Origin of the sequence: Pseudomonas sp. Sample_20, assembly GCF_004307585.1 — a bacterium.
GTDB classification, from domain to species: Bacteria; Pseudomonadota; Gammaproteobacteria; order Pseudomonadales; family Pseudomonadaceae; genus Aquipseudomonas; species Aquipseudomonas atacamensis.
Map to the genome: position 1 here is coordinate 1 of NZ_RCOA01000020.1, position 56,473 is coordinate 56,473.

The 56,473-nt window shown below is 61.0% G+C and carries 53 protein-coding genes (1 of these 53 cut by a window edge); 28 read left to right on the forward strand and 25 right to left on the reverse strand.

Going from position 1 to position 56,473, the window contains the following annotated elements; all coding sequences use genetic code 11:
- The first annotated feature begins 110 nt into the window (after positions 1–110).
- From D8U70_RS03655 to D8U70_RS03665, 3 genes are all read left to right on the forward strand, one after another.
- Positions 111–1,169 carry a PA0069 family radical SAM protein gene (locus tag D8U70_RS03655; protein WP_130928307.1) on the forward strand — a complete coding sequence of 353 codons (1,059 nt, stop codon included), beginning with the start codon at positions 111–113 and terminating at the stop codon, positions 1,167–1,169.
- A gap of 237 nt (positions 1,170–1,406) precedes the next feature.
- On the forward strand, positions 1,407–2,135 hold the full coding sequence (locus D8U70_RS03660) for a carbonic anhydrase (protein WP_016772323.1): 729 nt from the start codon (positions 1,407–1,409) through the stop codon (positions 2,133–2,135).
- Between the two features lie 90 nt (positions 2,136–2,225).
- Positions 2,226–3,752 (forward strand): SulP family inorganic anion transporter, encoded by a 1,527-nt coding sequence (locus D8U70_RS03665; protein ID WP_110644690.1) that lies wholly within the window; start codon positions 2,226–2,228, stop codon positions 3,750–3,752.
- A gap of 136 nt (positions 3,753–3,888) precedes the next feature.
- Here the strand turns inward: D8U70_RS03665 and D8U70_RS03670 are convergent, their stop codons facing one another.
- Complete coding sequence (locus tag D8U70_RS03670) at positions 3,889–4,539, reverse strand: hypothetical protein (protein WP_016772325.1); 651 nt, start codon at positions 4,537–4,539, stop codon at positions 3,889–3,891.
- A gap of 370 nt (positions 4,540–4,909) precedes the next feature.
- Between D8U70_RS03670 and coxB the strand changes: the two genes are divergently transcribed.
- The 4 genes from coxB to D8U70_RS03690 all read left to right on the forward strand — a co-directional run bounded on the left by coxB (position 4,910) and on the right by D8U70_RS03690 (position 9,432).
- Entirely contained in the window at positions 4,910–6,037 is a 1,128-nt protein-coding gene (coxB, locus tag D8U70_RS03675; protein WP_016772326.1) for a cytochrome c oxidase subunit II, read from the forward strand.
- An 82-nt stretch (positions 6,038–6,119) separates the two neighbouring features.
- Positions 6,120–7,706: a cytochrome c oxidase subunit I gene (gene ctaD / locus D8U70_RS03680; RefSeq protein ID WP_042609004.1), complete on the forward strand. Its 1,587-nt coding sequence runs from the start codon at positions 6,120–6,122 to the stop codon at positions 7,704–7,706.
- Between the two features lie 261 nt (positions 7,707–7,967).
- Positions 7,968–8,519, forward strand: coding sequence for a cytochrome c oxidase assembly protein (locus tag D8U70_RS03685; protein WP_016772328.1), 552 nt, complete (start codon positions 7,968–7,970; stop codon positions 8,517–8,519).
- Between the two features lie 25 nt (positions 8,520–8,544).
- On the forward strand, positions 8,545–9,432 hold the full coding sequence (locus D8U70_RS03690; RefSeq protein ID WP_095182286.1) for a cytochrome c oxidase subunit 3: 888 nt from the start codon (positions 8,545–8,547) through the stop codon (positions 9,430–9,432).
- 9 nt (positions 9,433–9,441) lie between these two features.
- Here the strand turns inward: D8U70_RS03690 and D8U70_RS03695 are convergent, their stop codons facing one another.
- Positions 9,442–9,645 (reverse strand): twin transmembrane helix small protein, encoded by a 204-nt coding sequence (locus D8U70_RS03695; protein ID WP_016772330.1) that lies wholly within the window; start codon positions 9,643–9,645, stop codon positions 9,442–9,444.
- 70 nt (positions 9,646–9,715) lie between these two features.
- Here D8U70_RS03695 and D8U70_RS03700 point away from each other — a divergent pair, with 70 nt between their 5' ends.
- Genes D8U70_RS03700 through D8U70_RS03720 form a run of 5 tightly spaced genes read left to right on the forward strand, consistent with a single transcriptional unit; the run spans position 9,716 to position 13,624 of the window.
- Entirely contained in the window at positions 9,716–10,456 is a 741-nt protein-coding gene (locus D8U70_RS03700) for an SURF1 family protein (RefSeq protein WP_130928308.1), read from the forward strand.
- The gene (locus D8U70_RS03705; protein WP_056791251.1) at positions 10,422–11,015 is read left to right on the forward strand and encodes a hypothetical protein; all 594 of its coding nucleotides are present in this window, start codon (positions 10,422–10,424) and stop codon (positions 11,013–11,015) included. Before D8U70_RS03700 ends, D8U70_RS03705 begins: the two co-directional genes overlap by 35 nt.
- Before the next feature lie 10 nt (positions 11,016–11,025).
- Positions 11,026–12,105, forward strand: a complete 1,080-nt coding sequence (locus D8U70_RS03710; protein WP_130928309.1) for a COX15/CtaA family protein — start codon at positions 11,026–11,028, stop codon at positions 12,103–12,105.
- A complete protein-coding gene (gene cyoE, locus D8U70_RS03715; RefSeq protein ID WP_071173963.1) occupies positions 12,093–12,992 on the forward strand; it encodes a heme o synthase in 900 nt (299 codons plus the stop codon). Before D8U70_RS03710 ends, cyoE begins: the two co-directional genes overlap by 13 nt.
- Positions 12,989–13,624 carry an SCO family protein gene (locus D8U70_RS03720; protein WP_130928310.1) on the forward strand — a complete coding sequence of 212 codons (636 nt, stop codon included), beginning with the start codon at positions 12,989–12,991 and terminating at the stop codon, positions 13,622–13,624. The genes cyoE and D8U70_RS03720 overlap by 4 nt, the downstream gene beginning before the upstream one ends.
- Before the next feature lie 253 nt (positions 13,625–13,877).
- Here the strand turns inward: D8U70_RS03720 and D8U70_RS03725 are convergent, their stop codons facing one another.
- The 3 genes from D8U70_RS03725 to D8U70_RS03735 form a co-directional block, all read right to left on the reverse strand.
- Positions 13,878–14,648 carry a MetQ/NlpA family ABC transporter substrate-binding protein gene (locus tag D8U70_RS03725; protein ID WP_122705392.1) on the reverse strand — a complete coding sequence of 257 codons (771 nt, stop codon included), beginning with the start codon at positions 14,646–14,648 and terminating at the stop codon, positions 13,878–13,880.
- A 64-nt stretch (positions 14,649–14,712) separates the two neighbouring features.
- Positions 14,713–15,387, reverse strand: a complete 675-nt coding sequence (locus D8U70_RS03730; RefSeq protein WP_016772337.1) for a methionine ABC transporter permease — start codon at positions 15,385–15,387, stop codon at positions 14,713–14,715.
- Entirely contained in the window at positions 15,387–16,394 is a 1,008-nt protein-coding gene (locus D8U70_RS03735; RefSeq protein ID WP_016772338.1) for a methionine ABC transporter ATP-binding protein, read from the reverse strand. The genes D8U70_RS03730 and D8U70_RS03735 overlap by 1 nt, the downstream gene beginning before the upstream one ends.
- 263 nt (positions 16,395–16,657) lie before the next feature.
- On the opposite strand from D8U70_RS03735, the gene katE reads away from it, so the two are divergent.
- On the forward strand, positions 16,658–18,799 hold the full coding sequence (gene katE / locus D8U70_RS03740; protein WP_130928311.1) for a catalase HPII: 2,142 nt from the start codon (positions 16,658–16,660) through the stop codon (positions 18,797–18,799).
- 80 nt (positions 18,800–18,879) lie between these two features.
- On the opposite strand, the gene D8U70_RS03745 is transcribed toward katE, so the two are convergent.
- The 4 genes from D8U70_RS03745 to D8U70_RS03760 are packed head-to-tail and all read right to left on the reverse strand — an operon-like array spanning position 18,880 to position 21,679.
- Positions 18,880–19,593 (reverse strand): PA5502 family lipoprotein, encoded by a 714-nt coding sequence (locus D8U70_RS03745; RefSeq protein ID WP_016772339.1) that lies wholly within the window; start codon positions 19,591–19,593, stop codon positions 18,880–18,882.
- A 37-nt stretch (positions 19,594–19,630) separates the two neighbouring features.
- Positions 19,631–20,419 (reverse strand): zinc ABC transporter permease subunit ZnuB, encoded by a 789-nt coding sequence (znuB, locus tag D8U70_RS03750; protein WP_016772340.1) that lies wholly within the window; start codon positions 20,417–20,419, stop codon positions 19,631–19,633.
- A complete protein-coding gene (gene znuC, locus D8U70_RS03755) occupies positions 20,412–21,197 on the reverse strand; it encodes a zinc ABC transporter ATP-binding protein ZnuC (RefSeq protein ID WP_130928312.1) in 786 nt (261 codons plus the stop codon). Before znuC ends, znuB begins: the two co-directional genes overlap by 8 nt.
- Complete coding sequence (locus D8U70_RS03760; RefSeq protein ID WP_024014990.1) at positions 21,197–21,679, reverse strand: Fur family transcriptional regulator; 483 nt, start codon at positions 21,677–21,679, stop codon at positions 21,197–21,199. Before D8U70_RS03760 ends, znuC begins: the two co-directional genes overlap by 1 nt.
- Positions 21,680–21,745: 66 nt before the next feature.
- Between D8U70_RS03760 and D8U70_RS03765 the strand changes: the two genes are divergently transcribed.
- Positions 21,746–22,666, forward strand: coding sequence for a zinc ABC transporter substrate-binding protein ZnuA (locus D8U70_RS03765; RefSeq protein ID WP_081489867.1), 921 nt, complete (start codon positions 21,746–21,748; stop codon positions 22,664–22,666).
- A gap of 128 nt (positions 22,667–22,794) precedes the next feature.
- Here D8U70_RS03765 and D8U70_RS03775 read toward each other — a convergent pair whose 3' ends face one another.
- Both D8U70_RS03775 and D8U70_RS03780 read right to left on the reverse strand, forming a co-directional pair.
- Positions 22,795–23,748, reverse strand: a complete 954-nt coding sequence (locus D8U70_RS03775; RefSeq protein WP_110644676.1) for a homoserine kinase — start codon at positions 23,746–23,748, stop codon at positions 22,795–22,797.
- 53 nt (positions 23,749–23,801) lie between these two features.
- Positions 23,802–24,092: a DUF2782 domain-containing protein gene (locus tag D8U70_RS03780; RefSeq protein ID WP_041476480.1), complete on the reverse strand. Its 291-nt coding sequence runs from the start codon at positions 24,090–24,092 to the stop codon at positions 23,802–23,804.
- 74 nt (positions 24,093–24,166) lie between these two features.
- Between D8U70_RS03780 and polA the strand changes: the two genes are divergently transcribed.
- Positions 24,167–26,971 (forward strand): DNA polymerase I, encoded by a 2,805-nt coding sequence (gene polA, locus D8U70_RS03785; RefSeq protein ID WP_130928314.1) that lies wholly within the window; start codon positions 24,167–24,169, stop codon positions 26,969–26,971.
- Between the two features lie 403 nt (positions 26,972–27,374).
- Here polA and yihA read toward each other — a convergent pair whose 3' ends face one another.
- Positions 27,375–28,019: a ribosome biogenesis GTP-binding protein YihA/YsxC gene (gene yihA / locus D8U70_RS03790; protein ID WP_122506339.1), complete on the reverse strand. Its 645-nt coding sequence runs from the start codon at positions 28,017–28,019 to the stop codon at positions 27,375–27,377.
- Between the two features lie 191 nt (positions 28,020–28,210).
- On the opposite strand from yihA, the gene D8U70_RS03795 reads away from it, so the two are divergent.
- From D8U70_RS03795 to D8U70_RS03830, 7 genes are all read left to right on the forward strand, one after another.
- A complete protein-coding gene (locus tag D8U70_RS03795; protein WP_016772347.1) occupies positions 28,211–28,516 on the forward strand; it encodes a c-type cytochrome in 306 nt (101 codons plus the stop codon).
- Positions 28,517–28,546: 30 nt separating this feature from the next.
- Positions 28,547–29,158, forward strand: coding sequence for a c-type cytochrome (locus D8U70_RS03800; protein ID WP_016772348.1), 612 nt, complete (start codon positions 28,547–28,549; stop codon positions 29,156–29,158).
- Between the two features lie 199 nt (positions 29,159–29,357).
- The gene (locus D8U70_RS03810; RefSeq protein WP_130928315.1) at positions 29,358–29,999 is read left to right on the forward strand and encodes a thiol:disulfide interchange protein DsbA/DsbL; all 642 of its coding nucleotides are present in this window, start codon (positions 29,358–29,360) and stop codon (positions 29,997–29,999) included.
- Between the two features lie 14 nt (positions 30,000–30,013).
- Positions 30,014–30,892, forward strand: a complete 879-nt coding sequence (locus tag D8U70_RS03815) for an endonuclease/exonuclease/phosphatase family protein (protein WP_024014985.1) — start codon at positions 30,014–30,016, stop codon at positions 30,890–30,892.
- Positions 30,889–32,904 carry a GGDEF domain-containing protein gene (locus D8U70_RS03820; protein WP_130928316.1) on the forward strand — a complete coding sequence of 672 codons (2,016 nt, stop codon included), beginning with the start codon at positions 30,889–30,891 and terminating at the stop codon, positions 32,902–32,904. The genes D8U70_RS03815 and D8U70_RS03820 overlap by 4 nt, the downstream gene beginning before the upstream one ends.
- Positions 32,905–33,005: 101 nt before the next feature.
- Positions 33,006–33,788 (forward strand): N-acetylmuramoyl-L-alanine amidase, encoded by a 783-nt coding sequence (locus D8U70_RS03825; protein ID WP_130928317.1) that lies wholly within the window; start codon positions 33,006–33,008, stop codon positions 33,786–33,788.
- 75 nt (positions 33,789–33,863) lie between these two features.
- Entirely contained in the window at positions 33,864–35,477 is a 1,614-nt protein-coding gene (locus D8U70_RS03830) for an EAL domain-containing protein (protein ID WP_071173950.1), read from the forward strand.
- Here the strand turns inward: D8U70_RS03830 and D8U70_RS03835 are convergent.
- Together D8U70_RS03835 and algB are read right to left on the reverse strand one after the other, a co-directional pair.
- On the reverse strand, positions 35,474–37,264 hold the full coding sequence (locus tag D8U70_RS03835) for an ATP-binding protein (RefSeq protein ID WP_024014981.1): 1,791 nt from the start codon (positions 37,262–37,264) through the stop codon (positions 35,474–35,476). The two genes, D8U70_RS03830 and D8U70_RS03835, sit on opposite strands and share 4 nt — an antisense overlap.
- Before the next feature lie 10 nt (positions 37,265–37,274).
- Positions 37,275–38,621 carry a sigma-54-dependent response regulator transcription factor AlgB gene (gene algB, locus D8U70_RS03840; protein ID WP_024014980.1) on the reverse strand — a complete coding sequence of 449 codons (1,347 nt, stop codon included), beginning with the start codon at positions 38,619–38,621 and terminating at the stop codon, positions 37,275–37,277.
- A gap of 428 nt (positions 38,622–39,049) precedes the next feature.
- Between algB and D8U70_RS03845 the strand changes: the two genes are divergently transcribed.
- The 5 genes from D8U70_RS03845 to D8U70_RS03865 all read left to right on the forward strand — a co-directional run bounded on the left by D8U70_RS03845 (position 39,050) and on the right by D8U70_RS03865 (position 43,535).
- Positions 39,050–39,334: a hypothetical protein gene (locus D8U70_RS03845; RefSeq protein WP_122751328.1), complete on the forward strand. Its 285-nt coding sequence runs from the start codon at positions 39,050–39,052 to the stop codon at positions 39,332–39,334.
- Positions 39,335–39,408: 74 nt separating this feature from the next.
- The gene (locus D8U70_RS03850) at positions 39,409–39,573 is read left to right on the forward strand and encodes a DUF1328 domain-containing protein (protein WP_003177151.1); all 165 of its coding nucleotides are present in this window, start codon (positions 39,409–39,411) and stop codon (positions 39,571–39,573) included.
- Between the two features lie 2 nt (positions 39,574–39,575).
- Positions 39,576–40,040, forward strand: coding sequence for an inhibitor of vertebrate lysozyme family protein (locus D8U70_RS03855; RefSeq protein ID WP_016772356.1), 465 nt, complete (start codon positions 39,576–39,578; stop codon positions 40,038–40,040).
- A 716-nt stretch (positions 40,041–40,756) separates the two neighbouring features.
- Positions 40,757–42,088, forward strand: a complete 1,332-nt coding sequence (gene gltP / locus D8U70_RS03860) for a glutamate/aspartate:proton symporter GltP (RefSeq protein ID WP_039757150.1) — start codon at positions 40,757–40,759, stop codon at positions 42,086–42,088.
- Between the two features lie 217 nt (positions 42,089–42,305).
- Complete coding sequence (locus tag D8U70_RS03865) at positions 42,306–43,535, forward strand: spore maturation protein (protein ID WP_130928318.1); 1,230 nt, start codon at positions 42,306–42,308, stop codon at positions 43,533–43,535.
- A gap of 115 nt (positions 43,536–43,650) precedes the next feature.
- On the opposite strand, the gene D8U70_RS03870 is transcribed toward D8U70_RS03865, so the two are convergent.
- The 10 genes from D8U70_RS03870 to D8U70_RS03920 form a co-directional block, all read right to left on the reverse strand.
- Positions 43,651–44,277: an ABC-type transport auxiliary lipoprotein family protein gene (locus tag D8U70_RS03870; RefSeq protein WP_130928319.1), complete on the reverse strand. Its 627-nt coding sequence runs from the start codon at positions 44,275–44,277 to the stop codon at positions 43,651–43,653.
- Positions 44,274–45,212: an MlaD family protein gene (locus D8U70_RS03875; RefSeq protein WP_130928320.1), complete on the reverse strand. Its 939-nt coding sequence runs from the start codon at positions 45,210–45,212 to the stop codon at positions 44,274–44,276. The genes D8U70_RS03870 and D8U70_RS03875 overlap by 4 nt, the downstream gene beginning before the upstream one ends.
- A gap of 1 nt (position 45,213) precedes the next feature.
- On the reverse strand, positions 45,214–46,017 hold the full coding sequence (locus D8U70_RS03880; RefSeq protein ID WP_071173945.1) for an ATP-binding cassette domain-containing protein: 804 nt from the start codon (positions 46,015–46,017) through the stop codon (positions 45,214–45,216).
- Positions 46,014–47,162: an ABC transporter permease gene (locus tag D8U70_RS03885; RefSeq protein ID WP_130928321.1), complete on the reverse strand. Its 1,149-nt coding sequence runs from the start codon at positions 47,160–47,162 to the stop codon at positions 46,014–46,016. The genes D8U70_RS03880 and D8U70_RS03885 overlap by 4 nt, the downstream gene beginning before the upstream one ends.
- A 54-nt stretch (positions 47,163–47,216) precedes the next feature.
- Entirely contained in the window at positions 47,217–48,245 is a 1,029-nt protein-coding gene (locus D8U70_RS03890; RefSeq protein WP_122705410.1) for a DUF5924 family protein, read from the reverse strand.
- 211 nt (positions 48,246–48,456) lie between these two features.
- Complete coding sequence (locus D8U70_RS03895; RefSeq protein ID WP_130928322.1) at positions 48,457–49,851, reverse strand: insulinase family protein; 1,395 nt, start codon at positions 49,849–49,851, stop codon at positions 48,457–48,459.
- Positions 49,852–50,027: 176 nt separating this feature from the next.
- Positions 50,028–51,686: a Na/Pi cotransporter family protein gene (locus tag D8U70_RS03900; protein ID WP_130928323.1), complete on the reverse strand. Its 1,659-nt coding sequence runs from the start codon at positions 51,684–51,686 to the stop codon at positions 50,028–50,030.
- A 327-nt stretch (positions 51,687–52,013) separates the two neighbouring features.
- A complete protein-coding gene (locus D8U70_RS03910; RefSeq protein WP_056791183.1) occupies positions 52,014–52,781 on the reverse strand; it encodes a TerC family protein in 768 nt (255 codons plus the stop codon).
- Positions 52,782–52,865: 84 nt separating this feature from the next.
- The gene (locus D8U70_RS03915) at positions 52,866–54,173 is read right to left on the reverse strand and encodes a CitMHS family transporter (RefSeq protein ID WP_122698792.1); all 1,308 of its coding nucleotides are present in this window, start codon (positions 54,171–54,173) and stop codon (positions 52,866–52,868) included.
- Positions 54,174–54,576: 403 nt separating this feature from the next.
- Positions 54,577–54,903 carry a DOPA 4,5-dioxygenase family protein gene (locus tag D8U70_RS03920; RefSeq protein WP_056791177.1) on the reverse strand — a complete coding sequence of 109 codons (327 nt, stop codon included), beginning with the start codon at positions 54,901–54,903 and terminating at the stop codon, positions 54,577–54,579.
- Positions 54,904–54,984: 81 nt separating this feature from the next.
- On the opposite strand from D8U70_RS03920, the gene D8U70_RS03925 reads away from it, so the two are divergent.
- Entirely contained in the window at positions 54,985–55,650 is a 666-nt protein-coding gene (locus D8U70_RS03925; protein WP_130928324.1) for an NAD(P)H-binding protein, read from the forward strand.
- 23 nt (positions 55,651–55,673) lie between these two features.
- On the opposite strand, the gene D8U70_RS03930 is transcribed toward D8U70_RS03925, so the two are convergent.
- On the reverse strand, positions 55,674–56,473 hold the 3' portion of the coding sequence (locus D8U70_RS03930) for a LysR family transcriptional regulator (protein WP_122603554.1). 151 nt of this gene lie beyond the right edge of the window; the window shows 800 of its 951 coding nt (coding positions 152–951); the start codon falls outside the window, past its right edge — the gene reads right to left on this strand; its stop codon occupies positions 55,674–55,676.

Sequence of the window (56,473 nt, forward strand, 5' to 3'; positions counted from 1 at the left end):
TCCCCGAACGTAGCGGACATGAACAACCACAACTGACCACTCGCCCGACGGCACTAGCCAGATGAGGATCGCCCCGATACTGTGCGCATATACAGTATCGGGGCGTTTTCATGTCTACTCCATTGCCACCTCGCGGTCGCGGCACCGCAACCAACCCGCACAACCGCTTTGCGCCCAGTCGTTCGGTGGCCGAGGACGATGGCTGGTATCAGGAAGTGCCAGAGACGCAAAACACCGAAGTGATCATCGAGAAGGCCAAATCGATCATCAGCCGCAACACCTCGCCGGATCTGCCCTTCGACCGCTCGCTCAATCCCTATCGCGGCTGCGAACACGGCTGCATCTATTGCTATGCACGGCCCAGCCACGCCTATTGGGACATGTCGCCGGGCCTGGATTTCGAAACCCGGCTGATTGCCAAGACCAATGCCGCCCAGGTCCTCGAAGAACAGCTGAGCAAACCCGGCTATCAATGTGCGCCGATCAATCTCGGCTCCAACACCGACCCGTATCAGCCCATCGAGCGCGAATACAAAATCACCCGGCAGACCCTGGAAGTGCTGCTGCGCTATCGCCACCCGGTGACCATCGTCACCAAAGGTTCGCTGATTCTGCGCGATCTCGATTTGCTCACGGAGCTGGCGCAGCAACGGCTGGTGGCGGTGATGATCAGCCTGACCACGCTGGATGATGAACTCAAACGCATCCTCGAACCCCGCGCCGCTGCGCCCAAGGCACGCCTGCGTGCGATCCGGGTGATGCGTGAAGCAGGCATTCCGGTCGGCGTGCTGTGTTCGCCGATGATTCCGATGATCAATGACAGCGAAATCGAAAGCCTGCTCACCGAGGCCCACACCGCCGGTGCGCAAAGCGCCGCCTACATGATGCTGCGCCTGCCGCTGGAAGTGGCGCCGCTGTTCGAGGAGTGGTTGCAGGCGCACTATCCGCAACGTGCCGCCCATGTGCTGAGCCTGATCCGCCAGAGTCGCGGCGGAGAACTCTACGACAGTCGTTTCGGTGCGCGCATGCGCGGTGAAGGACCGTTTGCAGACCTGCTCGCACAAAGATTTGCCAAGGCCATCAAAAAGCTTGGCCTGAACAAACGCGAGGGCTATAACCTCGACTGCTCGGCCTTCTGTCCGCCGGGTCGCCAGATGTCGTTGATTTAGCGACAATTGGCTTTGGGTTGACGGGTTGGAATCCTTCCGCCGAAACACGCCAGTCACGTTTTTTGTGACCTGGAACACACGTTCTAGAGCGTTTGATTCAGTTTCAGTTAAGTTTCGGCGGCTACCTTGTTCATCGAGTGACTGACGGGTCGGGATGACCCGGATGGTTTAAACAGCCACTGGCTTCATACCGGAATACCGGGGAAGACTCCCTGAATCCGCACAAGAGGATGAATCATGAGTGACAAGGATAAACAGTCGTTGGCTGCCTCGGCGCAAAGCCCTGAAGCACAATCCGCCGATGCAGCACTGCGACAGATCGTTGATGGCTTTTTACGCTTTCACCATGACGTTTTTCCGCAGCAGGAAGAATTGTTCAAGAAGCTCGCCACCGCTCAGGCGCCCAAGGCGATGTTCATCACCTGCGCCGACTCGCGCATCGTTCCCGAGCTGATCACCCAGAGCTCGCCGGGCGATCTGTTCGTTACCCGTAACGTCGGCAACGTGGTGCCGCCCTACGGTCAGATGAACGGCGGCGTCTCCACCGCGATCGAATACGCGGTACTGGCGCTGGGCGTGCAACACATCATCATTTGCGGACACTCCGATTGCGGCGCCATGCGCGCGGTACTCAACCCCGACAGCCTGGAAAAAATGCCGACGGTCAAAGCCTGGCTGCGCCACGCTGAAGTCGCGAAAACCATGGTGCACGACAACTGCAACTGCACCGACGAAAAAGACAGCATGCCGATCCTCACCGAGGAAAACGTCATCGCCCAACTGCAGCACTTGCGTACCCATCCTTCGGTAGCCTCGCGCATGGCGAACGGTCATCTGTTCATCCATGGCTGGGTCTACAACATCGAAACCAGCGAAATCAAAGCTTACGACGCGGACCAGGGTCGTTTCCTGCCTCTCGACGGCAGCCATCCGATTCCTGTGGCGACGCCCAAAGCGCGCTTCTAAATCTTCCCAACAATCTGTGTGGTATGACGCCGGCCGCTGATTCAGCGGCCCGGCCTCGCCACGCCTGAAGAAAACTTCGGGAGAATCGCCATGCGTGCGGCTCAATTGAAAGCTGTGTTGCCACGGGAGCTGCTCGCCTCCGTGGTTGTGTTTCTGGTCGCCCTGCCGCTGTGCATGGGCATCGCGATTGCCTCAGGGCTGCCGCCGGCAAAAGGTCTGATCACCGGCATCATCGGCGGTCTGGTGGTCGGTTGGCTGGCGGGGTCGCCGTTGCAGGTCAGCGGTCCGGCGGCGGGTCTGGCAGTGCTGGTTTTCGAGCTGGTGCGCCAGCATGGCGTCGAGATGCTCGGACCGATCCTGCTGCTCGCCGGTTTTCTGCAACTGGTCGCCGGGCGGCTGAAGCTCGGCTGCTGGTTTCGCGTCACGGCGCCAGCGGTGGTCTACGGCATGCTCGCGGGCATTGGCGTATTGATTGTGCTCTCGCAAATCCATGTGATGCTCGATGCCAAGCCGCAGCCTTCCGGGCTCGACAACCTCACGGCGTTCCCAGCGGCCGTAGCGCAAGCCTTGCCATCGTTCGGCTGGCAGGCGGGTCTGCTCGGTCTGTCGACGATTGCGGTGATGTGGCTGTGGGAAAAATTCCGCCCGCATTCGCTGCGCTTCATTCCCGGCGCATTGCTCGGTGTGGGTCTGGCGACGGTGGCGAGCCTGATGCTGGCGTTGCAGGTCAAACGCGTTGAAGTGCCGGCGAATCTGGCCGAAGCGATCGATTGGCTCAAGCCGGCCGACCTGATGAATCTGGCCGACCCGACGCTGCTGATCGCCGCGTTCGCCGTGGCGTTTATCGCCAGTGCCGAAACCCTGTTGTCCGCTGCGGCGGTGGATCGCATGCACAGCGGCGTGCGTTCGGACTTCGACCGTGAACTGTCGGCGCAAGGCGTCGGCAACATGCTCTGCGGTCTGGTCGGCGCCCTGCCGATGACCGGAGTGATCGTGCGCAGTTCGGCCAACGTCCAGGCCGGTGCGACCACACGCTACTCGACGATTTTCCATGGCCTGTGGCTGCTGGCATTCGTGCTGTTGCTGTCGAGCGTGCTGCAAAGCATTCCGGTGGCGAGTCTGGCGGGGGTGCTGGTGTATACCGGCTTCAAACTGGTCGACCTGAAAGCTTTCCGTGGTCTGGGTCGGTACGGGCGGATGCCGATGTTCACCTACGCCGCGACGGCGCTGGCGATCATTTTTACTGACCTGCTCACCGGTGTGCTGATCGGCTTCGGCCTGACCATGTTGAAGCTGGCATTCAAGGCTTCGCGCCTGAAGATCAGCCTGATCGACTTGCCGCAGGACGGCGAGATGGAACTGCGTCTGGTTGGTGCAGCGACGTTCCTCAAAGTGCCGGCGCTGACGCAGGTGCTGGGCAGCATTCCTCACGGTACGAAGGTGCATGTGCCGCTGAACAACCTGAGCTACATCGACCATTCGTGTCTGGAGTTGCTTGAGGAATGGGGCCGGGCGAATGCGGCGAAGGGATCGAAGCTGTTGATCGAGTCGCGTGGGTTGAAGCGCAGGCTGGAAGGCCGGGTGCGGACCAATACCGGGATTGGTGCGGCGGGTTAGAAGTCGACCTCAAAACGCAAACCCTGTGGGAGCGAGCCTGCTCGCGAAAGCGGTGTATCAGCCAACAGAGATGTTGAATGATCGACCGCATTCGCGAGCAGGCTCGCTCCCACACTGGATTTATGACACAAGAAAATCAGGCAGCAGGCTGATCCAGCTCAAGCCCCACACCCAACCGGCGGCCCATGCACGGCCAGCGTTTCCACGCCGCGCCAGTGTCCGGACTGCTGAGTTTTTCGCGGTAGGCTTCGACCGACTCCAAAGCAAAACTCTCTTCGTTGAGCATCTCGTCGATCGCGTGATGCACCGCTTCGTCCAGTTGGTTGGCGAATTCCTCACCGATCAATTGGTGAGCAATCAGGTTGGCGACCGTCATGTCCAAGGGGATCAATGGCTGGCCGAAGTGCTTGATGTACAGGTCGTTGACCTCTTCGACAAAACGGTGTGCCAGATAGGCCTCGTCGAGCAGGCTGTCCAGGCCGACATGTCCGGCCATGATCGCCGGCGGCTGGAGGAAATACTGCTCGGCGATTTTCAGCACCGGTTTGATCTGCGATTCGATTCCCGCTTCCCTGGCGACTTCATTGGCTGCATCCAGCAGGTCCGGTACTTCATCGATGTAGGCGGCGACAAAACGTGTCAGCACGCCTTGGGCGTCGGCTTCCGGCAACTGGATCGCCGGGTGCAGGTGAGGCAGCTTGCTTTCCAGCTGACGGGTCAGCAGGCCGGTGTCTTTTTCGTGCTGTTGGGCTTTTTGGATCTGCTCGCGCAATGCGGCGGTGTTCATGAAAACTCCAGGAAACAAGGCAATGAAATAGGGAAGACATAACTTAGCTGGCTTACGAAAAACGCTAAGACGCATTTGTCATAATTATTTCATCCTTGATGCAGCTGCGTTATATCCATTCGCCACCACTCGTCTGCATCCTTCTCCATTCGGGCACTTGAACGCAAGCGCCGGGTGTTTCAGCTCATTTACGTGCCCGGGTTGCAATTCCCGGGCGCTGTCTATACTCGCCAATGAATGGAGTTAGCTGATGACGCCCGACTGCACCCGCAGCAAGGCCCGGCGATTCAAGTTCGTAGTCTGATGCAGCCGCTCCCTTGCCGCAGGCGATACGCCGGCGGGATAACAAGAACGATAAGGGGAACCCGCAATGATGCGACATCCACATGTCTGGATGGGCCTCCTGTTGTGGTCGATTTTCAGCCCGGCCAACGCGGCATGGACTGTGAATATGGCGCCTGGAGCGACTGAAATCAGTCACGCAGTATTCGACCTGCACATGACCATTTTCTGGATCTGTGTGGTGATCGGGATCATCGTCTTCGGCGCCATGTTCTGGTCGATGATGGTGCACCGCCGCTCTACCGGCCAGGTCGCGGCCAAATTCCACGAAAGCACCGGCGTCGAGATCATGTGGACCATCGTGCCGCTGCTGATCCTGGTGGCCATGGCCGTCCCCGCCACTGCGACGCTGATCAAGATGTACGACACCAGCGAGCCGGACATCGATATCCAGATCACCGGTTATCAGTGGAAGTGGCACTACAAATACCTGGGCCAGGACGTTGAGTTCTTCAGCAACCTGGCCACCCCCGCCGAACAGATTCACAACAAGGAAGCCAAGGGCGAGCATTACTTGCTCGAAGTCGACAAGCCGCTGGTGCTGCCGATCGGCGCCAAGGTGCGCTTTCTGGTGACCTCGGCTGACGTCATTCACTCCTGGTGGGTGCCGGCGTTTGCGGTCAAGCGCGATGCGATTCCCGGGTTCGTCAATGAGGCCTGGACGCGCATCGACAAGCCTGGCCTCTACCGTGGCCAGTGCGCCGAATTGTGCGGCAAGGACCATGGCTTCATGCCGATCGTGGTCGAGGTCAAGGAGCAGGCCGACTACGAAAAATGGCTCGCCGAGCGCAAGGCCGAGGCCGCGCAACTCAAAGAACTGACCAGCAAGGAATGGACCCTCGACGAGCTCAAGGAGCGCGGCGACAAGGTTTACCACACCACTTGCGTGGCCTGTCACCAGGCCGAAGGTCAGGGCCTGCCGCCGATGTTCCCGGCACTCAAGGGCTCGAAAATCGCCACCGGGCCGATCAAGGATCACCTGAGCATCGTCTACCACGGCAAACCCGGCACCGCCATGGCGGCGTTCGGCAAACAGCTGTCGGAAGTCGATATCGCAGCGGTCGTGACTTACGAACGTAACGCCTGGGGCAACAACAAGGGCGACATGGTCACGCCAAAAGAAGTGCTGGAGCTGAAACAGGCGGAAAGCAAATGAGCCGGTCAATTGCGTATTCAGTGAACCGGTCGGGGCAGCGCGCCCTGGCCTGCCCCGTCCACTTTCGTGAAGGAGACCGGCCATGAGCGCTGTCATCGATGACCACGGTCACGCCGACCACGCCCACGGCCCCGCCAAAGGCCTGATGCGCTGGGTGCTGACCACCAACCACAAGGACATCGGCACGCTGTACCTGTGGTTCGCCTTCTGCATGTTCCTGCTCGGCGGCTCGTTCGCCATGGTCATTCGCGCCGAGCTGTTCCAGCCCGGCCTGCAGATCGTCCAGCCGGAATTCTTCAACCAGATGACCACCATGCATGGTCTGGTCATGGTGTTCGGCGCGGTGATGCCGGCATTCGTCGGCCTCGCCAACTGGATGATTCCGCTGATGGTCGGTGCGCCGGACATGGCGCTGCCACGGATGAACAACTTCAGTTTCTGGCTGTTGCCGGCGGCGTTTCTGCTGCTGGTGTCGACGCTGTTCACCCCGGGCGGCGGACCGAATTTCGGCTGGACCTTTTATGCGCCCCTGTCGACGACCTACGCGCCGGAAAGCGTGACGTTCTTCATCTTCGCCATCCACTTGATGGGCATCAGTTCGATCATGGGCGCGATCAACGTAGTCGCGACCATCCTCAACCTGCGCGCTCCCGGCATGACCCTGATGAAAATGCCACTGTTCGTCTGGACCTGGCTGATCACCGCGTTTCTGCTGATCGCAGTGATGCCGGTGCTGGCCGGCTGCGTGACGATGATGCTCATGGATATTCACTTCGGCACCAGTTTCTTCAGTGCTGCCGGCGGGGGTGACCCGGTGCTGTTCCAGCATGTGTTCTGGTTCTTCGGCCACCCCGAGGTGTACATCATGATCCTGCCGGCGTTCGGCGCGGTCAGCCAGATCATCCCGACCTTCGCGCGCAAGCCGCTGTTCGGCTACACCTCGATGGTCTACGCCACGGCGAGCATCGCGTTCCTGTCGTTCATTGTCTGGGCGCACCACATGTTCGTGGTCGGCATTCCGCTGGTGGGCGAATTGTTCTTCATGTACGCGACCATGCTGATCGCCGTGCCTACGGGTGTGAAAGTGTTCAACTGGGCGAGCACCATGTGGCAGGGCTCGATGACCTTCGAGACGCCGATGCTGTTTGCCGTGGCGTTCGTCATCCTGTTTTCGATCGGTGGTTTTTCCGGGCTGATGCTGGCGATCGCCCCGGCGGACTTCCAGTATCAGGACACCTACTTTGTCGTCGCGCATTTCCACTATGTGCTGGTACCGGGGGCGATCTTCGGCATCTTCGCCTCGGCCTATTACTGGCTGCCGAAGTGGACCGGGCACATGTACGACGAAACCCTCGGCAAGCTGCACTTCTGGCTGTCGTTCGTCGGCATGAACCTGACCTTCTTCCCGATGCACTTCGTCGGTCTTGCGGGGATGCCGCGACGGATTCCGGACTACAACCTGCAGTTCGCCGATTTCAACATGGTCTCGTCGATCGGTGCGTTCATGTTCGGCGCCACGCAGATCTTCTTCCTGTTCATCGTCATCAAGACCATTCGAGGCGGCGAACCGGCCCCGGCGAAACCATGGGACGGTGCCGAAGGGCTGGAGTGGAGCGTGCCGTCGCCGGCGCCGTATCACACCTTCACCACGCCGCCGGAAGTGAAATGAACACCTTCTGTTTTTTGCAATGTGTGCAGAGGCACAGATCCCCAGTGGATGCTCACAGATCTCCTGTGGATGTACACAGATCCCTTGTGGGGAGGGGATTTATCCCTGTTGGGCTACGCAGCAGCCCCAAAACCTGCAATCGAAATTCATCAGGTAGACCGTGTGCGCTGGATTCAGGGCCGCTTCGCAGCCCAACGGGGATGAATCCCCTCACCACAAAAGCATCACCGGCCACCAGGGAACACGAGGGAGGCATGAATCATGGCTGACTCGATCTCGCTGAAGAAACTCGTCACCCGCCTGCTGCTGGTGGTGGTGGCGATGTTCGTCTTCGGTTTCGCCCTGGTGCCGATCTACGACGTGATGTGCAAAGCCTTCGGCATCAACGGCAAGACCGGCGGCCAGTACGCGGGCGAGCAAGTAGTGGACACGTCGCGCCAAGTGCGCGTGCAGTTTCTCTCGACCAACACCGCCGACATGCCGTGGGACTTTTACCCGAAACACGACGAGCTGACCGCCAATCCCGGCGCGGTGAACGAGATGGTCTTCATCGCACGCAATCCCACCGACAAACCGATGAGTGCGCAAGCGGTGCCGAGTATTGCGCCGAGCAACGCCGCGGCGTTTTTCCACAAGACCGAATGCTTTTGTTTTACCCAGCAGGTGCTGCAGCCCGGTGAACAGATCGAAATGCCGGTGCGTTTCATCGTTGACCGCGACATGCCCAAGGAAGTGAAGCACCTGACGCTGTCCTACACGCTGTTCGATATCACCGCCCGACATCCTCCGGTGGCTGTAAACACTGGTGGCTGAGCGTGGCCGATAAGGAGAACAATAAATGGCAACTCATGAGCATTATTACGTTCCGGCCCAGAGCAAATGGCCGATCATCGCCACGCTCGGGATGTTCGTCACCGTGTACGGCCTCGCCACCTGGTTCAACGATCTCAAGGCCGCACGCCCGGACTCCCACGGCCCATTGATCTTTTTCGTCGGTGGCCTGCTGCTGGCGTACATGCTGTTCGGCTGGTTCGGTGCGGTGATCAAGGAAAGTCGCGCGGGGTTGTACAGCCCACAGCTGGACCGCTCGTTCCGCTGGGGCATGAGCTGGTTCATCTTTTCCGAAGTGATGTTCTTCGTCGCCTTCTTCGGCGCGCTGTTCTACGTCCGCCACGTGTCCGGGCCGGCGCTGGGCGGCGAAGGGCCGAAAGGCATCGCGCACATGCTCTGGCCGAATTTCGAATTTGTCTGGCCGCTGCTGCACACACCAGACCCGAAACTGTTCCCGCCACCCAAAGAAGTCATCAGCCCTTGGGGCCTGCCGCTGATCAATACGATCCTGCTGGTCAGCTCCAGCGTGACCATCACCATCGCCCACCATGCGCTGAAGAAAGGCCATCGCGGCGCACTGAAACTGTGGCTGGCGATTACCGTACTGCTGGGCATCGCGTTCCTCGGTTTCCAGGCCGAGGAATACATCCACGCCTATAAAGAGCTGGGCCTGACTCTCGGTTCGGGCATCTACGGCGCGACGTTCTTCATGCTTACCGGGTTCCACGGCGCCCACGTGACCATCGGCACGATCATCCTGTTCGTGATGCTGATGCGGATCATGAAGGGCCACTTCGACAACGAGCACCAGTTCGGTTTCGAAGCGGCGAGCTGGTACTGGCACTTCGTCGATGTGGTGTGGATCGGTTTGTTCTTCTTCGTTTACGTCCTCTGACTGCTGGCGCTACCAGGGCGCATGGGACACCAACTGGCCGCTGTAGAAACCCCAGGCCATCAGGCCGACGGTGACCACGGCCAGTGCCACCCGAACACTCAAGGCGATGACCAGCCGATTGGAGCTGCTGTCGTCCTTGACCAGGAAAAACAGGCCGCTGAACAGGCTGACGACCGTGGCAATCAGCATCAGGACGATCGCTGCTTTGAACATGGCAAGACTCCGGGGGACAGGCGATGCACTTGAGTATAGCGATCGCGATGACTGACTTTATGGCGCGCCCATGAAGCGTTTTCGCCCGGGCGTGATTCCCACTGTCGTGGTGGCGCTGTTGCTGCCGATGATGGTTGCGCTGGGCTTCTGGCAACTGGGCCGGGGCGCGGAGAAAACCGCGCTGCTGGCCAGTTATGCCGAACGTCGCGTGGCCGAACCGCTGGCCAGCAGTGAACTGCTCGCCAGCGCCGACCCGGCTTACCGCCGCGTGCGCCTGCACGGCCAGTTCGACCCCGCCCATACCCTGTTGCTCGACAACCGCCAGCGTGGCGGCAAGGTCGGCGTTGAATTGCTGCAACCGTTTCAGGATCAACGCAGCGGTCTGTGGCTGCTGGTCAATCGCGGCTGGCTGCCATGGCCCGATCGGCGCGTGCCGCCGCAATTCACGACACCGGCCGAGGCGCTGACGCTCGACGCCTGGGTCTATGTCGCCCCCGGCGCAACGTTCCAGTTGCACGCCGATCCGGTCAGCCATGTCTGGCCGCAAACCATTACCGCCGTCGAGCCGGGCAAATTGTGGCAAACCCTGGAGCGCGACGGCTTCGCCTACGAACTACGCGCCGAACCCGGGCCGGCGAGCTACCAGACCGATTGGCCCGTAGTCGCGATGGGCCCGGAAAAACACCTCGGCTACGCCGTGCAATGGTTCGCCATGGCCACGGCGCTGCTCGGTCTTTACCTCTATTTCGGCTGGCACCACGCAAAGGAGAAACGCCATGGGAAGCGCCATGAATCCACCCAGCATGTCTGAGGCCAAACCCGTTCCCAGCCGCCGGCGCGGGCGCATTCAGTTGTTGCTGATCGTGCTTGGCGTGGTCGGGCCGATGCTGCTCGCCACCGGCATGTACAAATTGCAGTTCTGGGTGCCGGAAGGACGCAGCTATCACGGCGAGCTGATCGGCAACGGCCAGACCCGCGCCGATCTCGGCGTGCAGGCCGATGAGCAGCGCTGGCAGATTCTGGTCACGGCGCCAAAGGACTGCGCCGTCGATTGCCAGCAACTGGTGTATCTGGCGCGGCAGATCCAGATCAGCCTCGGCCGCGAAGCCGGGCGCGCCAGCCACGCCCTCGCCGCCGCGCAACCACTGAGCGCCGATTACGCCGCCAAACTCGACCGCGAATATCCGCAGTTGCAGCGCTATCCGCTGGATGCCGGGGTGTTCGCCAGGACCACCGGCGATAAAGCTGTGCCGCAGCTGTGGATCGTCGACCCGCACGGCAATCTGGTGCTGCGTTACGAGCCGAATGTGAAGGGCAAGGATCTGCTTAACGACCTGCGGCATCTGCTGAAACTGTCGAACATCGGATGAGGGCATCGTCATGGCCAAACCTGGATTTCGCCTCGCGCTGTTTGCCACCCTGCTGGCGCTGATTGTGGTGTTGCTCGGCGCCTATACGCGCCTGACCCACGCCGGCCTCGGCTGCCCGGACTGGCCAGGCTGCTACGGCTTTATCAGCGTGCCGAAAAGCGAGGCGCAACTGGCTCATGCCGAACTGCATTTCCCTGACGCGCCAGTGGAGGCGCACAAGGGCTGGAACGAGATGATCCACCGCTACTTCGCCGGCACCCTCGGTTTGCTGATTTCAGTGCTGGCCGGGCGCGCCTGGGTCAACCGGCGCCATCCGGGCCAGCCGGTGAAACTGCCGCTGTTTCTGCTGGCGGTGGTCATCGCCCAAGCGGCGTTCGGTATGTGGACGGTGACGCTCAAGCTTTGGCCGCAAGTGGTCACCGGGCATTTGCTCGGCGGCTTTGCCACGTTGAGTCTGCTGTTCCTGCTGACGCTGAGGTTGTCCGGCGTGCTGCCGGCGCTGACCGTACCCAAGCGCCTGCAATACTGGGCGACGGCGGGCCTGCTGCTGGTGATCGGCCAGATCGCTTTGGGCGGCTGGGTCAGTTCCAACTACGCAGCGGTGGCCTGCATCGACTTCCCCACCTGCCACGGCCAGTGGCTGCCGCCGGCGGACTTCGCCAACGGTTTCCACCTGACCCAGCACATCGGCCCGAATTATCTCGGCGGACAACTCGATAGCGATGCACGCACGGCGATTCACCTGACTCACCGCATCGGCGCTTTGCTGGTGACGGTGGTGCTGCTCGGTCTGGCCTGGCAGTTGAAAGCGGTGGGCATGACCCGATTGGCCGGATTGCTGCTGATCGCCCTCGCCGCGCAAATCACCCTAGGCATCAGCAACGTACTGTTCCATCTGCCGCTGCCGGTGGCCGTCGCCCATAACGCCGGCGGGGCGGCGCTGTTGCTGACCTTGGTGGTGGTCAATTATCACGCGCGCACCAGCCTGTTGCGGGTGAGCCAACCAGGGCTGGTGCGCTGGCGCTTGAGTGCGCACAAACCTGTCGTCGCGCCCATCGCATTGAAAGGAGAAACGCCATGGCGAGTCTGATCGGCCAGCGTGCGGCGCAAGCGCTGTGGCGCGATTATCTGGAGCTGACCAAACCGAAAGTCGTGGTGCTGATGCTGATCACCTCGCTGGTCGGCATGTTCCTCGCTACTCGCGCGGGCGTGCCGTGGACAGTGCTGGTGTTTGGCAATCTGGGCATTGCCTTGTGCGCCGGCGGTGCGGCGGCGGTCAATCATGTGGTCGATCGGCGCATTGATGCGGTAATGGCGCGCACGCACAAACGGCCGCTGGCCGAAGGCCGGGTTTCACCTGCGGCGGCGCTGACCTTCGCCTTGGTGCTGGCATTGCTCGGCCAGGCGCTGCTGCTGACCTTCACCAATCAGCTGACCGCTTGGCTGACTCTCGCCTCGCTGCTCGGTTACGCGGTGGTCTACACCGGTTTTCTCAAGCGTGCGACGCCGCAGAACATCGTCATCGGCGGCCTCGCTGGCGCCGCGCCACCGCTGCTGGGCTGGACCGCCGCCACCGGCCATGTCAGCGCCGAACCGCTGTTGCTGGTGCTGATCATCTTCGCCTGGACTCCGCCACATTTCTGGGCGCTGGCGATTCATCGCAAAGAGGAATACGCCAAGGCCGACATTCCGATGCTGCCGGTGACCCATGGCGAGCACTACACCAAAGTGCACATTCTGCTGTACACCTTTGCGTTGCTGGCAGTGAGCCTCTTGCCCTACGTGATTCACATGAGCGGCGTGCTGTATCTGGTCTGTGCGCTGGCGTTGGGCGCAAGGTTTCTGCAATGGGCCGTGGTGCTGTACCGTGGCACTCGGCCGCACGCGGCGATCAACACCTTCAAGTACTCTATTTATTACTTGTTCCTGTTGTTCATCGCCCTGCTCGTAGACCACTACTTACTGTTGAACCTATGACCCGAACCCAGAAAACCGTCTTCATCCTCGTCGCCGTGATCGCGCTGATCCTCGGGCTTACCGTGAATAAAGTGCTGAACGGCAAAGGCCAGGGCGATCCGACTGCGCTGATCGACGCCGGCATTATCCTGCTGCCGCAGAGCCGCAACCTGCCGGACGTGACCATGACCGATCAGGACGGCAAACCAGTTGCCATAGACGAGTTGAAAGGCAAGTGGAGTCTGTTGTTCTTCGGTTATACCTTCTGCCCGGACATCTGCCCGACCACCCTGGCGCAACTGCGGCAGATCAAGAGTGAATTGCCGAAAGAGGCTGTGGATAAATTGCAGATCGTGCTGGTCAGCGTTGACCCCAACCGCGACACGCCGAAGCAGTTGAAACAGTACCTGGGCTACTTCGATCCGCAGTTCATTGGCCTGACGCCCACGTCGATCGAGGAGCTGCAAAAGGTGGCGAACGCGGTGAGCATTCCGTTCATTCCCGCCGATACCAGCAAGCCGAATTACACCGTGGACCACAGCGGCAACCTTGCGGTGATCGGCCCGGACGGCACACAGCGCGGGTTTATCCGCGCGCCGTTGAACAATGCCAAGCTGGTGGCGCAGTTGCCGGCGATGCTTGAGCGCAAATGACAGTTCAAAAGCTAAAAAGCCCCTCACCCTAACCCTCTCCCAGAGGGAGAGGGGACTGACCGAGGTGTTTATTCGAATTGCGCCGACCTGCAATTGTGAGTCGAACTCAGGCTCGAAAAGCTTGAAGGTCGGCCCCCTCTCCCTCGGGAGAGGGCTGGGGTGAGGGGCAGCTTCAAAGCAGGTCCAAAGCCAGACACCAGACACAAAAAAGGGGACGCCATTGGCGTCCCCTTTTTCATTGCAGCCATCCAAATCAGAACGCCGGCAATACCGCGCCTTTGTACTTCTCGGTAATGAACTGCTTCACTTCCGGGCTGTGCAGCGCAGCAGCCAGTTTCTTCATCGCGTCGCTTTCCTTGTTGTCCGCGCGGGACACGAGGATGTTCACGTATGGCGAGTCGTTGCCTTCGATCACCAGCGCATCCTTGGACGGATCGAGCTTGGCTTCCAGCGCGTAGTTGGTGTTGATCAGCGCCAGATCAACCTGGGTCAGCACGCGCGGGATGGTCGCGGCTTCCAGTTCACGGATCTTCAGGTCTTTCGGATTCTCGGCGATGTCTTTGACGGTCGACAGGATGTTTTTCGAATCCTTGAGCTTGATCACGCCAGCCTTGTCCAGCAGCAACAGCGCACGGCCGCCGTTGGTGGCGTCGTTCGGGATCACCACGTTGGCACCACCGGGCAGGTCCTTCAGATCCTTGAGCTTGCTCGAATAAGCACCCAGCGGCTCCAGGTGCACGCCGGTCACGGCGACGAGGCTGGTGCCCTTGGCCTTGTTGAACTCATCGAGGTACGGCTGGTGCTGGAAGAAGTTGGCGTCCAGACGCTTTTCCGCGACCTGTACGTTCGGCTGAATGTAATCGGTGAAGACCTTGACCTTCAGATCCACGCCTTCCTTGGCCAGGGCCGGTTTGACGAATTCGAGGATTTCCGCATGCGGCACCGGGGTGGCGGCAACGGTCAGGGTCTCGGCGTGGGCGGAAAACGCCGCAACAGCGGCGAAAGCAGCGATCAGTTTTTTCATTCAGCTGACTCCTTGTGAGGGCGCCCGCCAGCGAATGGCCCGCGCCTCTTGATTAAAAAACCGCTTATTTGCGCGAGAAATGCACGACCAGACGGTCGCCAACCATTTGCAGCACTTGCACCAGAATCAACAGCAGCACCACGGTGACGATCATCACGTCAGTCTGGAAACGCTGGTAGCCGAAACGGATCGCCAGGTCGCCCAGACCACCGGCGCCGACCACACCGGCCATCGCCGTGTAGGACACCAGTGTAATCGCTGTCACCGTAATCGCTGCGAAGATGCCCGGACGGGCTTCCGGCAGCAAGGCGTTCATGATGATCTGCCGCGTGGTCGCGCCCATCGACTGGGTCGCTTCGATGATGCCGCGATCGACTTCGCGCAGCGCGGTTTCCACCAGACGCGCGAAGAACGGCGTAGCACCAACCACCAGCGGCGGGATCGCCCCGGCCACGCCCAGCGAGGTGCCGGTGATCAGCACGGTGAACGGAATCATCACGATCAGCAGAATGATGAACGGCAGCGAACGCAAGATGTTCACCACCAGCGACAGCACGGCGTAGAGGCCACGGTTCTCCAGCAACTGACGTGGGCTGCAGAGAAACAGCAGCACGCCCAGCGGCAGGCCGAGCAGCACGGTGAACAGCAGCGAACCGCCGAGCATCAGCATGGTGTCGCCGGTGGCCAGCCAGATTTCGTACCAGTCGATATTGGCGAAGAAACTCATCAGGTCGGCCATTAGCGCAACACCTCCATGTGAACGTCAGCGGCGGTGAAGCGGGCAAACGCCGCCTCCATGTCGCCACCGGTGACAGCGAGGGTCAGTTGCCCGTACGGAATGTCTTTGATGCGGTCGATGCGACCGGCGAGGATGCTGTAGTCGACGCCGGTTTCCCGGGCGACGGTGCCGAGCAACGGCGCGTAGGTCGCTTCGCCCTGGAAGGTCAGACGCACGATACGCCCCGGCACGTGGGCGAAATCGTCACGCTGTTCGCTCTCGTCGATCTGCTCGCTTTCCTGGACGAAACGCTTGGTGGTCGGGTGCTGCGGATGCAGGAACACATCGGCCACCGGACCCTGCTCGACGATCACGCCGGCGTCCATCACCGCGACCTGATCGCAGACGCGCCGGATCACGTCCATCTCGTGGGTGATCAGGACGATGGTCAGTTTCAGTTCGCGATTGATTTCCGCCAGCAGTTGCAGAACCGATGCGGTGGTCTGCGGGTCGAGGGCACTGGTGGCCTCGTCGCACAGCAGAATCTTCGGCTTGGTCGCCAGCGCACGGGCAATGCCGACGCGTTGCTTCTGACCGCCGGACAATTGAGCCGGGTACTTTTTCGCGTGGTCGGACAGACCGACCCGCGCCAGCAGCTCGGCCACCCGTTGATTGATTTCACTGCTCGAAAGCTCACCGGCCAATGTCAGCGGCAAGGCCACGTTGTCGGCGACGGTCTTGGAGGCGAGCAGGTTGAAGTGCTGGAAGATCATCCCGACCTGCTGGCGGAAACGGCGCAGGCCGTTGGCATCCAGTGCGGTGACTTCTTCGCCGTCGACGATGATCTTGCCGCCACTGGAGTCTTCCAGGCGATTGATCAGACGCAGCAGGGTACTTTTGCCCGCACCGGAATGGCCAATCAGGCCGAACACCTGGCCGTTCTCGATGGCGAGACTGGTCGGGTGCAGCGCGGGAATATCCTTACCGGCGACGCGGTAAGTCTTGTGGACGTTTTGAAACTCGATCACGTAGCGAACCTTGTGGGGCGCGTTGGAAAAGGATCAGCGGTTAGCCGGGCGCGCATTTTAGCCTGTCCGTATAGAGGTTCTTAGCATTTATTTCGCAATTAACCTTCGATTTGGCAATAACGCGATCAAAGGTCAGATAAACGGAACGGCTGAAACGCTCATCAGTCACTACTTAAGCGACTTGAAACCCCTGGGTGCCGTGCCCGGGAATCACTCAAGGGTCTGCGGAAGGCATCCGGGGCCAAACGAGGAGTTTACGTCTGATGAGCATCAAAAAGCCTGCACCTGATAAAAGCGAGATGGCCGGAACCGACACCCCGGATCGCGCCAACACCAACGCCAAGCTCGACAGCCTGGAAGAATTCCGTTCGGACGCCACCGGTCAGGCACTGCGCACCAATCAGGGCGTGAAGATCGCCGACAACCAGAACACCCTCAAAGCCGGGCCGCGCGGGCCGTCGCTGCTGGAAGACTTCATCATGCGTGAAAAAATCACGCACTTTGACCATGAGCGGATTCCGGAGCGCATTGTCCATGCGCGCGGCACCGGCGCGCACGGTTTCTTTCAGACCTACGAGAACCATGCAGCGCTGACCAAGGCCGGTTTCCTACAGGATCCGGGCAAGAAGACGCCAGTGTTCGTGCGCTTTTCCACGGTGCAGGGGCCACGTGGTTCCGGCGATACCGTGCGTGACGTGCGTGGCTTTGCGGTGAAATTCTTTACCGACGAGGGTAACTTCGACCTGGTCGGCAACAACATGCCGGTGTTCTTCATTCAGGACGCGATCAAGTTCCCGGACTTCGTCCACGCGGTGAAACCCGAGCCGCACAACGAAATCCCGACCGGCGGCTCGGCTCACGACACGTTCTGGGACTTCGTCTCGCTGGTGCCGGAATCGGCGCACATGGTCATCTGGGCGATGTCCGACCGGGCGATCCCGAAAAGCCTGCGCAGCATGCAGGGCTTTGGCGTACACACCTTCCGCCTGATCAACGCCGAGGGCAAATCACGCTTCGTCAAATTCCACTGGCGCCCTACCGCCGGCACTTGCTCGCTGGTGTGGGACGAGGCGCAGAAGCTCGCCGGTAAAGACACCGACTACCACCGTCGCGACCTGTGGGAAGCGATCGAGATGGGCGACTACCCGGAGTGGGAACTGGGCGTACAGATCGTCGAAGAAGAGAACGAACACGATTTTGACTTCGACATCCTCGACCCGACCAAGATCATCCCCGAAGAAATCGTCCCGATTACGCCGCTGGGCAAAATGACCCTGAACCGCAACCCGGACAACTTCTTCGCCGAAACCGAGCAGGTCGCCTTCTGCCCTGGCCACATCGTGCCGGGAATCGATTTCTCCAACGACCCGCTGCTGCAAGGTCGACTGTTCTCCTACACCGACACGCAGATCAGCCGACTCGGCGGGCCGAACTTCCATGAGCTGCCGATCAACCGTCCGGTGGCGCCGTTCCACAACGGCCAGCGTGACGCGCAGCACCGCACCACCATCGATAAGGGTCGTGCCTCGTACGAGCCGAACTCGATCGACGGCGGCTGGCCAAAAGAAACCCCGCCAGCGGCACAGGACGGTGGTTTCGAGAGCTACCCGGAGCGCATCGACGCAGCGAAGATCCGTCAACGCAGCGAGTCGTTCAGCGATCACTTCTCTCAGGCCCGCTTGTTCTTCAACAGCATGAGCGACCACGAGAAAGAGCACATCATCGCTGCCTACAGCTTCGAGCTGGGCAAGGTCGAACGTGAGTTCATCCGTGCCCGTGAAGTGAACGAGATCCTCGCCAATATCGACCTGACCCTGGCCAAACGCGTGGCTGAAAACCTCGGTTTGCCGGCGCCAGCCAAAGGCACGGTCGAAGTGCGCAAGACCTCGCTGGAGCAATCGCCAGCGCTGAGCCAGGCCAACCTGCTACCAGGCAATATCAAAACGCGCAAAGTGGCAATCCTTGCTGCCAATGGTGTTGATGCTGCGGCCATCGATGCGATGAAAAAAGCGCTGGAAGCCGAGGGCGCCCACGCGAAACTGCTCGGCCCGACCTCGGCGCCAGTCAAGACCGCTGACGGCAAGGCATTGCCGGTGGATGCGTCGATGGAAGGCATGCCTTCAATTGCGTTCGATGCGGTGTTCGTACCGGGTGGCGCGGCGTCGATTACCGCGTTGAGCGGCGACGGCGTGGCGCTGCATTTTCTGCTGGAGGCCTACAAGCACCTGAAGGCGATCGCGCTGCACGGCGAGGCCAAGCAGTTGCAGGACTTGCTGAAGCTCGACGCGGATGCGGGGCTGTTGCAGGGCGCGGATGTGGGGGCGTTGACCAAGCCGTTCTTCGCCGCGATTGGCGAGCATCGGGTCTGGGCGCGGGAGCCTAAGGCCAAGGCGATTCCAGCGTAAAAGCAAAAGATCGCAGCCTTCGGCAGCTCCTACAGGATGTACTCAATCCCATGTAGGAGCTGCCGGAGGCTACGATCTTTTTATGGCTTGCGCGGGCTTAAAACCATCTGCGCCGGCACTGTGCGCAAGATCTGCTTCTCGATCTGCAAATCAAAATCAGGATCGAGCTTCTTGACTCGCTTGCTCAGCAACGTCGCCAGCCACGGATAATCCGCGGTGCGCGGCGCCTGGATGCTGACGGCGCATTCGTAATTCACCACATCGGCGGCGATCGCATCGAGTTGTCGTTGCAGCTTGTGAATATCACCGATGTTCAACGCAACTGTGGTGCTCTCGGCGGTCGGGTCGATGACCTTGGCTTTCGGCCTGGCTTCGGCAGCCAGCAGCGCGGCCTCAGCCTTTTCCAGCTCGGCCTTGCGCGCTTCGGTGATCGCGCCGTTGACGCCGCCGGTCAGCGCTGGCGCCTTGGGCATCAGAGCACGGGCGCGGCTGAGCGCGGTGGCGGCAGCGTTGACATCACCTTTCTGCAGGACGATCTGGCTGCGGCGCAGGTACGCCTCGGCCAGCTGCCGCTGGTATTGCTCAAGGGATTGATCGTTGGGGGTTGCGGCCTGCAACGCGGCCAACTGGTCTTCGGCGGTGGCCAGTTCGCTGCTGGCCAGGCTTTGCTCCAGCTGCGCGATGGCCGTAGCCCGCGCATCCGGGACTTCAGCCACCGGCGGCGTGCTTTGGCAGGCGCCCAGCAGCACTGAAAATGCGACAAGGAGCAGATAACGGGAGGCGAACGGCTTCATTCCTGCGACTCTCTAATTGCGCAAAAAGCGGCCAAGTCTACACCCCACGACGGGGCAGAACAAAACTCAACAGAAACAGCGCGGCTGCCGTCACCACGATCGACGGCCCCGCCGGGGTGTCCTTGAACCACGACAACGCCAGCCCGCCGCACACCGCGAGCATGCCCAGCAGGCTCGCCCCCAGCGCCATCTGCTCCGGCGAACGGGCGTGACGCTGTGCCGCAGCCGCCGGGATGATCAGCAGCGAAGTGATCAGCAGCACCCCGACGATTTTCATCGCCACGGCGATCACCACCGCGATCAACAGCATCAGCGCCAAGCGCAAACCCGCAACCGGCAGGCCTTCGACCCGCGCCAGTTCTTCGTGCACGGTGACCGCCAGCAGCGGTCGCCACAGCGTCACCAGCAACACCAGCACCGCCGCAGTGCCGCCGAGAATCCACGCCAGGTCGCTCGGACTGATCGCCAGCAAGTCGCCAAACAGATAGGCCATCAGGTCGATCCGCACTTCATGCATGAAGCTTAGTACCACCAGGCCGAGAGAGAGCGTGCTCGGGGCAAGAATTCCCAACAGCGTGTCGGACGCCAGCGGCTGACGCTGTTGCAGCGTCACCAAGAGCACCGCCAGCAGCAGGCAACCGACCGTCACCGCCACCGTCGGGCTGACGTCCAGCAAAAAGCCCAGCGCCACGCCGAGCAGTGCGGCGTGGGACAGGGTATCGCCGAAATAGGCCATGCGCCGCCACACCACAAACGAGCCGAGCGGCCCGGCCACCAGCGCCAGGGCCAGACCTGCAAGCAGGGCATACAAAAGAAAATCAGCCATGCTTGCAGCCGTCTCCATGAACATGAGGTTGCCCGCCGAGCGGGCCCTTGACCACCGAACCGTGCAGGTCGTGGGCGTGGTCGTGATGGTGGTGATAGATCGCCAGACTCGGCGCGTTCTTGCCGAACAGCTCGACGAATGCCGGATCGCCGCTGACCTGCTCGGGGTGCCCGGAGCAGCAGACGTGGCGGTTGAGGCAGACCACCTGATCGGTGGTGCTCATCACCAGATGCAAATCGTGGGACACCATCAGCACGCCGCAACCGTGGCGGTCGCGCAGCCGGGTGATCAGGCTGTACAGCTCGGCCTGCCCGGCCACGTCGACGCCCTGCACCGGCTCATCGAGCACCAACAGTTCCGGCTCGCGCAGCAGTGCCCGAGCCAGCAGCACGCGCTGCATTTCGCCGCCGGAAACGCTCTGCACCGGGCCGTCGATCACGTGTTCGGCGCCAACTTCCTTCAACGCGGCCAAGGCACGCGAACGATCGACGCCGGGCACCAGGCGCAGGAAGCGCAGCACTGACAGCGGCAGGGTCGGGTCGACATGCAGTTTCTGCGGCATGTAGCCGACGCGCAGCTTCGGTTTGCGCCAGACGCTGCCACTGTTCGGCTTCAACAGCCCGAGCACGGCGCGCACCAGCGTGGTCTTGCCGGCGCCGTTGGGGCCGATCAGGGTGACGATCTGCCCCGGCTCGACGCTCAGCTCGATGTTGTCCAGCACGGTCTGCCCGGCAAACGTGACGGCGACCTGCTCCAGACGGATCAGCGCGTTGCTCATCAGGCCCCCTGGCAACCGGCGCACAGGCCAACCACTTCGACCGTCTGCGCTTCGACGATGAAACCCACGTCTTTGGCGCTGCTGATGATCGCGTCGCTGATCACTTTTTGCTCAAGTTCGATGGCGGCGTGGCACTCGCGGCAGATCAGGAACTGGCCCTGATGCGCGTGTTCCGGGTGTACACAGCCGACGAAGGCGTTCAGCGAAGAGATGCGATGGACCAGGCCGTTTTCCAGCAGGAAATCCAGTGCGCGGTACACGGTAGGCGGCGCGGCGCGGCGGCCGTCCTGCTCGCTGAGCACCGCAAGGATGTCGTAGGCACCCAGTGGCTTGTGACTCTGCCAGACCAGTTCCAGCACGCGGCGGCGCAGGGCGGTCAGACGCAAACCTTTCTGCGCGCATAAGGTATCGGCCTCGGACAAAGCGCTGTGCACGCAATGGGAGTGGTCGTGGGGACGGCTGGCAATCGGTGTAATAGGCATGAGCGGCGACGAGATTTGCTGGAGACGTTATTATGTTACCCGTTCTCGCTTCCTTGAGTGGTCATCGTGTCCCGACTTTTTTCTGTTTTTGTGGCTTTCGTTGCCAGTTTTCTGCTGATCGGTACGGCTCAGGCCGAAGTCAAAGTGCTCACCAGCATCAAACCGTTGCAGTTGATTGCCGCTGCCGTGCAGGACGGCGTGGCGATTCCCGAGGTGCTGCTGCCACCGGGTGCCTCGCCGCACAATTACGCCCTGCGCCCGTCCGACGTACGGAAGGTGCAGTCGGTCGATCTGCTCTACTGGATCGGCCCGGACATGGAAGGTTTCCTGCCGCGCGTACTCGGCGGTCGCAGCCTGCCGAGCGTCGCGGTGCAGGATCTGCCAGGCCTGAAGCTGAGGCATTTCGGCGCGGACAACCATTCCCATGCCGAAGAAGCCGACGAGCATGATCACGATCATCGCCCCGGCTCGCTGGATGCACACCTGTGGCTGTCACCGGTCAATGCGCGGGTGATCGCCGACAAAATGGCCGCCGACCTCAGCGCCGCCGACCCGGCCAATGCCCAGCGTTATCAGAGCAATGCCAAAGCCTTCGATGCACGTCTGGATGCGCTGGATCAGCGTTTGAAGAAGCGCTTGGCCAATGTCGAAGGCAAGCCGTACTTCGTCTTTCATGAGGCGTTTGATTATTTCGAAGACGCTTACGGCCTGAAGCACGCGGGCGTGTTCGCGGTGGCCGCTGAAGTACAGCCCGGCGCCCAGCATGTCGCGGCGATGCGCAAGCGTCTGCAGGAAGTGGGCAAGACCTGTGTGTTCAGCGAGCCACCGTTGCGTCCACGTCTGGCGGAAACGCTGGTGGCCGGTTTGCCAGTGAAACTGGCCGAGCTGGATGCGCTGGGTGGTTATACGCCGGCGACCGCTCAGGGATATGAGCAGGTGCTGGAAAAACTCGGCAATGATCTGGCCGGGTGCCTGGAGTCGCTGTAACAACACAAACCCTGTGGGAGCGAGCCTGCTCGCGAAAGCGGTGGGTCAGTCAGCAAAAATGCTGAACGGGCCGCCGCCTTCGCGAGCAGGCTCGCTCCCACAGGTTCATGTTTGCTTGGCGAATCTACTCAGAGGGCGAAGGGCAACGGTGTATTGACCTTCTGCCGCTGCGCCAGGCGCTGCTCGAATTCCTGCGGATCGTGAATCAACACATCCTGCCCGGCGAACTGCTCGGCGGCGATCAAGCGTGACAGCCAGAACCGCACACAGGCCACACGCAACATCGTTGGCCAGAGCTCAGCCTCCGCCGCCGTGAACGGGCGCAACGCCGCGTAGGCACCGAGGAATGCCCGGGCGCGCGGGCCATCGATCACGCCCTCCTCGTCCGAACACCAGTCATTCAAGGCAATTGCCACGTCATACAGCATCGGCCCCGAGCAGGCGTTGTAGAAGTCGATCAGGCCGGTCAGGTGGGTGCCTTCGAACATGGCGTTGTCGCGGAACAGGTCGGCGTGAATGTTCGCCCGAGGCAGCGCGAGGATCTTGTCTTTGCGCTCGGTGATCTCATCCAGCGCCTTTTGCAGCAAGGCACGCGGCTCATCGCTCAGGTGCGAGAGAAATTCAGTGCCCTCCTCCAGCATCCAGTCCAGCCCACGATCGGTCTTGCGCTTGATCATGCGCTCGCCCTGGGTCGCCAGGTGCAGATGCGCCTGCAACTCGCCGACCTGGGCACAATGCTGGGCGTTGGCGACTTTGATGTGCTTGCCGGACAGGCGCGGTTGCAGCAGCGCCGGTTTGCCTTTGAGCTCACGCAGGGCCAAGCCGTCGGTGGTGCGCAGGGCGTAAGGCACCGGCAGTTCGGCTTCGTGCAGCACGTCGAGCAGGTCGATGAAGAACGGCATCTCTTGCACCGGGCCGCGCTCGACCAGGGTCAGGACAAACTCGCCCTGCTCCAGGCTGATGAAGAAATTGGTGTTTTCGCTGCCGGCGGCGATCCCCTGGAAATCAAGCAGGCGGCCGAGCCCGTAAGGGGCGAGAAAGGTTTCCAGCTCGGGCCGAGCCAGGGGAGTGAACACAGACATGTCTTAACTGCCAGTACGGGCGCCGCAACGGCGGCGCCGAGTGAATTAAAAACCTACTTCCATTCGAAGATCTTCCATGACGGGATCAGCATATCCGGCTGATCCGAACGGATGAAATTGGCATCCGTCCCGTCGGCGCGCACCAGAAAGTACGGCGGCGCGCCCTTCGGCGTGACCTTGATCGCATAGAGGAAACCGTTCTGGCGGTACTCCTGAATGGTCTTGTCGCCCTCCGTGCGGATGGTGACCTCGGGGTCGCCGCCCGGCGCATCATCCGCCGCGATCGCGGCCAGTGGTGAGACAGCGATCAACCCGACCAGCAGCAAGCGATTTAACGTACGCATGATAACCTTGTCCCTTTGTCGTCAACGGTCCCGCTATTCTAGCCCCGGACCCGCCGAAAAGGTTGATCCTGCTCATGAGCCAAGCCCCCCTCGTCCTGGTGGACGGTTCGTCTTACCTGTACCGCGCCTTTCATGCACTGCCACCACTGACCACGTCCAAAGGCCTGCCGACCGGTGCGGTCAAAGGCGTGCTGAACATGCTCAAGAGTCTGCGCAAGCAGTACCCGGACAGCCCCTTCGCCGTGGTGTTCGACGCCAAGGGCGGAACATTTCGCGATGAGATGTACGCCGAATACAAGGCCAACCGGCCAAGCATGCCCGATGACATGCGCGTGCAGATCGAGCCGCTGCACCAGAGCGTGATCGCCCTCGGCTTCCCGCTCCTGTGCGTCGACGGCGTCGAGGCCGACGACGTGATCGGCACCCTCGCCCGCAGTAGCGCAGCGGCGGATCGCCCGGTGATCATCTCCACCGGTGACAAGGACATGGCGCAACTGGTCGATGGCCACATTACCTTGGTCAACACCATGTCCGGTAGCTCGATGGATGTGGAGGGCGTTAAGGAGAAATTTGGCGTCGCACCGGAGCAGATCATCGATTATCTGGCGCTGATGGGCGATTCGTCCGACAACATCCCGGGCGTGCCGGGCATCGGCCCGAAGACGGCGTCCGGCCTGCTGGTTGGCGTCAACGGCGGTCTGACCGAGCTGTACGCCAACCTCGACATCGTGCCGACCCTGCCGATCCGTGGCGCAAAAACCTTGCCGGCCAAGCTCGAAGAGCACCGGGAGATGGCTTTCCTGTCCTATCAACTGGCGACCATCAAGGTCGACGTGCCACTGGATATCGGCCTCGATGATCTGCAGATGGGCCAGGAGGATCCGGCCAAACTCTACGAGCTGTACACCCTGCTGGAATTCAAGAGCTGGCTCAATGATCTGGATCGCGATGCCAAGCGTCTGGAACTGAGCGCGGCGGCCGAACCTGCGCCGGCGGGCGATCTGTTCAGCGCCCCGCAAGCCGAGGCACCTGTTGCTCCTGTCGAGGCCGCCTACGAAACCATCCTCGATCAGGCCCGCTTCGACGTCTGGCTGGAAAAACTGCGCAACGCCAGGCTGATCGCCTTCGACACCGAGACCACCGGCATCGACGCGCAGCAGGCGCAACTGGTTGGCCTGTCGTTCGCCGTACAGGCCAACGAAGCCGCGTACATCCCGCTGACCCATTCCTACATCGGCGTGCCGGAGCAGTTGGATCGCGACACCGTGCTGCGCGCACTCAAGCCGATTCTGGAAGACCCGAACAAGCTCAAGGTCGGCCAGCACGCCAAGTTCGACATGAACATTCTGGCCAACTGCGCCATTGGCGGCGATCAGAGTGAAGGCATCAGCGTGCGCGGCATCGCCTTCGACACGATGCTCGAGTCCTACGTGCTCAACTCCACCGCGACCCGCCACGACATGGACAGCCTCGCGCAAAAGTACCTCGACCACACCACGGTGAGCTTCCAGGACATCGCCGGCAAAGGTGCCAAGCAACTGACCTTCGACCAGATCGCTCTGGAACAGGCCGGGCCCTACGCCGCCGAAGACGCCGACATCACCCTGCGCCTGCATCAGACCCTGTTCGACAAGCTCAGCGCGATTCCGAGTCTGGCCAGCGTGCTGACCGACATCGAAATCCCGCTGGTACCGGTGCTGGCGCGCATCGAACGCCAGGGCGCGTTCGTCGATGCCGAGTTGCTGGGCATTCAGAGCATTGAGCTGGGCAACAAAATGGTCGCGCTGGAGCGTGAAGCCTTCGAAATCGCCGGGGAAGAATTCAACCTCGGCTCGCCGAAGCAGCTGGGCGTGATTCTTTATGAAAAGCTCGGCCTGCCGGTGCTGAAGAAAACCGCCAAGGGCCAGCCGTCCACCGCTGAAGAAGTGCTGGCGAAACTCGCCGAAGACGATCACCGCTTGCCGAAGGTGCTGATGGAGCACCGTTCGATGAGCAAGCTGAAAAGCACTTACACCGATCGCCTGCCGGAGCAGATCAACCCGCGCACCGGGCGCATCCACACTTCGTATCATCAGGCCGTGGCCTCGACCGGGCGCTTGTCATCCAGTGATCCGAACTTGCAGAACATCCCGGTGCGCACTGCCGAAGGCCGGCGTATTCGCCAGGCGTTCGTCGCGCCAAAAGGCTACAAACTGCTGGCGGCGGACTATTCGCAAATCGAGTTGCGGATCATGGCCCACCTGTCCCGCGACGAAGGCCTGATGAACGCCTTCCGCAACAATCTCGACGTGCACACCGCGACCGCTGCCGAAGTGTTCAAGGTCGAGCTCGATCAAGTGACATCCGACCAGCGCCGCAGCGCCAAGGCGATCAACTTCGGTCTGATCTACGGCATGGGCGCGCAGAAGCTCGGCAAGGACATTGGCGTCGACACCAAGACCGCCAAGGCCTACATCGACACCTACTTCGCCCGTTATCCAGGCGTGCGCGAATACATGGAGCGTACCCGCGCGCAGGCAGCCGATCAGGGCTATGTCGAAACCTTCTTCGGTCGTCGCCTGTATTTGCCGGAGATCAACTCGAACAAGCCACAGGAGCGCGCCGCCGCAGAACGCACGGCGATCAACGCACCGATGCAGGGCACGGCGGCGGATATCATCAAAAAAGCCATGGTGGCTGTGGATAACTGGCTGGCAACGTCGGGGCTGGATGCCCGGGTCATCCTGCAGGTGCACGATGAACTGGTGCTGGAAGTTCGCGAGGAGCTGGTCGAGCAGGTCAGCGCTGAGATTCGCCTGCACATGAGCGAAGCGGCGAAACTGGATGTGCCGCTGCTGGTGGAAGTTGGCGTGGGCAACAATTGGGATGAGGCGCACTGAGTGTTGCACAGTTGCCGCGACCTACCGTCGCGGCAACTCCCGGGAATCCGGCTTAGATCGAAAAACGCTTCAGGCTATTCCAAAGCTTTTTGAAAAAAATCTGAACTAATCTGTCGATCGAACACTCAGAGGTACTGAATGGCTGGTGAAGCCCTTCGATGCTCCTATGTTGTGTTAAGTGTTGGCAGATATCTGAACCCCGCCCTAGCGGTTCGGAACTTGAACCCCGGAACTTCTCCCTCCCCAATGAAGTCCGGGGCTTTTTTTGCCCCAAAACTGGCTGTGATGCCGTCATGCTGCGTTAAAAGCACCGCTAAAAATGCTCATTTAGGTACCCTAAACTCCGCTTTTTAGCGGTGCTTTCGCCTTGCCTGACAGCACCACAGTCAGTTTTGAAATTGTCTTACTCGGCTGCCGCCTCGGCGCCTTTGTCTGCCAGTTCCATCCAGTCGGCCAGCACAGTGTAGGCCTCTTCCAGGCCCATGCGTTTTGGTGCGGAGAACAACTGGATGGTGATCGAGTCGCCCCAGCCTTTGCGGATTTCCGACTGTACTTTCAGCAGGGTGTTCTTGGCGGCGCCGTAAGTGAGCTTGTCGGCCTTGGTCAGCAGGATGTGCATTGGCATCCCGGCAGCGACGGCCCAGTCGAGCATCAGCAGGTCGAAGTCGGTCATCGGATGGCGGATGTCCATCATCAGAATCAGACCTTTCAGACTCTCCCGACCACCGAGGTAAGCCTCGAGGTGGCGCTGCCAGTGTTGCTTGAGCGGGATCGGTACTTTTGCATAACCGTAGCCCGGCAGGTCGACCAGACGGCGATCTTCGTCTAGCTTGAAGAAGTTCAACAGCTGTGTGCGGCCCGGAGTTTTCGAGGTGCGCGCCAGGCTGGCGTGGGTCAGGGTGTTCAGCGCGCTGGACTTGCCGGCGTTGGAACGACCGGCAAACGCCACTTCGAAGCCTTCGTCGTCAGGGCATTGATCGACTTTGGCGGCACTGAGCATGAACGTGGACTGTTGGCACAGGCCGAGGATGGGATTCTTGAGTTGCATGGGATTTCCGATGTGGGCGGCGCCGGGATTGGGCGCGGAACGCGGTGTCGCTTCCGTTTCAGTGACGCCAGTATATAATGCCGCAGATTCTGTGTGTGCTTTGTCCCAGCGAAGGATGAAGTTCACGAGAGCGACAGACTTTGATTGCGCATTAGAACGCAGAACGCTCTCAACCCTGAAAAGGTCGTTTTATGACGAAATGGCTGCTGGCTGCCGGAGTCTTGATGCCGCTTTACAGCGCACAGGCTACACAGGATCCGGAAGCTGTGTACAACCGTGTTTGTGGTGCCTGTCATTCCGGCCAACTACCCATGGCGCCCGCAAGAGGCGATCAGGAAGCTTGGACGCCGAGGTTGGCGAAAGGTATGGGGACGCTGGTGCAACACGTGACCCAGGGTTTCAAGGCGATGCCGCCGCGTGGTTTGTGCATGGACTGCAGTGCCGAGGATTACCAGGCCATCATCCTGTGGATGAGCGAGAGTAAGCCCGGTCCATAACTTAACCCTTAGCCGTAGTTGGATTAGCTGATGAACAAATTGATCGTGAGTCTGCTGTTGACCGTGGGAATTTCAGGTGTCGCCCATGCTGCCGGCGATGCCGCAGCAGGCCAGGCCAAAGCTGCCGTGTGCGGAGCCTGTCACGGCCCGGACGGCAACAGCATGGCGCCAAACTTTCCGAAACTGGCAGGTCAAGGTGAACGCTACCTCGACAAGCAATTGCACGACATCAAGTCGGGCAAGCGCGTGGTGCTGGAAATGACCGGGCTGCTGACCAACCTGAACGATCAGGATCTGGCCGACATCGCCGCGTACTTCGCCAGCCAGAAAGGCAGCGTCGGCGCCGCCGATCCGAAGATCGTCGCTCGCGGTGAAGCGCTGTTCCGTGGCGGCAACCTGGAAAAAGGTCTGCCAGCCTGCACCGGCTGCCACTCGCCGAACGGCTCCGGCAATGCCGCCGCAGGCTTCCCACACTTGGGTGGCCAGCACGCTCAATACATCGCCAAGCAACTGACCGATTTCCGCAAGGAAGACGGCGGTCGCGCCAACGACGGCGACGCAATGACCATGCGCACCATCGCACGCAAGCTGAGCGACGAAGACATCGCTGCGGTTTCCAGCTACATCCAGGGCCTGCACTGAGGCCCTGAATCGAGGGCTGAACGAGGCGCGCAGCGTCGGCCACGTTAACGCTCGATTAATCCTTCGCAGCAAGTATAAAAAGGGTGGCTTTGGCCGCCCTTTTTTGTGGCCGCTGCCGTTACACTACAGCACTCATGCCCGCCAGGATCTGTGTCGCAACAGGTCGAGCGAGGCGACCCAAATTGTTCAGGAGTAAAGCATGCGTAATCTGATCATCAGCGCCGCCCTCGTCGCTGCCAGCCTGTTCGGCGTCACCGCCCAGGCCGCTGAAGCCCCTGCCGCCCCTTACGTCGAACTGGCCAACCCGGTGCCGGTGGCAAAGCCTGGCAAGATCGAAGTGGTCGAGCTGTTCTGGTACGGCTGCCCGCATTGCTACGCTTTTGAGCCAGTGATCAATCCATGGGTTGAAAAACTGCCGTCCGACGTCAACTTCGTGCGCATTCCCGCCATGTTCGGCGGCCCATGGGATGCTCACGGCCAGATGTTCCTGACTCTGGAAGCCATGGGTGTCGAGCATCAGGTGCACAACGCCGTGTTCAACGCGATCCAGAAAGAACACAAGAAGCTCACCGACAAGAACGACATGGCTGACTTCCTCGCCACTCAAGGCGTGGACAAGGACAAGTTCCTCGCCACCTTCGACTCGTTCGCTATCAAAGGCCAGATCGTCAAGGCCCGTGAGCTGGCGAAGAAGTACGAAATCACTGGCGTGCCAACCATGATCGTCAATGGTAAATACCGCTTCGACATCGGCTCTGCCGGTGGTGCCGAACAAGCATTGAAGCTGGCTGACGATCTGGTCGCCAAAGAGCGAGCGGCGAACAAGGCTACTGCCAACTAAGCGCGGCATTCGCCATGCGCCGCTGGAAGTCCGAACGCATCGTCGGCCTGCATGATCCGCAGGTCAACGAGCATCATCTGGCGTCTACGGGCCTGCCCGCAGACCAGCGTCTGCGCTTGCTCAGCTTCAACATTCAGGTCGGCATCAGCACCGAGCGCTATCGACATTACCTGACCCGCAGCTGGCAGCATCTGCTGCCGCACACCGGGCGCTCCGGCAATCTGCAGAAGATCGGTGACCTGCTCGGCGACTTCGACCTGGTCGCGCTGCAGGAAGCCGATGGCGGCAGCCTGCGTTCAGGCTACGTCAATCAGGTCGAACATCTGGCCCACCTCGGCGCCTTTCCCTACTGGTATCAACAACTCAATCGCAACCTCGGTCGACTGGCCCAGCACAGCAATGGCGTGCTCAGTCGCCTGAAGCCGTGGGCGATCGAGGACCACCCGCTGCCCGGCCCGAAAGGTCGCGGCGCGATCCTGCTGCGCTTCGGCGAAGGTCCGGAAGCGCTGGTGGTGGTAATGATGCACCTGGCCCTCGGCGCGCGGACGCGCAGCCTGCAACTGGCCTACATTCGTGATTTGATCAGCGGCTACAAGCATCAGGTGCTGATGGGCGACATGAATACCCATGCCAGCGACCTGCTCGAACACTCGCCGTTACGCGATCTCGGCCTGCTGGCCCCGCAGGTGGAAGCGACCTTCCCCAGCTGGCGCCCACAGCGTTGCCTTGATCATATTCTGCTCAGCCCGACCCTGACCCTGGAAAAGGTCGAGGTGCTGGCCCAGCCCATTTCCGATCACCTGCCGGTCGCGGTGGAAATTCGTCTGCCGGGTTCGCTCACGGCCGACGCATTGCCCGCGTTGAGCCCTGCCCCTCGCGGAACCTGTGAATGAGCGACGACGCCCAGCGCTGGAAAGAGAAGTACCTCAAGAGCATCGAACAGCAGGACAAGCTCGAACGCCGCTGGGCCGCGCGACTCGACCTGCTGCGGCGCGGTCTGGTGCGCAGCACGCTGGCGGCCGAGGGCACCGACAAGGCTGTTGATCAGTGCATGAAAGAAATGCGCGAAGTCGTGCGCACCGATGACATGGACGCCGGCCTCGCCGCCCTGCTGCCGCGTCTGGAAAAAGCCGTGCTCGACTCCGAGCAGCGCCGCGAGACCCGCATCGATCAGGTCAGCACCGCGCTGACCGCGCTGGTCACCCAGTTGCAGGCTTTGCCGCTGCCGCGCGAAGTCGCGCAACCGCTGAAGAAATTTGCCAAACAACTGGACAGCCGAGTCGGTCAGGCGCGGGAAATGCCACTGCTGCTGAGCGAACTCAGTGGCTTGCAGGGCAAGGCCTTGAGTCAGTTGGAAACGCCTGCCGAGCCGGGGCGGCCGGGGTTGTTGCAGCGTTTGTTTGGTAGTCGCGACAGTGAAGAAACCGTTGCACCGGCGGCCGACATACCAGCAACACCAGTGCCGCAGCTGGTCGAAGCTCAGCAGCCTGAACCGGAGCCTGCGCAATCGGCACCGGTGGCCAACGCGGAGCCAGCGATCGCAGCGCCCGAGACCATCATCGAAACGCCCGCCCAGACGCCGCCTGATGAGCCGCAAGTCGTTGCGTTCGCTGCGCCTGTGGTCGTCGTTGAAGCCGAGCCAGTGCAGGTTGAACCAGCCGCTGACACCGAGATAACCGTCGCTGCGCAAGTAACCGAAGCACTCAACCCCGACGAACTGATCCACCCCGACGATCCGTCGCCGCTGCTCCTCGACAGCCTGCCCTTGCCCGAGCCGATCGCTCAGGCCTTGGCCGCCATCGACCCGGAGCAGTCGGAGCACGACATCCTCTTCGCTCTGCCGGATTCCCCGGAGCCGTCCTACAGCTCCGTAGCCAGACATATCGAAGACACGCTGATCGGCCTGCTCGACGACCTGACCCTGCCCGAGCGTCATCGGCCGCAAGCCGAAGCCATGCGCGAACGGCTCAAACACGGGCTGAACTGGTACGAACTGTTGCCGATCCTCGACGATCTCGCGACTTTGATGCTGGCGATTACCGACAGCGGTCAGCACGAATTCGAAGCCTATCTGCAGCAACTCAACGAACGCCTCGAAGCGTTTCAGAGCAACCTGCAAGCGGCCAGCGAAGGGCATGCCGACAATAGCTCGGCGGCGCGGGCCATGGACACGCAGATTCGCGAGCAGGTCGACGGCTTGCAGAGCAGCGTCCAGCAAGCAGCCGACCTCGATGACCTCAAGCATGTGCTGGAGAATCATCTGGAAGGCCTGCTGGGAACGATGGATCAGCACCAGAAGCAGCGCGACGCCCGCGAGCAGGAAGTCGCCGCCAGGTTGAAGAGCCTGTCGGAGCGCGTGGCGCATATGGAACAGGAAGCCATGGGCTTCCGTGAACACCTTGAAGAGCAGCGGCAGAAAGCCCTGATCGATCCGTTGACCGGCCTGCCCAACCGCGCGGCGTGGAGTGAACGCCTGGAGCATGAGATCCAGCAATGGCAGCAGCACGGCAACACCCTCAGCCTGGCCATGCTCGACCTCGATCACTTCAAGCGGATCAACGACAGCTACGGCCATCTGGCCGGCGACAAAGTGCTGAAGATCATCGCCACGGTATTGCGCAAACGCCTGCGCGGCTCGGATTTCATCGCCCGTTTCGGCGGTGAAGAGTTCGTGCTGTTGCTGCCCGCGACGCCACCAGCGGTGGGCGCGAAACTGCTGGAAACCCTGCGCGCGGCGATCGAAGCCTGCCCGTTTCATTTCAAGGGCGAGCGAGTGACCATCACCATTTCCATGGGACTCGCGTCATTCCGGGTGGGAGAACACAGCGATCTGGTGCTGAAAAGAGCCGATCAGGCGCTGTACCGAGCGAAAAACGCCGGGCGCAACCGAGTCGAGCTCGGCTAAGGCAATTGTTCCATTTTGTTTAAATCCGCCCGCTGGCGGACTCTGAGCAAATCCGTACGTTACACTGTTGCATTATCGTTTTCAGCGTATCGTCCTCTGCCATGAAATTCCTTGCCCTTGTTGCCTCGCTGCTCGTCCTCGCTGGTTGCGCCAGCGGTCCGCGCTATGACACCAGCCACCCTTCGGCCAATTACGACAGCCGCATCCAGTTCGTTGTGGTGCATTACACCTCCGCGTCTCTGGAGCGTTCGCTGCAATTGCTGACCCATGGCGACGTCAGTAGCCATTACCTGATCGGCGATGACAAGAACGCCACCGTGTACAAGCTGATGGACGAAAACCAGCGCGCCTGGCACGCCGGCGAAAGTCAGTGGCAGGGCCGTACCTGGCTGAACTCCAGTTCCATCGGCATCGAAATCGTCAATCCCGGCTACAAGGACACCCCGACCGGGCGCCTGTGGTATCCGTACAGCGAGGCGCAGATCCAGTCGTTGATCACCCTGCTCAAGGACATCAGCAAACGCAACGGCATCAGCCCGCGGCACATCATCGGTCACAGCGACATCGCGCCGTTGCGCAAGCTTGATCCGGGGCCACTGTTCCCCTGGAAACGTCTCGCCGCCGAAGGCCTTGGCCTGTGGCCGAACGAGCAAGCGGTGGCGCGTCAGCAGGCGGTGTTCAACAGCAACCCGTTGCCGGAGATCGGCTGGTTCCAGGCGCAACTCGCGCGTCTGGGTTACGACACACCGCAGACTGGCGAGCTGGACGTCGCCACGCGGCATGTCCTCGCCGCGTTCCAGATGCATTACCGCCCTGCCCGCTTCGACGGCACCCCGGATGCACAAACCGCGGCACTTCTTTTGGTCCTCAATCAGACAAAATAATGACGCCCGCCCGACGGTCAGGGCGAAATCGCAATCAGCAGCTATAACTCATGGTAATTCTTCGGAAAATCCCTGATGGCTGCGACCCGAGAGACGCTGCGTAGCTGGTTTTATCGCCCTGTTTTTTTGGCGATGATCGCGGCTGTCCTCAGCGCCAGCCTGCTGATTGCCGGCGGTATGTTCGCGGCGATGCGCCAGATGGAAATGCGCGAGAGCCAGGAAATGAACGCCCAAGGCGAGCGTTTCCTCGCGCGCCTCGAACAATTGTTCGGCCAGTTGCGCGAAAGTCTCGACGACCTTGAAGCCCAGCCCTTGCGCGGCTGCGACGAAGAAATGATCGCGACTTTGCAGCAAGTCACCTTCAACTACCGCTTCGTCTACGAAGCCGCATATATGGACGCTTCGCGGTTCTGCTCCAACCGTCCGCGCCAGGAAGGTCTGTCGTTGGTGCGCGCGCCGGACATTCAGGGCCCGACCTACAGCTATTGGCTGAACACCACCACCGAACCCGATGAAAACCGCGCGGCGCTGATGCTCGGTCGCGGCAATTTTCGTGTCGCTACCTCGCGTGGGCATTTGACCGACATGGTCGATCTGTCGCCCGGCAGCAGCTTGCTGGTGGTGCTCGATCACGGCACTCGAGCGATTCCGGTGCTCGGCACCGCACAGACCTGGCCACCGACCGAACCCTGGCCCCCGAAGAGCCGTGATGCGCTGCAAGTCACGCAAACGCGGCTGATCTATCGCATGCCCACCGACAACCCGGAATATCAATTGGTGCTGATCACGCCGCGCACGGGCATGCACGTCCCGGCGGTGTGGTGGTGGCTGTTGCCGGTGTGCCTGATCGCCGGCGCCGTTGTCGGCTTTCTGACCTTGCTACTGGTGCGTCAGCGCCAGTCGCTGGATGCCGAGCTGCACGGGGCGATCCGCCGGGGTGAGTTGCAGGTGCTGTATCAGCCGATCTTCGATCTCGACAGCCGCAACTGCGTCGGCGCCGAAGCGCTGCTGCGCTGGCGGCGCCCGGACGGCACGCTGACCAGTCCCGACCTGTTCATTCCCATGGCGGAGAACACCGGGCAGATCCGGCAGATGACCGACTTCGTCTTGCAGCGTCTGCTCGAACAGCTGGGTCAGTTACTGCGCGCCAATCCGCAGCTGTATATCTCGGTGAACCTCGCGGCCTGCGATGTCATGGTGCCGCGCATCGGCCAGGTCATGGCGCGGCTGCTCGCGTTGCACCGTGTCGCCGCGCGGCAGATAGCCTTCGAAGTCACTGAGCGGGGCCTGATTGATGTGGTGGTGGCGCGGGAAAACCTGCAAGCCTTGCGCGACGTCGGCCATCAGGTGCTGATCGATGATTTCGGCACCGGCTATTGCAGCCTCGCCTATCTGCAGACCTTGCCAGTGGACTGCCTGAAGATCGATAAGGCGTTCATCGATGCGCTCGGCCATGACGCAGCGAGCAGCGGCGTCGCTCCGCACATCATTCACATGGCGCAGGCGCTGGATCTGAAAGTGATTGCCGAAGGCATCGAGCTGGAATCCCAGGCAGCGCTGCTCAGCAGTGAGGGGGTCAAGTTCGGTCAGGGCTGGCTGTTCGCCCACGCACTGAGCGCCGTGCAATTCATCGAACTGATCACCCGCGGCAGGCGCCTTGCCGCGCGGCGTATGGACGACGAAGCCTAGACGGCCAGCGCCATGTAGAACTGGGTGCCCTGCCCCGGCCGCGAATAAACGCCCATGCGTCCGCCGTGCAACTGGACGATTTCCTTGCACAGCGCCAGGCCGAGCCCGGCGCCGCCCTTCTTGCGCCCGACCTGCACGAACGGCTCGAAAATCCGCCCCTGCTGGCCGTAGGCAATGCCTTCGCCATTGTCTTCGACACTGATGATGACCCGCTCGCCATGGCGGCGCGCCTGCAGCCGGATCTGGCCGTCGCGGGCGGTGTGCCGCAAGGCGTTGTCGATCAGATTGTCGAGGACGCGATCGAGTTGCGCCTGATCAGCCTGCAACCTCGGCAGCGGGCCTTGAATCTCGACGTTCAGCGCCACACCTTTGGCCGCAGCCACGTCGGCAAAGCGCAGTTGCGCCTGCTCCAGCAGGTCCTCAATGGAACATGGCGCCAGGGTGAGTTTCTGTAGACCGTTCTGGTAGCGCGAGAAATTCAGCAGGTCGTTGATCAACTGCATCAGGCGCTGCATTTCTTCGTTGACCGTATCCAGCAGGTCAGCTTCGCGCGATTCCGCCGGGAACTTGGCCCGCTCGCGAAACAGCCCGAAGGCCATGTGCATGCCCGTCACCGGCGTGCGCAGCTCGTGGGAAGCGCGCAAGACAAACTCACTGCGCACGCGCTCGAACGCGCGTTGCTCGGTGACGTCGTGCAGCACCATCACCGCGCCGAGAATATGCCCCTGGGTATGACTGACCGGCGTCAGGCTGTAGGTCAGCAGGCGCGATTCGCCATCGACTTCGATGCTCAGATCTTCCGGCGCGCGCTCCAGCGTGCCGCCGCGCAGGACCAATTGCAGTTGCGCATCCAGCTCCGGACGGCCGAGTGCAGTACCCAGGCCTTGGCCGAGCCGGTCGTCTTCCCAACCCAACTGGCGCTGAGCAACAGGGTTGAGGTGTTCGAGCTGGCCCTGGCGATCAATCATCAACAAACCGTCGTCGATACTGTCGAGCACCGCTTGCAAACGCTGCTGACCGGCCAACAGTTCGTCGACATTCATCGCCTGGTGTTCGCGCAACGCCTCGGCCATCAGGCCGAAGCGTCGCGACAGCAGGTTGACTTCCATGGCCGTGGAAATCGGCAGGGTCACGTCATAGTTGCCCTGGCCGATGTTGTCGGCAGCCTTGGCCAGCGCTTCGATCGGCGCGCCGAAGCGTCGGGCGATGCCTTGGGCGGTGACGAAACCGATGATCAGCACCGCCAGCCCCACCAGGCCAAGCAGCCCAGCAATCAGCAACGCGCGTTCGCGGGCAGCGTGCTGGACCGCGTTAATGGTTTCCAGCGCATGTTTGTGCTCAGCAATCAGGCCATTACGAAGAATGTTGAAGCGCTCGCGGAAATCCGCGGTGGTACTGGCGTTCTTCGCCGCTTCGGCGGTCACGTCGAATGAGGCGAGGAAGTTCAGGTAGTCGGCCTTGGCCTGGCGGAAACCGTAAGGCTGGCCATCGCCCTCCTGCTGCTGGGCGATGCCTTGGTCGAGCAACTCGAAGTAGTGCTGTTTGGACGCTTCGAACGCAACGGGATCGGGTTTTTCGGCGAGCATGATGATCAATTGATCACCGAGGGTCTGGCGCAGCTTGAGGCCAAGATCCAGGGTGACGAAGTTGCTGCGCACCAGCGCTTCCTGCGACCCGGCCATCTGCATCACGCTGACCAGCCCGAGCAAGAGCCCGAGCAAGGCCACGGTGATCAACGCAGAAATGCTCAGGAACAGGCGCGTGCGCAGCTTGATCGCCAGTTTCATCGCGCAGTGCTCACAGGTTGTACTGCTTGCGTTTGCGATACAGGGTCGAGGCGTCGATGCCGAGGGTTTTCGCCGCTTGGTCCAGAGTGCCGGCGGTGGCCAGCACCGCGCCGATGTGCGCTTTCTCCAGCTCGTCCAGGCTCAGCGCCGCGCCGACCCGTGGCGCGTTGTTAGCCGGTTGTTCGGCCATGCCCAGGTGGCTGATTTCCACGCGTTCCTGCGGGCAGATGATGCTGGCCCGCTCGACGACGTTGCGCAGTTCGCGAATGTTGCCCGGCCAGCGATAACCGAGCAGTGCTTCGCGCGCCTCATCGCTGAAGCCGCGCGCTGGGCGTGCGTACTCTTTGACGAAGCGTGCGAGGAAGCGATCGGCGAGGGTCAGGATGTCTTCGGCGCGCTCGCGCAATGGCGGCAGATGCAGGGTGATGACGTTGAGACGATAGAGCAGGTCTTCGCGGAAACGGCCGTCGCGGACCATGTCTTCGAGATTGAGGTTGGTGGCGGCGAGGATGCGCACATCGGCGCGGCGAGTGACCGGGTCGCCGACCCGCTCGTATTCCTTGTCTTGAATGAAACGCAGCAACTTGGGTTGCAAAGTCAGCGGAAAGTCGCCGATCTCGTCGAGAAACAGCGTGCCGCCGTCCGCCTGGTTGACCCGACCCAAAGTACTTTCGCTTGCGCCGGTGAACGCGCCACGGCTATGGCCGAACAGCTCGCTTTCCATCAGCTCGGCAGTCAGCGACGGGCAGTTGATAGTGACGCAGGATTTCTTCTCGCGCTTGCTCCAGCCGTGGATCGCACGGGCCAGTTCACCTTTACCCGTGCCGGACTCGCCAAGGATAAGAATGTTGGCGTCGGTGCTTGCGACCTGCCGGGCCGTTTCCAGCACGACTTTCATCGCCGGGCTGTGGGAATCGAGACCGTCTTTCGGTTTGCGGATCTCGCCTTCCAGCGCTTCAAGGCGCGCGGAGAGCTGGCGCACTTCCAGCTGCTTGGCGGTGGCCAGGCGCAGTTGATCAGGGCTGCATGGCTTGACCAGATAATCGGCGGCGCCAGCCTGGATGGCATCAACCGCGGTGTCGACCGCCGAATGGGCGGTGACGATCACTACGCGCATCCACGGCGCCTGAATGCGCATCTGCGCGAGGACGTCGAGACCGTTGTCCTCGCCCAGGCGCAAATCAAGGAAGCACAGATCGAAGACCTGACGTTGCAGCAAAGCATCGGCCTGGGCTGCGCTATTGGCAGTGGCTACCGTATAGCCTTCGTCTTCGAGGCAATAACGAAACGTACGCAGGATGGCGGATTCATCGTCCACCAGCAGAATGCGGCCTTGTTGCTCAGTGGCAGATTCCATTTTTCCTACGCTCCATAGTGATTAGTCTTGGGTTAGTCCCGGAAAAATCGGGCAAGTTGCATGGTTGATTCTGAACGATACCAGCCATAGGAGGGTAGCTCTCTACTGCCATAACGGCCAATTCATTGATTTCGTTGAGTTTTAAAACATTCTGCGTTTTGCAGGGCAGATCCTGCGTCCTCTTCTGACATCTGCGTACCGGTAGCAATTCCATATCATCGAAATTTCCCACGAAATAATCGTGCATTGCGCACGACCGCAGAAGAGCCATCGTGCAGGATGCGTCTTAGGAAATTTCTCAAACACTCCTAACCCATTGTTTTCATTGATTTTTTTACAGATGAAAAAACTGGCATGCAGGCTGCAATACCTCACTCAGCCCGGGCAGAACAGCACTGCCCCAACCGAACAAGCGTGAGGAACACAGGATGACTCGCCCAATCGCCGCCCAAGTACGTATTTCGCCACTGCAGATCCAGCAAGGTCTGTTCGGTGTACTGGCGTTGCTGATCACCCTGATCGTCTGCCAGCAGTACATGAGCTGGGAAAACAGCCGTAAACCCGAGCTATTGATTTCGATGCAGCACAGCACTCAGACGCACTTCAGTGCCGTGAGCAGCAGCCAGGCTGAAAACGCTTCGATGCACATGATCGATGTCGACCAGGCGCAACCGCTGGATCAATTGCCACGGGAAGAGCGCTGGGTTTTCTAAGTCAGTGAATACATTCGGGCGCGTAGCGTCGGAAACCGGAAATACCCCTAAATAGAGAAGTAAGGAGAATCACCATGTTGAGCTGGGCAATTACATTCTTGATCATTGCCATCATCGCCGCCGTTCTGGGCTTCGGTGGTATCGCGGGCACCGCCACGGGTATCGCCAAGATTCTCTTTGTCGTGTTCCTGGTGATGTTCATCGCTTCCTTCTTCTTTGGCCGTCGCGGCCGAGGTTAACGATGATCGGTCTCAAGACATTGGCCGCCGCCCTGCTTCTGGGCGGCAGTGCCATGGCCATGGCGGCCAATGACGGCCAGACCCGGGTCAACGAACTGCTCGCCTCCGACGCGCAGTACCGTGAAACCTGGGAAGGCGTGATCAAAAAGGAAGAGCGCGTACCGGAATGGGTGATCAACCTGTCCGGCACCTCCGAGCAACAGATGCATGCCGTTACGGAAGATGGCGATCAGTATCTGGTCGGCCCGCTCTGCGAGAGTCAGGACAAGTGTCTGAATCACCGTTTGATCGTGGCCTTCAGCTTCGACAAGGATGACGCCTACGCCATGCTGGTCGATGTGCCGGAAGGTCTGCCGCAGGACAAGTCGCCGACGCGACACGCGACTTATCGCTTCTTCGGCAAACCTGATCAGGGCATGCAGGATCTGCTGATGGAAACCCTGAAGAAAGATCCGAAGTGGTACTGACGCAGGACGCGCAACGGTTTCGAACACGAGAGCAGCGCCCCGCTGCTTTCCATTGCACCGCCCGATGAGGGTCGGTGCATGACCAGGGGGCCGGGATGTTCTGACTGATACAGGGTCGGAGTGACCTACGGGTACAGGGAGTACCTGCGCGAGGGCCGGGTCAGGGTAAAAGCTGCGCCGCAGGTTCGTCGACCCGATGGTCTGACGAATCTGCGCTGGGCTTTGAATCAGCTAAACCATTGATCCAGCGCGCCAATCCCCTTCTTTGAATCGTCGACACTGTGCGGAAAAACATTTCGCGGTGTTTCCTGACGACCGTATATCGACAAAGATCGCGCTCGATTCGTGTAACTCCTAGTCTTTCGATTTGGAGTTTTTCTGGAAATTTCCGCCAATTCCCGCTGTACAAAATTTGACCGCCCTAAGCTGTAATGGCCGGTTCACGGCACTTATGCCGGCTGAAATGTCACAATCGAACCGCTTGGGACGCCAGTTTCAATTGAAAAAGCTCATGCCGATTCGGCATAGGGTAGGCGTTTACGGCATTAGACGGCGCCACCTTGCATCGGAATAGTTGCGCCTTTTTTCGCCTGCCGAAGAGCCGTAAACACGCGCTTCGGGGCACCTTATACGGAGGCAGATGCACAGACTTTTCCGCTGATGAGCGTTCCAGTTCCTGCATGTGCCTGAGTCAAACGCAAGTAAGGGTAAAGATAATGAAGAAGGCAAAAATCAGCCTCGCCTGGCAGATCCTCATCGGTCTGGTTCTGGGGATTGCACTGGGTGCGTTGCTGAACCACTTCAGCGCCGAGAAGGCCTGGTGGATCAGCAACGTCCTGCAACCGGCAGGCGATATCTTTATCCGTCTGATCAAGATGATCGTGATCCCGATCGTCATCTCCTCGCTGATCGTCGGTATCGCCGGCGTCGGCGACGCCAAGAAGCTCGGGCGTATCGGCCTGAAGACCATCATCTATTTCGAAATCGTCACCACCATCGCCATCGTCGTCGGCCTGGTGCTGGCCAACGTGTTCCATCCAGGCACCGGCATCGACATGAGCACCCTGGGCACGGTGGATATCTCCAAGTACCAGGCTACCGCCGCCGAAGTGCAGCATGAACATGCGTTCATCGAGACCATCCTCAACCTGATCCCGTCGAACATCTTCGCGGCCATGGCTCGCGGCGAAATGCTGCCGATCATCTTCTTCTCCGTATTGTTCGGTCTCGGCCTGTCGAGCCTGCAGTCGGACCTGCGCGAGCCGCTGGTAAAGATGTTCCAGGGCGTTTCGGAAAGCATGTTCAAAGTCACCCACATGATCATGAACTACGCTCCGATTGGCGTATTCGCACTGATCGCGGTGACCGTCGCCAATTTCGGCTTCGCTTCGCTGTTGCCGCTGGCAAAACTGGTGATCCTGGTTTACGTCGCCATCGCCTTCTTCGCCTTCGTCGTGCTGGGCCTGATCGCCAAGCTGTTCGGCTTCTCGGTGCTCAAGCTGATGCGCATCTTCAAGGATGAGCTGGTGCTGGCCTACTCGACCGCCTCCTCGGAAACCGTGCTGCCACGGGTGATCGAGAAGATGGAAGCCTACGGCGCGCCGAAAGCCATCTGCAGCTTTGTGGTACCGACCGGTTACTCGTTCAACCTCGACGGCTCGACCTTGTACCAGTCGATCGCGGCGATCTTCATTGCCCAGCTGTATGGCATCGACCTGTCGATCAGCCAGCAACTGCTGCTGGTGTTGACGCTGATGGTCACCTCCAAAGGTATCGCCGGCGTACCGGGCGTGTCCTTCGTGGTGCTGCTGGCCACGTTGGGCAGCGTCGGCATTCCACTTGAGGGCCTGGCGTTCATCGCTGGTGTCGATCGCATCATGGACATGGCGCGTACTGCACTGAACGTGATCGGTAATGCCTTGGCAGTGCTGGTTATCGCGCGCTGGGAAGGCATGTACGACGACGCCAAGGGTGAGCGTTACTGGAACTCCCTGCCGCACTGGCGCAGCAAGGAAAAACTGCCGGCTGGCGAAATTTCCAAGAACTGACACCCCCCTGTAGGAGCTGCCGCAGGCTGCGATCTTTTGATCTTGCTTTTAAAAAACAAAAATCAAAAGATCGCAGCCTTCGGCAGCTCCTACAGTAGATTGAGGCCACCCAGTAAATCGGGGGGCGGCAGATCCATACGAACCCCGGAGCAATCCGGGGTTTGTCGTTTCTGGCGACCCCGCTATCATTCGCCGCATTCTTCGGGGGATTTGACTGATGCTTAATGGCCTGTGGCTTGGCTTCTTCATCGTGGCAGCCGTGTCGGCGCTGGCGCAGTGGCTGATCGGCGGCAACGCCGGGATCTTCGCGGCGATGGTGGAAAGCATTTTCGCCATGGCCAAGCTGTCGGTCGAAGTCATGGTGCTGCTGTTCGGCACCCTCACCCTGTGGCTGGGCTTTCTGCGCATCGCCGAGAAAGCCGGAATCGTCGAGTGGCTGGCCAAGGTGCTCGGCCCGCTGTTTCTGCGGCTGATGCCGGAAGTCCCGGCCGGCCACCCTGCCCTCGGCCTGATCACGCTGAACTTCGCCGCCAACGGTCTGGGCCTGGACAACGCCGCCACGCCGATCGGCCTGAAAGCCATGAAAGCGCTGCAGGAGCTCAATCCCAGTGCCACCATCGCCAGCAACGCGCAGATCCTGTTCCTGGTGCTCAATGCCTCGTCGTTGACCCTGCTGCCCGTGACCATCTTCATGTACCGCGCCCAGCAAGGCGCGCCGGATCCGACGCTGGTGTTCCTGCCGATTCTGCTGGCGACCAGTTGCTCGACTATCGTCGGTTTCCTCTCCGTAGCTTTCATGCAACGCCTGCGCATCTGGGACCCGGTGGTCCTCGCCTATCTGCTGCCCGGCGCGCTGATTCTCGGCGGCTTCATGGCCCTGCTTGGTACGCTTTCTGTGACAGCACTGGCGGGATTGTCGTCGATCCTCGGCAATCTCACGCTGTTCGGCTTGATTATGCTGTTTCTGCTGATCGGCGCGCTGCGTAAGGTCAAGGTGTACGAAGCGTTCGTCGAAGGCGCTAAAGAAGGTTTTGATGTGGCAAAGAACCTCTTGCCGTATCTGGTGGCGATGCTCTGTGCGGTTGGCGTGTTGCGCGCCTCTGGTGCGCTGGATTTCGGCCTGGACGGTATTCGTCATCTGGTCGAATGGGCCGGCTGGGACACGCGCTTCGTCGATGCGCTGCCGACGGCGATGGTCAAACCGTTTTCCGGCAGCGCCGCGCGGGCGATGCTCATCGAGACCATGCAGACCTCCGGCGTCGACAGCTTCCCGGCGCTGGTCGCGGCGACGGTGCAGGGCAGTACCGAAACCACGTTCTATGTGCTGGCGGTGTACTTCGGCGCGGTGGGGATTCAACGCGCACGGCACGCGGTGGGGTGTGCGTTGCTGGCTGAGTTTGCTGGTGTGGTGGGCGCTATCGGGGTCTGCTACTGGTTCTTTGGTTGAGCAAAATTCCCATGTGGGAGCGAGCCTGCTCGCGAAGACGGAGTGTCAGTCAACGCTTAAGTGACTGATACACCGCTTTCGCGAGCAGGCTCGCTCCCACAGGAGTTGTGGTGTGTCAGCGCGGTTGCGGGGCGAGTTTCTGGCCTTGCTCCACGGCCCAGGCCACAACCTTGGCCGTAAGGCGATCACTGGCCTGGCCAAACCCGGCAACCACCGCTGGCACCTGCACATCATTCAACGGCTGGCGCTCTTCAAAACGGCGGCTGGCGAGGATGCGCTGATCATAGCCGCGCACCAGCAACGCATCGACCCGCACCACGACGCCGGCCTGGGTGCCCTGATATTCGGTCTGAAACGCCTGCAAACTGCCGCCCAGTTCCAGATCCGCCTGGAAGTTGCTGTCGTCGGTGCTCAGCAACGTCACTCTGCCGTCACGCTGGAATCCATCGAGCAGGCGATTGCGCAGCAGTACCGGCGCCGGATCGCTCCAGCGCGAGCCCTTGTAGGAGCTGATCACATCGCCCTGCGGAATCACGGCAATGCTCGGCCGGTTCAGCGTTTCGCTGGCCTGCAATTTATTCAAGCGCAGCGACCACGGCTGAACCGTCGCCGGGCTGGCCGAGGCGGGCGCCGGTGCAGCGGGCAGGCGGTAGACATCCGAAGGTTCCGACTTGGGCAAGATCGAGCACGCGCCGATCAGGATCAGGCCAGCGCCGAGCAGGGCGATTCGAGTCAGCTTCATGGGGTGAATTCCTTGTTCTTGTCGCTGCCCAGCAGGTAGCCGCTGGGGTTGGCCTCGAGGCGTTGGGAAATGGCGCGCAGCGAGGTCAGCGTCTCGCGCAGTTCGCGAATCGCCGGGGCCAGGCCGTTGAGGCCCTGCATGCCGTTATCCAGCGAATTCTGGTTTTTGCTGAGCAAGCCATTGATGGTCACGCTGCTTTGCTCCAGTGACTTCATCGCCTGTTCGGCACTGCCCAAGGCCTGCTTGCCCTGATCGTTAAGCAGGCCGTTGGCGTTGCGCATCAACAGTGAGGTCTGCTCAAGCATGCTGCCGGCCTGCTTGCCGACGGTCGCCAGTTGCTGCATGGCTTGTTTGATGTCGCCGCGCTGGTCGTTGATGGTGCCGGTGGTCTGTTCCAGATGGGTAAGGGTCTTGCTCACACGCTCGACGTTTTCCGCAGAGAACATGTGGTTGGCGTTTTGCAGCAGGGCGCTGATGCCGGTCATCAAGTCGCTGCTGTCGTTGAGCAGGCGGGAAATAGGCGAGGGCGAGGCGACCAGAGTTGGCAGCTTGCCGTCATGCCCGCGCAGTTTCGGGCTCTCGGGTGTGCCGCCGCTGAGCTGGATGATCGACGTGCCAGTAATGCCGGTCAGTGCCAGCTTGGCCTGGGTGTCTTCCTTGACCGGCGTGTCGCCCGCCAGACGAATCCGCGCCAGCACCCGGCGCGGGTCCTGCGGGTCGAGGCGCAGGCTGACCACGTCACCGACCTTGATCCCGCTGTACTGCACCGAGCTGCCCTTGGAGAGACCGCTGACCGCCTCGTTGAACACCACTTCGTAATCCTTGAACTCGGTGTCGACGCTGGATTTGGCCAAAAACAGGCCGAAGAGCAGGGCGCCGGCCACGACGATCACCGTGAACAGGCCGATCAACACATGATGGGCTCGGGTTTCCATATCAGACCTCGTTGAGCAATTTGGCGGCGTCCAGCGCCGAGCGGCCGCGCGGGCCGTGAAAGTATTCGTGAATCCACGCGTCGGCGGTTTCCGAGACGACGTCGATAGGGCCGGCAACCAGCACTTTCTTCTGCGCCAGCACCGCCACGCGATCGGTGATGGTGTACAGCGTGTCGAGGTCGTGGGTGACCAGAAACACACTCAGACCCAACGCGTCACGCAGGGTCAGGATCAATTGATCGAACTGCGCCGCGCCAATCGGATCAAGGCCGGCGGTGGGTTCGTCGAGAAACAGAATGTCCGGATCCAGCGCCAAGGCCCGCGCCAGCGCCGCGCGCTTGATCATGCCGCCGGACAGCGACGCAGGGTATTTGTCCGCCGCCGACAACGGCAGCCCGGCCAGCGCCAGTTTCACCGCCGCCAGATGCTCGGCGTCGTGACGGCTGAGGCCGGCGTGTTCGATCAGGGGCAGGGCGACATTCTCGGTCACGGTCAGCGACGAGAACAGCGCGCCTTTCTGGAACAACACACCAAAGCGCCTTTCGATCAATGAGCGTTCATGCTCGGGCAGATTCGGCAGGTTCTGGCCGAAGACCTTGACCATGCCTTCGCTGGGCCGATTCAGCCCGACGATGCTGCGCAGCAGCACCGATTTACCGGTACCGGAGCCACCGACCACGGCGAGAATTTCGCCTTTGTACACGTCCAGATCAAGGTTCTCGTGCACGCTCTGCGGGCCGAAGCGATTGCACAGGCCACGGACTTCGATCACCGCCTCCGAGGGCGCGCGGGGTAGACGACTCACCAGCCCATCTCCATGAAAAACAGCGCGGCCACCGCATCGAGCACGATCACCACGAAAATCGACTGGACCACGCTGGAGGTGGTGTGCGCGCCGACCGATTCGGCGCTGCCGCTGACCTTGAAACCTTCCAGGCAACCGATCGCCGCGATCAGGAAGGCGAAGATCGGCGCCTTCACCAGCCCGACCAGAAAATGCTGAATGCCGATGTCCGATTGCAGCAGCGAGAGGAACATCGCCGGCGAGATGTCCAGCGACACCGCACACACCACACCGCCGCCGACGATCCCCGAGAGCATCGCCAGAAACGTCAGCATCGGCAGCGCCACCAGCAGCGCCAGCACACGCGGCACCACCAGCAATTCGATCGGGTCGAGGCCAAGGGTGCGGATTGCGTCGATTTCTTCGTTGGCCTTCATCGAGCCGATCTGCGCGGTGAATGCACTGGCGGTGCGCCCGGCCATCAGGATCGCCGTGAGCAACACGCCGAATTCGCGCAGGAACGAGAAGCCGACCAGGTCCACGGTAAAAATCGTCGCGCCGAAACTGGCCAGCACTGTGGCGCCAAGAAACGCCACCACCGCGCCGACCAGAAACGTCAGCAGGGCCACGATCGGCGCGGCATCGAGACCGGTCTGCTCGATGTGCGCGATCATCGGTGTGATGCGCCAGCGCTTGGGCCGCAACAGGCCACGGGCGATGACTTCGAGAATCAGGCCGACGAAGCCGAGCAGTTGCAGCGTGTCGGTCCAGACCTTGTCCACCGCGCGGCCAATGCGCGTCAGCAGTTGCACGCTGACGCTGATTTCCGGCTCCTTGATCGGTACGCAGAAATCGCTCAGCGAGCAGTACACGGTTTGCAGCAAGGCGCGGTCGGCAGTTGAAAGGGTGCAATCGGGGTGTTCGGCGGATTTGCCCAAGCGTTCGGAACCGAGCAGTTCAACCAGCAACGAGGCGCCGGCGGTGTCGAGGGCACCGAGGCCGTTCAGATCGATGGCAGTGTTGGCGTCATACTGGCCGCGGAGCTTTTCGCTCAAGTGCTTGAGCGCGGTGTAGTGGGCGAGCGTCCAGTCGCCGCTGACGCGCAGGCGGGCAGGGCTAAACGCGGTGTCCAGGTGGGCACTGCCGGGGGTTGGGCTGCTGGTCATAAGCTCCGTGCTTGTACGGCCGTTACGAGATCCTACGTAATAGCACGAACCGGATTACTTTTCTTTGGCCGGTGTGCTGTCGGTAATTGCGAAACGCAGCACGCCGATCAACTGGCCATCCTCGGTCAGCACCCGCACCTGCCACTTGCCCGCCGGGTTGCCGGGGAAATTCTGCTTGTGCGTCCACGCCCGGTAGCCTTCCTTGCGCCCGCCATGGATGTCGAGGGCGATGCGGTCGACCTCTTTGCCGTTGAAGGTCCACACGTGATAAATCCGCTCATCGAGACCGCGCGGCGCGTTAATCGCAGTGTAGGCGTAGAGCCCGCCGCTGCGGATCTGCTCGGCGCTGACGGTTTCGAGGCTGGCGCCGGGGGTGCGATCCTGCAGCTGCGTGCTGATCGCTACGTCGGTCATCCACAGCGTTGCCGGCGGCACCCACGAACGCAGCGCCCAACCGACGCCGCCGATGCCGACTGTGATGAACAGAATCGCCAGGGCGTTGCGCACCGTGCGGATCGGGAAGATCGATGCCAGGCTCGGGAACGACAGCAGCACGGCAATCCCCAGCGCCCATTTGAAACTCTGCGCGGTGGTCAGGTGCATGATCACCGGCAGCGCGGTGAGCAGGGCGGCGAACAGGGTCAGGGTGTGCAGCGCGAGAAACGCCCAGCGCCGTGGCGCCAGCCATTTGTAGTACAGCGGATCGACGATAGAGATCAGTGCAGCAACGCTGAGCAGCCCCGTGAAGACAAACTGGCCGCTGTTCCACGTGGTGGTGATGAAGAAGAATGGCAGAACGAAAAACAGGCTTTCCTGATGGATCATCTGCGTCGCGTAGCGCAGCAGCGGCTGGGGAATCTCGCGCTTGAAAATCCGTGTGAACAGCCCGGTCAGGGTGTTTTCCAGCATCAGCCAGATCCAGCTGAGCAGCATGATCACCGTGATCCAGCTGGCCAGCCCCTGTTGGCGATCGACGAGGATGAAACTGCCGACCCCGGAAATGAAACCACCCGCCGCGATCAACCCGGGGTAGCGCTTCATCAGCTCGAGAAGGCGCTGGATAAGGAGGGTCAGTTTTGGCATTTTGGCGGTTCACGACGATATGGGGAAAATCCCGGAAAGGTTAACGCCGCATGCCCCTTGTGGCGAGGGGATTTATCCCCGATCGGCGGCGCCGCCGTCGTAGATCCTGCAAGCGAATTTTGTCTGGATATACCGAGCTGCCCTTATTGGAGCTGCTGCGCAGCCCATCGGGGATAAATCCCCTCGCCACAAGTGCTCACTCACCAGAGGATTAATGGCTTCCAGCAATTTTGTGGCGGCGATGCAGGCGCCATCCGATCACGATCAGCAGCAACAACCCGATTCCACCAGCGACCAGCCACAACACCTGATCATCACTGATCAAAGGCTTCTCGATCCGGATATACCCCGGCTGCAGCAACAGCTCGCGCATCGCCTTGTTCGCCGCTTCCAGCGTCACCCCTTGCAGCTCCCGCGCGGGATTGGCAAAGCGGCCATCCTGATAGTCGGCCAGCGCGCTCCAGTAATAGTCAGCCAGTGCGCTATTGCCCTGCACGGCCCAGGCCTGGTGGGCAATGGCGGCTTGTTTGATGCGGGCGAAGGTGCTCGGGTCGAGGCCGTTTTTCAGCAGGTCGGCCTTGAGGTCTTCCAGCACTTGAATGGCTTCGTCGACGTCATCGCGATCCAGGTCAGCGTTGAGGCTCATGAAGCCGACACCGCCGAAGACTTCGCGCTCGGCCCACGGCCCGTACGACAAGCCATGGTTGAGACGAATCTGCCGGTACAGCGCCCAGTCGAGGTAATCCTTGAGAATGTCGAACGTCTGGTCGTACTGATCGTCGAGCACCGGTTCCGGCACCAGCCAGTGCAGCTTGGCGCTGTCGCCGATAAAGCCACGGGTAAGGGTGCGTTCATGGGCGGCGCTGGTGCGGATGTTCGGCAGCGCGCGGTGTTCGGTAGGCTCGACCGGCTCCAGCTCACCCCAGGTACGCTCGAGATAGGCTGGCAGCAGTTTGTCGAGTTCGCCGACAACGATCAGGGTCATGTTGTTCGGCGCGTACCAGGCCTTGCGCACCTTCTCCAATTGCTCTTGGGTCAGATGGCCGACTTCGGCACGCTGCGGGCATTTCAGTCCCAGCTCGACAGCCAGTTGATTGCTCGCGGTATGACCGAGGTCCTGACGGTCGAGGAAACGTTGCAGCCTGGTGTAATGCCCGCCGTCTTCACGCTCGACCACCCGTTTCGCCGCGTTGATTGCGTTGTCGTCGATGCGTGTCTGGGTCAGCAGCGCGAGCAGCAGGTCGAGCACCTTGCGCTGGTTTTTCGCCGGGGCCTCGATGACGAACGTGGTGTCGGCGTTGCTGGTGAACGCGTTCCAGTCCCCGCCCAGCGCCTGCATGCGCTCTTCCAGACCACCTTCGCCAGTGGCGTCGATACCGCTGAATAGCAGGTGTTCGAGCAAATGCGGCAGCTCTTTTTCGTCGCAGTCGAAATCATCCAGGCCGACGCCGACCACCAGCCGGATCGCCACATGCCCACGCTCGGTGCCGGGCTTGAGCATCAGTTGCAAACCGTTGGGCAGTGCATAGCCTTCGACCTGAAACCGATCCAGGGCAAAAGCGGGCAGGGAACCGAGCAGCAGACAGGCGAACAACAGGCAACGCATAACAGGCTTCCATACGGCTGATTTGGAGATCCGTGTCGTCAGTAAGGGCCCCATCGCTGGCAAGCCAGCTCCGACAAGGATCTGCGGCGCTTACAAAACCCTGTGGGAGCTGGCTTGCCAGCGATGACGGTCTCAAGGCTGGACCACTGTAACTGACTGGCCCCAGCCCCAGACGTTCAAGGCGAATGCGTAATGTCGGCCATGTCATCCACCGCCAGCGCGCCGGTGTCCGCCGTTTCCAGCACCACATAGGCGCTGCTGCAGAACAACGAATTGAGCCGTTTCATGTCGGCGATCAACTCCAGATGCAGCGAGCTGGTCTCCAGACTCTGCACGATCTTGCGCTGCAAACGGCTGACATGCGCATGGGCCAGACGCCGTTCCTGCGCACGAAAGCGGCGTTTCTCGCGCAACAACTGCCGCGCGCTTTCGCGGTCGCCACTGAGAAACACCGACAGTCCCAGGCGCAGGTTGGCGATCAGTTGCTGTTGCAGCCCGGCAAGATCTTCCAGGCCTTCTTCGGAAAACGAACGGCGTTGCGAGGTCTTCTGCTGCTGGATCTTGCGCAGCATGCGCTCGATCAGGTCAGCGGCGAGTTTCAGGTTGATCGCCAGCTCAATGATCTCGGCCCAGCGCCGACTGTCGTGCTCGCCGAGATCCTCGCGGGGCATCTGCGCCAGATACAGCTTGATCGCGCTGTACAGCGCTTCGATGTCGTCGGTCAGGCGGCGCATCTCCTGCGTGACGGCGGTCTGCTTGCCGCGCAACACATCGAGGGAGGCGTCGAGCATGTTGTCGAGCAGATCGCCCATGCGCAGGGTTTCCCGCGCGGCATTGGCCAGCGCCAGGCTCGGCGTGACCAGCGCGGTCGGGTCGAGATGGCGCGGCTTGGCGGCGCCGTTGACCTCCGGCCGCTCCGGCAACAGCCACGCACAAAGCCGCGCCATCGGCCCGACGCTGGGCAGCAGGATCAGGCAGCGCGCGGTGTTGTAGAGCAGGTGGAAGCCGATGACCATTTCCTGCGGGCTGAAATCAAGGCTGTCGATCCAGTGCACCAGCGGGTCGAGCACCGGGATGATCAGCAGCAAACCGATCAATTTGTACAACAGACTGCCCAGCGCAACCTGGCGGCCGGCGGCGTTCTGCATGCTGGTGCTCATGAAGGCAAGGATGCCGCTGCCGATGTTGGCGCCGATCACCAGACCGATCGCCACCGGCAGGCTGATCACCGCAGCACCGGCCAATGTAGCGGTGAGCAGCACGGCGGCGAGGCTGGAGTAGGAAATCATCGCGAACAGCGCGCCGACCAGGGCGTCGAGAAGAATGTCGCCGGTCAGCGAGGCAAAAATCACCTTCACCCCCTGCGCGTGAGTAATCGGCGCGGCGGCCTCGACGATCAATTGCAGGGCGAGAATGATCAGCCCGAGACCAATCGACACCCGGCCCATCTGCCCGAGCCGCGTCTGTTTGCGCGACAGAAAGAAAACCACCCCGAGGAAAATCAGCAGCGGCGACAGCCACGACAGATCGAGGGTCAGCACCCGCGCCATCAACGCGGTACCGACATCGGCGCCCAGCATGGTCGCCAGCGCCGGGGTCAGCGCCATCAGGCCCTGGCCGACAAACGAGGTGACCAGCATCGCCGTGGCGTTGCTGCTCTGCACCATCGCGGTGACGAGAATACCGGCGATGAACGCCAGCCATTTCTTCGACATGTTCTGGCCGATCACATGTCGCAGATTGGTGCCATAAACCCGCAGGATGCCGGTTCGGACGATATGCGTGCCCCAGATCAACAGGGCGACGGCGGACAACAGATTGAGCAGGGTGAGCATGCAGACCCCCTGTAGTAGCAGCGCCCCAGAGGGGCAAATGGACGGCACCGCGCGGTTTCTACGTTCTTGATACTTAAGCTGTAGTTGGCGAACGGTCTCGGCGCCAGCATTGCACAGCTAAAGCGTGGATTGAAACAAAAGTGTCATGAAAACAAATGCATCCACTCACCGAATCCGACACGTTTCCCCTCTGTTGCCCAAAACAACTGTGGGAGCGAGCCTGCTCGCGAAAGCGGAGTGCCAGCCAACATTGTTGTCGACTGGCACTCCGTCTTCGCGAGCAGGCTCGCTCCCACAGGGGTGTAGCGTGCTGCCGGGACTACCGGATTATTGGCCCGGCACATCCTTGCGCAGTTTCACCGGATCCTGCTGTTTCTTTTTCCGGGCCATCGCGCCGCGCAGTTTGATGTTGATCGCTTCCACCGCCAGCGAGAACGCCATGGCGAAGTAGACGTAGCCTTTTGGCACGTGCACGTCGAACGATTCGGCGATCAGCACGGTACCGACCACCAGCAGGAAGGACAGCGCGAGCATTTTCAGCGACGGGTGCTTGTCGATGAATTCGCTGATCTTGCCCGACGCCAGCATCATCACCAGCACTGCCACGACGATCGCCGCGACCATGACCGGAACGTGGGAGACCATGCCGACGGCAGTGATCACCGAGTCCAGCGAGAAGACGATATCGATGATCGCGATCTGGATGATGGTGTAGAGGAAATTGCCGCCCTTGCCCGACGGCGCGTCGTCGCTTTCGTCTTCGCCTTCCAGCGCGTGGTACATCTCCTGCGAGCTTTTCCACAGCAGGAACAGGCCACCGAAGAACAGGATCAGGTCGCGACCGGAGATGCCCTGGCCGAACACTTCGAAAAGATCGGCAGTGAGGCGCATGACCCAGGTGATCGACAGCAGCAACAGGATCCGCGTGACCATGGCCAGGCCAAGACCGAAGATCCGCGTGCGCTGCTGCATGTGTTTGGGCATGCGGCTGACCAGGATCGAAATCATGATGATGTTATCGATACCGAGGACGATTTCCAGGGCAGTCAGGGTAAAGAAGGCAACCCAGATTTCGGGGTTGGTCAGCCAATCCATGTGTATTCCTTTGAGCAATTGTTGAACCGAAAAAGGTCCGGGCTTCAAACCGCGAAGCCGGACCCGTAACGGTGAGTCTTGGGCTTATAGAGTGCTGAACAGCGGGAAAGTCCCCAACAGCAGTGCAGCAATCAGAATGCAGATACACACCAGGATCGCCCATTTCAGGGTGAAACGCTGGTGATCACCGAAATCGATGCCGGCCAGCGCCACCAACAGATAGGTCGACGGCACCAACGGGCTCAGCAAGTGGACGGGCTGGCCGACGATCGAGGCACGGGCCATTTCCACCGCAGTGATCCCATAGTGGCTGGCCGCTTCGGTCAGCACCGGCAATACACCGTAATAAAACGCATCGTTGGACATGAAGAAGGTGAACGGCATGCTCACCAGTGCCGTGATCACCGCCAGGTACGGGCCGAGGAAATCCGGAATCACCGCCAACAGGCTCTTCGACATCGCATCGACCATGCCGGTGCCCGACAGGATACCGGTGAAGATACCGGCCGCAAAGATCAGCCCGACCACTGCCAGCACGCTGCCGGAATGCGCCGCGACACGATCTTTCTGCATTTGCAGGCATGGGTAGTTGACGATCATGGCGATACTGAACGCCACCATGAACAGCACCGGCAGCGGCAACAGGCCACCGATCAGCGTGCACATCAGGCCGAAAGTCAGTGCGGCGTTGAACCAGATCAGCTTCGGACGGCGTGCGTCAGGGAATTGCGAGACGCTGATTTCACTGTGATCGATCTCGTCGCCGACCAGATGCAGCTCGCCGAGACGGGCACGCTCACGCTTGCCGTAGAAGTAGGCAATCACCAGGATCGCCACGACACCGGCGGCCATGGCCGGGATCATCGGTACGAAAATGTCCGACGGATCGACATGCAGAGCACTCGCCGCGCGGGCGGTCGGGCCGCCCCACGGGGTCATGTTCATCACGCCACCGGCGAGGATGATCAGACCGGCCATGATTCGCGGGCTCATGCCGATGCGGCTGTACAGCGGCAGCATGGCGGCCACGCAGATCATGTAAGTGGTCGCGCCGTCACCATCGAGGGAAACGACGAGCGCCAGAACGGCGGTGCCGACCGAAACTTTCAACGGGTCGCCCTTGACCAGTTTGAGGATCTTGCGCACGGCCGGGTCGAACAGTCCGGAGTCGATCATCAGGGCGAAATACAGAATGGCGAACATCAACATCACGCCGGTCGGCGCCAGTTTGGTGATGCCTTCAAGCATCATCGGGCCGATTTTCGGTGCGAAACCACCGAACAGCGCGAACAGGATCGGGATAATGATCAGGGCGATCAGCGCGGACAGGCGCTTGGTCATGATCAGGAACATGAACGTGATGACCATGGCGAAGCCAAGGAAAGTCAGCATGGGAATACTCCAGGCGTAGCGCGGCTAATGGAATGAGCGGATCGGGCGGGATCAGCGCAGAACGGCAGGCGCGAGGCGTACGGGCGGAGTGACCAGCAGGAAGCGGGAGAAACGGCGGGTTGCAGAAGACATCAGAATCACCATTGTTGTTGTTAATTGGGCCGGGCCTGTGGAAAAAACACAGGGCTTGGGCCAACCGGTCTGTTGCCGGGAGTGGGGCGATCCTAATCGGGGAAGCTTTCAGCTACCTTTCGCGAGCGAAAGCGATGAATGAATGGTCAACCGGCGGTCGGATGCAACGACAGCCAATGAATACGGGCCGAGAAGCGATGCGAGGGAACGGACAGACAACGCTGGCTGGCAGTCTGGACATATTCGTTATCAGTTCAGTCCAAGCACCTGGTTAAAAAATCGACAGATCCAGCGGCCGCACCGCGCCCATCCAGATCGCATGTTCGGTGTGGTCGAGCAAGTCATCGCCCGTGTCCGGATGCAGGAACACCACCAGGCCTTTGCGGTTGAGTGCCAGCCATGGCAGCACCTCGCCAATCAGCTCGGGACCGAAAGCCAGTTGGCAGCTCCAGTCGGGGTGCGGCCCCACCGGGCGTTCGTGCACGCGACCCATTTTCAGCGCAAACAACTGCGCGGCCTGTTCGCACAAGGCCCGCGCCTGATCGATGGTTTGCGCGTCGAAATAAACATGGGCGTGATAGCCCTTGATCCCTTGCATCGTGTCGCCTCTCAATCGGTTCGAACCCTTGGCTGTTTCCACCGTCACAGGTCATATAGGACAACTATAAGGAAAACAGCCATGAAAAATGCCGAGACCCCAGTGGTCAAAGTGGTGCTTTATGGTGCCATGGCCAGCCAGGGCGGCGCATTGATGGCTGAATTGCTGCGTCGCCAACACGAAGTCATCGCCATCCTCGACGATCTCACCGCACTCGCGCCGCGTCCGGGGTTGCGCACCAAGACCGGCGATCTGTTCGATGCCGAGCGGGTCAATCAAAGCGTCGCCGGCAGCTCGGCGGTGATCTGCCTGCTGGACGCGCCGGGGTTGCCGTTCAGCAGCGACCACGTTGAACGCTCGGTGACGCTGGGGCCGGTGGAACAAGTGCTGGCAGTCGACGCCTTGGTCGAAGGTTTGCAACTGGCCAGCGTGCCGCGCCTGTTTCTGGTCGGCAACTTCGGTGTGCTCGACGAGCCTGACAATGACGAGCGTCTGCAACGTCACGCTGCCGAAGAAATCCTCGAGGCGGTACAAAGCAGCTCACTGCGCTGGACCCTGGTCAATGCGCCCCATGGCGTGGCCGGGTTGACCATCGAGCACTTCAGTCAGGTCGGCGGCAATCTCGAACCTGGACTGGCCGAACCGCTGGAGCGCCTGAACCGTGTCGCGGTGGGCATCGCCGATGAACTGCGGTTGAACCTGCATGTGGGGCAGCATGTGAATTTTGTGGCGGCTTCTGATTCGTAAAAGATCGGACGATCTTTTGCTCTTCACACCGCAATCGAGGGCAGGGCCAGACCGTTAAGCGATTCGGCACTGCTGGCCTGTTCCGCCATTAACCAATCAACAAATTCCTGAATCAACGCACCCCGACGTTTGCGTTGCGGCAAAACCACGTAATACCCCAGCCGCGACAGCGTGGTTTGCGCCAGCGGCCGGCACAGCAAACCCTGCACCAGCAAGTTATCCACAAGGTGCCGCCAGCCAATCGCCACGCCTTGTCCGCCAATCGCCGCCTGAATCAGCAAGGTGTAATTGTCGAAGCGCAATTGCCCCGGCGCTGGCGGCGTAGTCAGGCCCAACTGCCGAAACAAGCCACTCCAGTCGAACCAGTTGCTGCTGTTTTCCCCACGCAGATGCAACAGCGGAAATTCCAGCAGGGCCTGCGCGGGCAACGGCAATGAACGCTCCTTGAGCAGCAGCGGGCTGCACACCGGGAACACTTCTTCGCTGAACAGCCAGTGGCTCTCACCCTGCTTGAATCGACCATCGCCAAACAGGATCGCCACGTCGATGTCGGTGCGCAGCATGTTGTGGTTGCGCTCGCTGGTGACCAGGCTGACATCGATGTGCGGATTGGCCTCATGGAAGCGATGCAGGCGCGGCATCAGCCAATAAGCGGCGAAAGCAAAATCCGTGGCCACTTGCAGCACTTCATGTTGCTGCTGAGTGCTGATTGCGCTTAATCCTGCGTCGATATTCTGCAAACCGAGGGTAACTTGCTCGAACAGCAGGGCGCCAACCTCTGTCAACTCGATGCCCCGGTAAATCCGGTCGAACAGGCGCGTAC

Bases quoted from the DNA above. Each gene is read 5' to 3' on its own strand.
- znuC (WP_130928312.1), bottom strand. From the start codon at position 21,197: ATGAGCAACGCGCTGATCCGTCTGGAGCAGGTCGCCGTCACGTTTGCC.
- D8U70_RS03775 (WP_110644676.1), bottom strand. From the start codon at position 23,748: ATGTCTGTGTTCACTCCCCTGGCTCGGCCCGAGCTGGAAACCTTTCTC.
- D8U70_RS03890 (WP_122705410.1), bottom strand. From the start codon at position 48,245: ATGCCAAAACTGACCCTCCTTATCCAGCGCCTTCTCGAGCTGATGAAG.
- ctaD (WP_042609004.1), top strand. From the start codon at position 6,120: ATGAGCGCTGTCATCGATGACCACGGTCACGCCGACCACGCCCACGGC.
- D8U70_RS03895 (WP_130928322.1), bottom strand. From the start codon at position 49,851: ATGCGTTGCCTGTTGTTCGCCTGTCTGCTGCTCGGTTCCCTGCCCGCT.
- D8U70_RS03830 (WP_071173950.1), top strand. From the start codon at position 33,864: ATGGCTGCGACCCGAGAGACGCTGCGTAGCTGGTTTTATCGCCCTGTT.
- D8U70_RS03925 (WP_130928324.1), top strand. From the start codon at position 54,985: ATGAAAAATGCCGAGACCCCAGTGGTCAAAGTGGTGCTTTATGGTGCC.
- znuB (WP_016772340.1), bottom strand. From the start codon at position 20,419: ATGGCTGATTTTCTTTTGTATGCCCTGCTTGCAGGTCTGGCCCTGGCG.
- D8U70_RS03820 (WP_130928316.1), top strand. From the start codon at position 30,889: ATGAGCGACGACGCCCAGCGCTGGAAAGAGAAGTACCTCAAGAGCATC.
- D8U70_RS03795 (WP_016772347.1), top strand. From the start codon at position 28,211: ATGACGAAATGGCTGCTGGCTGCCGGAGTCTTGATGCCGCTTTACAGC.
- algB (WP_024014980.1), bottom strand. From the start codon at position 38,621: ATGGAATCTGCCACTGAGCAACAAGGCCGCATTCTGCTGGTGGACGAT.
- D8U70_RS03705 (WP_056791251.1), top strand. From the start codon at position 10,422: ATGGGAAGCGCCATGAATCCACCCAGCATGTCTGAGGCCAAACCCGTT.
- D8U70_RS03720 (WP_130928310.1), top strand. From the start codon at position 12,989: ATGACCCGAACCCAGAAAACCGTCTTCATCCTCGTCGCCGTGATCGCG.
- coxB (WP_016772326.1), top strand. From the start codon at position 4,910: ATGATGCGACATCCACATGTCTGGATGGGCCTCCTGTTGTGGTCGATT.
- D8U70_RS03900 (WP_130928323.1), bottom strand. From the start codon at position 51,686: ATGCTCACCCTGCTCAATCTGTTGTCCGCCGTCGCCCTGTTGATCTGG.
- D8U70_RS03885 (WP_130928321.1), bottom strand. From the start codon at position 47,162: ATGACCAGCAGCCCAACCCCCGGCAGTGCCCACCTGGACACCGCGTTT.
- D8U70_RS03760 (WP_024014990.1), bottom strand. From the start codon at position 21,679: ATGCCTATTACACCGATTGCCAGCCGTCCCCACGACCACTCCCATTGC.
- D8U70_RS03730 (WP_016772337.1), bottom strand. From the start codon at position 15,387: ATGGCCGACCTGATGAGTTTCTTCGCCAATATCGACTGGTACGAAATC.
- D8U70_RS03700 (WP_130928308.1), top strand. From the start codon at position 9,716: ATGAAGCGTTTTCGCCCGGGCGTGATTCCCACTGTCGTGGTGGCGCTG.
- D8U70_RS03710 (WP_130928309.1), top strand. From the start codon at position 11,026: ATGGCCAAACCTGGATTTCGCCTCGCGCTGTTTGCCACCCTGCTGGCG.
- D8U70_RS03685 (WP_016772328.1), top strand. From the start codon at position 7,968: ATGGCTGACTCGATCTCGCTGAAGAAACTCGTCACCCGCCTGCTGCTG.
- D8U70_RS03665 (WP_110644690.1), top strand. From the start codon at position 2,226: ATGCGTGCGGCTCAATTGAAAGCTGTGTTGCCACGGGAGCTGCTCGCC.
- D8U70_RS03920 (WP_056791177.1), bottom strand. From the start codon at position 54,903: ATGCAAGGGATCAAGGGCTATCACGCCCATGTTTATTTCGACGCGCAA.
- D8U70_RS03835 (WP_024014981.1), bottom strand. From the start codon at position 37,264: ATGAAACTGGCGATCAAGCTGCGCACGCGCCTGTTCCTGAGCATTTCT.
- D8U70_RS03810 (WP_130928315.1), top strand. From the start codon at position 29,358: ATGCGTAATCTGATCATCAGCGCCGCCCTCGTCGCTGCCAGCCTGTTC.
- D8U70_RS03825 (WP_130928317.1), top strand. From the start codon at position 33,006: ATGAAATTCCTTGCCCTTGTTGCCTCGCTGCTCGTCCTCGCTGGTTGC.
- D8U70_RS03670 (WP_016772325.1), bottom strand. From the start codon at position 4,539: ATGAACACCGCCGCATTGCGCGAGCAGATCCAAAAAGCCCAACAGCAC.
- D8U70_RS03875 (WP_130928320.1), bottom strand. From the start codon at position 45,212: ATGGAAACCCGAGCCCATCATGTGTTGATCGGCCTGTTCACGGTGATC.
- D8U70_RS03845 (WP_122751328.1), top strand. From the start codon at position 39,050: ATGACTCGCCCAATCGCCGCCCAAGTACGTATTTCGCCACTGCAGATC.
- D8U70_RS03780 (WP_041476480.1), bottom strand. From the start codon at position 24,092: ATGCGTACGTTAAATCGCTTGCTGCTGGTCGGGTTGATCGCTGTCTCA.
- gltP (WP_039757150.1), top strand. From the start codon at position 40,757: ATGAAGAAGGCAAAAATCAGCCTCGCCTGGCAGATCCTCATCGGTCTG.
- katE (WP_130928311.1), top strand. From the start codon at position 16,658: ATGAGCATCAAAAAGCCTGCACCTGATAAAAGCGAGATGGCCGGAACC.
- D8U70_RS03850 (WP_003177151.1), top strand. From the start codon at position 39,409: ATGTTGAGCTGGGCAATTACATTCTTGATCATTGCCATCATCGCCGCC.
- polA (WP_130928314.1), top strand. From the start codon at position 24,167: ATGAGCCAAGCCCCCCTCGTCCTGGTGGACGGTTCGTCTTACCTGTAC.
- D8U70_RS03870 (WP_130928319.1), bottom strand. From the start codon at position 44,277: ATGAAGCTGACTCGAATCGCCCTGCTCGGCGCTGGCCTGATCCTGATC.
- D8U70_RS03660 (WP_016772323.1), top strand. From the start codon at position 1,407: ATGAGTGACAAGGATAAACAGTCGTTGGCTGCCTCGGCGCAAAGCCCT.
- cyoE (WP_071173963.1), top strand. From the start codon at position 12,093: ATGGCGAGTCTGATCGGCCAGCGTGCGGCGCAAGCGCTGTGGCGCGAT.
- D8U70_RS03815 (WP_024014985.1), top strand. From the start codon at position 30,014: ATGCGCCGCTGGAAGTCCGAACGCATCGTCGGCCTGCATGATCCGCAG.
- D8U70_RS03690 (WP_095182286.1), top strand. From the start codon at position 8,545: ATGGCAACTCATGAGCATTATTACGTTCCGGCCCAGAGCAAATGGCCG.
- D8U70_RS03695 (WP_016772330.1), bottom strand. From the start codon at position 9,645: ATGTTCAAAGCAGCGATCGTCCTGATGCTGATTGCCACGGTCGTCAGC.
- D8U70_RS03655 (WP_130928307.1), top strand. From the start codon at position 111: ATGTCTACTCCATTGCCACCTCGCGGTCGCGGCACCGCAACCAACCCG.
- D8U70_RS03910 (WP_056791183.1), bottom strand. From the start codon at position 52,781: ATGGATTGGCTGACCAACCCCGAAATCTGGGTTGCCTTCTTTACCCTG.
- D8U70_RS03725 (WP_122705392.1), bottom strand. From the start codon at position 14,648: ATGAAAAAACTGATCGCTGCTTTCGCCGCTGTTGCGGCGTTTTCCGCC.
- D8U70_RS03855 (WP_016772356.1), top strand. From the start codon at position 39,576: ATGATCGGTCTCAAGACATTGGCCGCCGCCCTGCTTCTGGGCGGCAGT.
- D8U70_RS03745 (WP_016772339.1), bottom strand. From the start codon at position 19,593: ATGAAGCCGTTCGCCTCCCGTTATCTGCTCCTTGTCGCATTTTCAGTG.
- D8U70_RS03865 (WP_130928318.1), top strand. From the start codon at position 42,306: ATGCTTAATGGCCTGTGGCTTGGCTTCTTCATCGTGGCAGCCGTGTCG.
- D8U70_RS03915 (WP_122698792.1), bottom strand. From the start codon at position 54,173: ATGCTGACTTTCCTTGGCTTCGCCATGGTCATCACGTTCATGTTCCTG.
- D8U70_RS03800 (WP_016772348.1), top strand. From the start codon at position 28,547: ATGAACAAATTGATCGTGAGTCTGCTGTTGACCGTGGGAATTTCAGGT.
- yihA (WP_122506339.1), bottom strand. From the start codon at position 28,019: ATGCAACTCAAGAATCCCATCCTCGGCCTGTGCCAACAGTCCACGTTC.